Origin of the sequence: Pseudomonas fulva NBRC 16637 = DSM 17717 (assembly GCF_000730565.1) — a bacterium.
Lineage (GTDB): Bacteria > Pseudomonadota > Gammaproteobacteria > Pseudomonadales > Pseudomonadaceae > Aquipseudomonas > Aquipseudomonas fulva.
The window spans coordinates 56218-112841 of the sequence record NZ_BBIQ01000014.1 but is presented as its reverse complement, the minus strand read 5'-3'; the positions used below and the strand labels follow the sequence as shown (position 1 = coordinate 112841).

Annotated in this window: 52 protein-coding genes and 1 tRNA gene (1 of these 53 running past the window's edge); 21 read left to right on the top strand and 32 right to left on the bottom strand. The window is 61.1% G+C overall.

From position 1 onward, the window contains the following. Nucleotides 1–606: 606 nt before the first annotated feature. From PFU01S_RS15135 to PFU01S_RS22170, 4 genes are all read left to right on the top strand, one after another. The gene (locus PFU01S_RS15135) at nt 607–849 is read left to right on the top strand and encodes a hypothetical protein (protein WP_028687410.1); all 243 of its coding nucleotides are present in this window, start codon (nt 607–609) and stop codon (nt 847–849) included. 89 nt (nt 850–938) lie between these two features. Continuing rightward, entirely contained in the window at nt 939–1202 is a 264-nt protein-coding gene (locus PFU01S_RS15130; protein WP_027914266.1) for a DUF3077 domain-containing protein, read from the top strand. Between the two features lie 320 nt (nt 1203–1522). Continuing rightward, nucleotides 1523–2314, top strand: coding sequence for an acyltransferase family protein (locus PFU01S_RS15125; protein WP_248694602.1), 792 nt, complete (start codon nt 1523–1525; stop codon nt 2312–2314). 694 nt (nt 2315–3008) lie between these two features. Further along, the gene (locus tag PFU01S_RS22170; RefSeq protein ID WP_372237585.1) at nt 3009–3140 is read left to right on the top strand and encodes a DUF3077 domain-containing protein; all 132 of its coding nucleotides are present in this window, start codon (nt 3009–3011) and stop codon (nt 3138–3140) included. A gap of 88 nt (nt 3141–3228) precedes the next feature. Here the strand turns inward: PFU01S_RS22170 and PFU01S_RS15120 are convergent, their stop codons facing one another. The 15 genes from PFU01S_RS15120 to ihfB form a co-directional block, all read right to left on the bottom strand. Beyond that, nucleotides 3229–5295 carry an ArnT family glycosyltransferase gene (locus tag PFU01S_RS15120; RefSeq protein ID WP_028687409.1) on the bottom strand — a complete coding sequence of 689 codons (2067 nt, stop codon included), beginning with the start codon at nt 5293–5295 and terminating at the stop codon, nt 3229–3231. A gap of 57 nt (nt 5296–5352) precedes the next feature. Continuing rightward, nucleotides 5353–5691 carry a DMT family transporter gene (locus PFU01S_RS15115; protein WP_028687408.1) on the bottom strand — a complete coding sequence of 113 codons (339 nt, stop codon included), beginning with the start codon at nt 5689–5691 and terminating at the stop codon, nt 5353–5355. Continuing rightward, the gene (locus tag PFU01S_RS15110; protein WP_080992900.1) at nt 5688–6731 is read right to left on the bottom strand and encodes a glycosyltransferase family 2 protein; all 1044 of its coding nucleotides are present in this window, start codon (nt 6729–6731) and stop codon (nt 5688–5690) included. The genes PFU01S_RS15115 and PFU01S_RS15110 overlap by 4 nt, the downstream gene beginning before the upstream one ends. A gap of 67 nt (nt 6732–6798) precedes the next feature. Next, nucleotides 6799–7188, bottom strand: coding sequence for a GtrA family protein (locus PFU01S_RS15105; RefSeq protein WP_023536239.1), 390 nt, complete (start codon nt 7186–7188; stop codon nt 6799–6801). Continuing rightward, nucleotides 7185–8135: a glycosyltransferase family 2 protein gene (locus PFU01S_RS15100; RefSeq protein ID WP_033736971.1), complete on the bottom strand. Its 951-nt coding sequence runs from the start codon at nt 8133–8135 to the stop codon at nt 7185–7187. The genes PFU01S_RS15105 and PFU01S_RS15100 overlap by 4 nt, the downstream gene beginning before the upstream one ends. After that, nucleotides 8135–9724, bottom strand: a complete 1590-nt coding sequence (locus PFU01S_RS15095) for a DUF6311 domain-containing protein (protein ID WP_230396015.1) — start codon at nt 9722–9724, stop codon at nt 8135–8137. The genes PFU01S_RS15100 and PFU01S_RS15095 overlap by 1 nt, the downstream gene beginning before the upstream one ends. Nucleotides 9725–9805: 81 nt before the next feature. Further along, complete coding sequence (locus PFU01S_RS15090; RefSeq protein ID WP_028687406.1) at nt 9806–12331, bottom strand: glycosyltransferase family 4 protein; 2526 nt, start codon at nt 12329–12331, stop codon at nt 9806–9808. Then, on the bottom strand, nt 12331–13719 hold the full coding sequence (locus tag PFU01S_RS15085; RefSeq protein WP_027914256.1) for a methyltransferase domain-containing protein: 1389 nt from the start codon (nt 13717–13719) through the stop codon (nt 12331–12333). Before PFU01S_RS15085 ends, PFU01S_RS15090 begins: the two co-directional genes overlap by 1 nt. Next, nucleotides 13712–14932: an ABC transporter ATP-binding protein gene (locus PFU01S_RS15080; protein WP_023536279.1), complete on the bottom strand. Its 1221-nt coding sequence runs from the start codon at nt 14930–14932 to the stop codon at nt 13712–13714. The genes PFU01S_RS15085 and PFU01S_RS15080 overlap by 8 nt, the downstream gene beginning before the upstream one ends. Next, nucleotides 14929–15723: an ABC transporter permease gene (locus tag PFU01S_RS15075; protein ID WP_027914255.1), complete on the bottom strand. Its 795-nt coding sequence runs from the start codon at nt 15721–15723 to the stop codon at nt 14929–14931. Before PFU01S_RS15075 ends, PFU01S_RS15080 begins: the two co-directional genes overlap by 4 nt. Nucleotides 15724–15725: 2 nt before the next feature. Beyond that, nucleotides 15726–17087 (bottom strand): phosphohexomutase domain-containing protein, encoded by a 1362-nt coding sequence (locus PFU01S_RS15070; protein ID WP_028687405.1) that lies wholly within the window; start codon nt 17085–17087, stop codon nt 15726–15728. A 127-nt stretch (nt 17088–17214) separates the two neighbouring features. Then, complete coding sequence (locus PFU01S_RS15065; RefSeq protein WP_027914253.1) at nt 17215–18657, bottom strand: mannose-1-phosphate guanylyltransferase/mannose-6-phosphate isomerase; 1443 nt, start codon at nt 18655–18657, stop codon at nt 17215–17217. Between the two features lie 314 nt (nt 18658–18971). Continuing rightward, complete coding sequence (locus tag PFU01S_RS15060) at nt 18972–20405, bottom strand: MBL fold metallo-hydrolase RNA specificity domain-containing protein (protein ID WP_033736970.1); 1434 nt, start codon at nt 20403–20405, stop codon at nt 18972–18974. Nucleotides 20406–20507: 102 nt separating this feature from the next. Continuing rightward, nucleotides 20508–20771 (bottom strand): lipopolysaccharide assembly protein LapA domain-containing protein, encoded by a 264-nt coding sequence (locus PFU01S_RS15055; protein WP_023536255.1) that lies wholly within the window; start codon nt 20769–20771, stop codon nt 20508–20510. An 18-nt stretch (nt 20772–20789) separates the two neighbouring features. After that, nucleotides 20790–21089: an integration host factor subunit beta gene (gene ihfB, locus PFU01S_RS15050; protein ID WP_023536263.1), complete on the bottom strand. Its 300-nt coding sequence runs from the start codon at nt 21087–21089 to the stop codon at nt 20790–20792. Nucleotides 21090–21338: 249 nt separating this feature from the next. Between ihfB and PFU01S_RS15045 the strand changes: the two genes are divergently transcribed. After that, nucleotides 21339–26024: a dermonecrotic toxin domain-containing protein gene (locus tag PFU01S_RS15045; RefSeq protein WP_028687403.1), complete on the top strand. Its 4686-nt coding sequence runs from the start codon at nt 21339–21341 to the stop codon at nt 26022–26024. A 132-nt stretch (nt 26025–26156) separates the two neighbouring features. On the opposite strand, the gene moaB is transcribed toward PFU01S_RS15045, so the two are convergent. Then, the gene (moaB, locus tag PFU01S_RS15040) at nt 26157–26672 is read right to left on the bottom strand and encodes a molybdenum cofactor biosynthesis protein B (RefSeq protein ID WP_028687402.1); all 516 of its coding nucleotides are present in this window, start codon (nt 26670–26672) and stop codon (nt 26157–26159) included. Between the two features lie 141 nt (nt 26673–26813). On the opposite strand from moaB, the gene PFU01S_RS15035 reads away from it, so the two are divergent. Then, nucleotides 26814–27701, top strand: coding sequence for a LysR family transcriptional regulator (locus PFU01S_RS15035; RefSeq protein ID WP_028687401.1), 888 nt, complete (start codon nt 26814–26816; stop codon nt 27699–27701). 9 nt (nt 27702–27710) lie between these two features. On the opposite strand, the gene xenA is transcribed toward PFU01S_RS15035, so the two are convergent. Then, nucleotides 27711–28802, bottom strand: coding sequence for a xenobiotic reductase XenA (xenA, locus tag PFU01S_RS15030; protein ID WP_027914248.1), 1092 nt, complete (start codon nt 28800–28802; stop codon nt 27711–27713). A gap of 48 nt (nt 28803–28850) precedes the next feature. On the opposite strand from xenA, the gene PFU01S_RS15025 reads away from it, so the two are divergent. Continuing rightward, entirely contained in the window at nt 28851–29186 is a 336-nt protein-coding gene (locus PFU01S_RS15025; protein WP_027914247.1) for an ArsR/SmtB family transcription factor, read from the top strand. A gap of 168 nt (nt 29187–29354) precedes the next feature. Here PFU01S_RS15025 and mqo read toward each other — a convergent pair whose 3' ends face one another. Together mqo and PFU01S_RS15015 are read right to left on the bottom strand one after the other, a co-directional pair. Continuing rightward, nucleotides 29355–30995 carry a malate dehydrogenase (quinone) gene (gene mqo / locus PFU01S_RS15020; RefSeq protein ID WP_027914246.1) on the bottom strand — a complete coding sequence of 547 codons (1641 nt, stop codon included), beginning with the start codon at nt 30993–30995 and terminating at the stop codon, nt 29355–29357. 239 nt (nt 30996–31234) lie between these two features. Continuing rightward, nucleotides 31235–32095, bottom strand: coding sequence for a LysR family transcriptional regulator (locus PFU01S_RS15015; RefSeq protein ID WP_042139635.1), 861 nt, complete (start codon nt 32093–32095; stop codon nt 31235–31237). A 195-nt stretch (nt 32096–32290) separates the two neighbouring features. On the opposite strand from PFU01S_RS15015, the gene PFU01S_RS15010 reads away from it, so the two are divergent. Genes PFU01S_RS15010 through PFU01S_RS14990 form a run of 5 tightly spaced genes read left to right on the top strand, consistent with a single transcriptional unit; the run spans nt 32291 to nt 34990 of the window. Beyond that, on the top strand, nt 32291–33037 hold the full coding sequence (locus PFU01S_RS15010; protein ID WP_027914245.1) for a 2OG-Fe dioxygenase family protein: 747 nt from the start codon (nt 32291–32293) through the stop codon (nt 33035–33037). Further along, a complete protein-coding gene (locus PFU01S_RS15005; protein ID WP_028687400.1) occupies nt 33021–33503 on the top strand; it encodes a GNAT family N-acetyltransferase in 483 nt (160 codons plus the stop codon). Before PFU01S_RS15010 ends, PFU01S_RS15005 begins: the two co-directional genes overlap by 17 nt. Further along, nucleotides 33500–34201, top strand: coding sequence for an AzlC family ABC transporter permease (locus PFU01S_RS15000; protein ID WP_028687399.1), 702 nt, complete (start codon nt 33500–33502; stop codon nt 34199–34201). The genes PFU01S_RS15005 and PFU01S_RS15000 overlap by 4 nt, the downstream gene beginning before the upstream one ends. Continuing rightward, nucleotides 34180–34500, top strand: coding sequence for an AzlD domain-containing protein (locus PFU01S_RS14995; protein ID WP_028687398.1), 321 nt, complete (start codon nt 34180–34182; stop codon nt 34498–34500). Before PFU01S_RS15000 ends, PFU01S_RS14995 begins: the two co-directional genes overlap by 22 nt. 55 nt (nt 34501–34555) lie before the next feature. Beyond that, a complete protein-coding gene (locus PFU01S_RS14990; protein WP_028687397.1) occupies nt 34556–34990 on the top strand; it encodes a hypothetical protein in 435 nt (144 codons plus the stop codon). 160 nt (nt 34991–35150) lie between these two features. Here PFU01S_RS14990 and PFU01S_RS14985 read toward each other — a convergent pair whose 3' ends face one another. Genes PFU01S_RS14985 through PFU01S_RS14975 form a run of 3 tightly spaced genes read right to left on the bottom strand, consistent with a single transcriptional unit; the run spans nt 35151 to nt 39101 of the window. Beyond that, the gene (locus PFU01S_RS14985) at nt 35151–36365 is read right to left on the bottom strand and encodes a hypothetical protein (protein WP_027914241.1); all 1215 of its coding nucleotides are present in this window, start codon (nt 36363–36365) and stop codon (nt 35151–35153) included. 10 nt (nt 36366–36375) lie between these two features. Continuing rightward, nucleotides 36376–38232 (bottom strand): hypothetical protein, encoded by a 1857-nt coding sequence (locus PFU01S_RS14980; RefSeq protein WP_028687396.1) that lies wholly within the window; start codon nt 38230–38232, stop codon nt 36376–36378. A gap of 8 nt (nt 38233–38240) precedes the next feature. Beyond that, complete coding sequence (locus tag PFU01S_RS14975) at nt 38241–39101, bottom strand: SH3 domain-containing protein (RefSeq protein WP_028687395.1); 861 nt, start codon at nt 39099–39101, stop codon at nt 38241–38243. 733 nt (nt 39102–39834) lie between these two features. On the opposite strand from PFU01S_RS14975, the gene PFU01S_RS14970 reads away from it, so the two are divergent. From PFU01S_RS14970 to PFU01S_RS14960, 3 genes are all read left to right on the top strand, one after another. Then, complete coding sequence (locus PFU01S_RS14970; protein WP_027914238.1) at nt 39835–40113, top strand: DUF3077 domain-containing protein; 279 nt, start codon at nt 39835–39837, stop codon at nt 40111–40113. A gap of 162 nt (nt 40114–40275) precedes the next feature. Then, nucleotides 40276–40740 (top strand): ImmA/IrrE family metallo-endopeptidase, encoded by a 465-nt coding sequence (locus PFU01S_RS14965; protein WP_028687394.1) that lies wholly within the window; start codon nt 40276–40278, stop codon nt 40738–40740. Beyond that, nucleotides 40737–41141 (top strand): hypothetical protein, encoded by a 405-nt coding sequence (locus PFU01S_RS14960; RefSeq protein WP_028687393.1) that lies wholly within the window; start codon nt 40737–40739, stop codon nt 41139–41141. Before PFU01S_RS14965 ends, PFU01S_RS14960 begins: the two co-directional genes overlap by 4 nt. 186 nt (nt 41142–41327) lie before the next feature. Here PFU01S_RS14960 and PFU01S_RS14955 read toward each other — a convergent pair. The 5 genes from PFU01S_RS14955 to dapA all read right to left on the bottom strand — a co-directional run bounded on the left by PFU01S_RS14955 (nt 41328) and on the right by dapA (nt 45033). Beyond that, nucleotides 41328–41417, bottom strand: a tRNA-Ser gene (locus PFU01S_RS14955). Nucleotides 41418–41509: 92 nt separating this feature from the next. Continuing rightward, complete coding sequence (purC, locus tag PFU01S_RS14950) at nt 41510–42220, bottom strand: phosphoribosylaminoimidazolesuccinocarboxamide synthase (RefSeq protein WP_023536328.1); 711 nt, start codon at nt 42218–42220, stop codon at nt 41510–41512. A 29-nt stretch (nt 42221–42249) separates the two neighbouring features. Continuing rightward, nucleotides 42250–43008: an MBL fold metallo-hydrolase gene (locus PFU01S_RS14945; RefSeq protein ID WP_027914235.1), complete on the bottom strand. Its 759-nt coding sequence runs from the start codon at nt 43006–43008 to the stop codon at nt 42250–42252. Further along, nucleotides 43009–44130, bottom strand: coding sequence for an NlpB/DapX family lipoprotein (bamC, locus tag PFU01S_RS14940; RefSeq protein ID WP_027914234.1), 1122 nt, complete (start codon nt 44128–44130; stop codon nt 43009–43011). Between the two features lie 15 nt (nt 44131–44145). Continuing rightward, on the bottom strand, nt 44146–45033 hold the full coding sequence (gene dapA, locus PFU01S_RS14935; RefSeq protein ID WP_027914233.1) for a 4-hydroxy-tetrahydrodipicolinate synthase: 888 nt from the start codon (nt 45031–45033) through the stop codon (nt 44146–44148). A gap of 258 nt (nt 45034–45291) precedes the next feature. Between dapA and PFU01S_RS14930 the strand changes: the two genes are divergently transcribed. Further along, on the top strand, nt 45292–45852 hold the full coding sequence (locus PFU01S_RS14930) for a glycine cleavage system transcriptional repressor (RefSeq protein ID WP_023536329.1): 561 nt from the start codon (nt 45292–45294) through the stop codon (nt 45850–45852). Nucleotides 45853–45862: 10 nt separating this feature from the next. Beyond that, nucleotides 45863–46336 carry a peroxiredoxin gene (locus PFU01S_RS14925; RefSeq protein ID WP_023536252.1) on the top strand — a complete coding sequence of 158 codons (474 nt, stop codon included), beginning with the start codon at nt 45863–45865 and terminating at the stop codon, nt 46334–46336. Nucleotides 46337–46378: 42 nt separating this feature from the next. On the opposite strand, the gene PFU01S_RS14920 is transcribed toward PFU01S_RS14925, so the two are convergent. Both PFU01S_RS14920 and PFU01S_RS14915 read right to left on the bottom strand, forming a co-directional pair. After that, the gene (locus PFU01S_RS14920) at nt 46379–47449 is read right to left on the bottom strand and encodes an AI-2E family transporter (protein ID WP_027914232.1); all 1071 of its coding nucleotides are present in this window, start codon (nt 47447–47449) and stop codon (nt 46379–46381) included. Between the two features lie 18 nt (nt 47450–47467). Continuing rightward, a complete protein-coding gene (locus PFU01S_RS14915; protein ID WP_023536286.1) occupies nt 47468–47707 on the bottom strand; it encodes a sulfurtransferase TusA family protein in 240 nt (79 codons plus the stop codon). A gap of 121 nt (nt 47708–47828) precedes the next feature. On the opposite strand from PFU01S_RS14915, the gene PFU01S_RS14910 reads away from it, so the two are divergent. After that, nucleotides 47829–49265 (top strand): M48 family metalloprotease, encoded by a 1437-nt coding sequence (locus PFU01S_RS14910; protein WP_027914231.1) that lies wholly within the window; start codon nt 47829–47831, stop codon nt 49263–49265. A 146-nt stretch (nt 49266–49411) separates the two neighbouring features. Here the strand turns inward: PFU01S_RS14910 and nadA are convergent, their stop codons facing one another. Both nadA and PFU01S_RS14900 read right to left on the bottom strand, forming a co-directional pair. Continuing rightward, nucleotides 49412–50470, bottom strand: a complete 1059-nt coding sequence (gene nadA, locus PFU01S_RS14905) for a quinolinate synthase NadA (protein WP_027914230.1) — start codon at nt 50468–50470, stop codon at nt 49412–49414. A 225-nt stretch (nt 50471–50695) separates the two neighbouring features. Further along, entirely contained in the window at nt 50696–52207 is a 1512-nt protein-coding gene (locus tag PFU01S_RS14900; protein WP_028687392.1) for a YdgA family protein, read from the bottom strand. Between the two features lie 431 nt (nt 52208–52638). On the opposite strand from PFU01S_RS14900, the gene PFU01S_RS14890 reads away from it, so the two are divergent. Beyond that, a complete protein-coding gene (locus PFU01S_RS14890; protein ID WP_028687390.1) occupies nt 52639–53994 on the top strand; it encodes an APC family permease in 1356 nt (451 codons plus the stop codon). A gap of 12 nt (nt 53995–54006) precedes the next feature. After that, on the top strand, nt 54007–54966 hold the full coding sequence (locus PFU01S_RS14885) for a cation diffusion facilitator family transporter (RefSeq protein WP_028687389.1): 960 nt from the start codon (nt 54007–54009) through the stop codon (nt 54964–54966). A gap of 10 nt (nt 54967–54976) precedes the next feature. Here the strand turns inward: PFU01S_RS14885 and PFU01S_RS14880 are convergent, their stop codons facing one another. After that, on the bottom strand, nt 54977–55762 hold the full coding sequence (locus tag PFU01S_RS14880; protein WP_027914225.1) for an EAL domain-containing protein: 786 nt from the start codon (nt 55760–55762) through the stop codon (nt 54977–54979). A 226-nt stretch (nt 55763–55988) separates the two neighbouring features. On the opposite strand from PFU01S_RS14880, the gene PFU01S_RS14875 reads away from it, so the two are divergent. Continuing rightward, on the top strand, nt 55989–56624 hold the 5' portion of the coding sequence (locus tag PFU01S_RS14875) for an alpha/beta fold hydrolase (RefSeq protein ID WP_028687388.1). Its footprint extends 159 nt past the window's final position; 636 of the gene's 795 nt are visible here — the first part of the coding sequence; it begins with the start codon at nt 55989–55991; its stop codon lies off the right edge, out of view.

Here is a 56624-nt window from a genome sequence, read left to right as displayed (position 1 = left end):
CCCTCAGAAACTGAACGGGCTACTCGACGGTTTCGAAGTCGTCGCTTCCATGCGGATAAAAAGATCGATCCTGGAATGAGGAACGCCGAGGAGCTTGGCTCGAATCCGCGTCGCTCCTGGTGCAGAAGAACGCTCAGCTTCGGACGTTGCAAAGCGCAGACAGACGATGCCGAGCTTCTGCGATCACCGGCTTAACAGACCTTGTTAGGAGGCTTCCGTTACTTTCCAGTTTTTACCTTCATAACTCTTCAGCGCAGACGCTTGAATCTATTCTCAAGCACCTGAGCTTCGCACCTCTGAAAGCAGAAAAATCAGAATCTACCCCTTCCCTGTAGTCCATTTCCCAAAGATACTCATCCTCCCTATTTTCCGTTGCGGCCATTCTGGAAGCGACCTAGTCTCGCCCTGTCGTTGGCTATCAACGGCACGGCTTTGACAGGCCGTCACGGTACATAGAAATCAGCTCGTCCTTGATGGCGGCTGTACGTGCGGGCACGCTTGCGTGCGCCGGAACTTGCTATGTCCGCCGGTCTGTCAACCCACGTACAGCTGCCACCCACTTGTTTGACAGCAAGAGGCGGCCGCACTGATCAAAGGACATACGCGATGCTTAAGATCGTCCCCGACCCACCGCACCACATCCACTCCCTGGAAGACACCCTGATTCAAGCCTCGGATCACGCGCTCTGCGCCGCAACCGTCGCGCATCAGGCCTTGCTGCTACAGCCCAAATCCCCGACATCGATTCTGATCATGACGTCTCTGCATCAACTCGAGGCGCTGCGGGCATTGCTGGAGTCGGCGCTTCTGCAGGTGCAAAGGCCCAGAGAACCTCGAGCAATGCATTGAAGCCAGCTGGGGCTGTGGTGGGCTGACCATTGCCAAGCAAGGTCGCCCGCATTGCAGCCCTGGCAGCAAACAGGCAGGGAGATCAATCAATGACCGCACATCACACCGGCGTCACCGCCGGCAAAACCAAGTTCTACCAAGGCAAACAGCAAACCGAGCCACTGTTCTGCATCGAACCCGGCATACCGTGTGAGCACGCCCGTGCTCAAGCCTCTGAACTGATGGGGTACGCGCAGGAGCTGACCATCAGTGGCTTGATGGACGAAAACCCGAAGCTGGTGTGGGCTGCATACTATCTGGGTGCGCTGGCCAAAACGCTGATGGACGATGCTGAAGCTGGCATAGCGAGCTGAGCGGCGGATTCATGCGGCAGTAAGTTTTGGAGATTCCTAAGCCATCGAAACGATCTGCTCACGAACCCTGACACAGGCTATAACCGCAGCACCCAATCGCGCTGTGTGGGACATCTCCGCACACAAGCTCAGTGGGTGCTATATCCCAAGCCAGCGTATACTCCGCCCCCGGCAGGGAGGGCTCATGATCATGGTCATAGGCCCAGGTGGCAGCGTTCAGCGTCAGTACACACTTTGAAAGCGCCAGTGACCGCAATGCCGGACTCAGTTTTGGCTGGATCAACATTTACCTTCCTTACCTCCTTTATCAAGCAGCACACATGACTCTTTCTAACCCCAGTAATCGGCTCTATACGTTGGATGTACTGCGTGGCCTGGCTGCCTTGTGTGTCGTGTTCTGGCATTGGCAGCACTTCTTCTATGTGGGTAGCGCAGCCCATGACTTCGACCCGGCACAGCAACCGTTCTTCAGCACGTTTGAACTGCTGTATCGGCATGGCAACCTGGCTGTGCAGCTGTTCTTCACGTTATCGGGGTTCGTTTTCTACTGGTTGTTCGCAAACGGCATCAGCCGTCGCGCGTTGACGGTGTCACGTTTTGCCCAGGACAGGTTTAGCAGGCTCTACCCTTTGCACATCGTCACGTTCATGGCTGTCGTGGCCCTGCAATGGGCCTATCTCAGCAGCCACGGCACCTATTTCGTCTATACGTTCAATGACGTCTATCACGCGGTGCTGAATATTTTGATGGTGCCGGCCTGGGGCTTGGAAAAGGGTTGGTCCTTCAACGCGCCTGTGTGGTCGGTGTCGGTGGAAGTGTTGCTCTACGCGATCTTCTTCATCATCTGCCTGACCAAGCGCTGGAAATGGCCATTGACCCTGGCGGCCATCGCGATTGGCAGCTTCCTTTATCCAGACATCTACAAACTGGGTAGTGGTCTGGTGTGCTTTTTCGTCGGTGGCATGACCTATGGCGTGCTGACGTGGGTGCGCCGGTATCTGGGCGATGGGGGTGCGCTGCTCATCACAGGCCCACTGTGTCTGGTGGCCTGGATCTGGCTTTTGAAAACACCTGCCGGGCTGAACAACCCGTTGCTGCTTTACGTGTGCTAACCATTACTTATTGCCGCACTGGCGGCCGCGGGCTCGCGCTGGCCCGGTCTGGCGCGGCGCTGGGCGTGGCTGGGCGACATTAGTTACTCGTCCTACCTCACTCATTTCCCATTGCAGATCATATTCGCCATGGCCTTCGACGCATTGGCGCTTTCACGAGCAGTGTTCTATCAAGGGTGGGTGATGGTGCTGTTCTTTGCTGTACTCATACCCCTGAGCCTTGCCACCCATCGGTACTTGGAGCGCCCCGCCCAAGCTTGGCTGCGACAGCGAGAGCGGCAGGTTTCTGCATTAACACCTAACTAACCCAACCGGTCCCCTTCTGGAGCAGATCAGCGTTTCATCGCACCGTTCGATTCGCCTGCAACACGCTTAACTGCCGGTTTTGTATTTTTCCGAGGGCGTGGGTACCGCCGCAGCCGGCCTATTGATCGGAATTTACGCCTTTCCTGTAGCCCATTTCCCAAACACAATCCCATCGCCTTTTTTCGATTGCCGTTGTTCAGGCGCAGCCCTAGTCTCACCCCGTCGTTGCTCATCAACGACCGGCTTTGGCAGGCTGTTTCGACAAAAAGGTAGTGTCACCCTTATGGTGGCTGTGCGTGGGGCACGTTCGCGTGCGCCGGGTAAGTTCCTCTGTCGACCGGTCTGTCAACCCACGTACAGCTGCCACCCATTTGTTTGACAGCACTAGGTGTCGGCCTCGTCGAAGCTGACCATCAGCGGCTTGATGGACAAAAACCCGAAATTGGTATGGGCTGCGTACTACCTGGGCGCACTGGCCAAGACGTTGATGGACGATGCTGACGCTGGCATGGCGAACTGAGCGGCGGGTTGTTGATTCGGCAAGGTGCTCACTCCCCTGCCCTGACGGTACCTATCGATCCAAGCGCATAGGTACCGTCACAGCACTGCTATTTGTCTTCCCGAATCACAATCTGCCGAAGCCCAATCCCCAACATGCGCTTGTCGCCACTGATACCCAGCTGCTCGGGCGAAGTGGCCTGGGGTACCTTGATGGTCAGCTTGCTGACTTCGTCGGGGTTGTCGATCTTCAAGCTATACGGTTCCACTTCACCGCTCAGCTTCAGCGGATAGCGGCGATCATCTACCTTCACTTCAAAGGTGCGGCCCTGGTTGGGGCCAAACGCCTTGGCGTTGATTTCCAGCGTGAAGGTTTTGGGCAGCGGCCGTGAGAACTGCAACGTCACGGTGTCACCTTCGGACCAGGCGCCCCAGCTTTCGGCATGGGACAGGCCGCGCAACGTGTCTACCGACTCGGTGTGGATGTTTGAGCGGAAATCGAGCAGCAGCGGGTTGTCCTTGGGCAGCTTTCTGGCCAACGAGAAGCCATTGAGCTTGAGGACCTTGAAGTCGCCTTTGGCAAACTCGACATCCCCTACTACCAGGATCCATCTCTTGTCAGCCGGCGACTGGTCGGCGGTGTAGATTTCGCCTGGCTTATACGACAAGTCCGGGCCTGCGTTCAAATCTTCCACCCAGTACAGTGCCCGCAGAATCGAGGCCGGGTTATCCCCTACCACCAGCAGGTGTGGGCGCTCGCTGACGGGCAGGTATTGACGCGCGAACATCCCGGCCTTGTCATACACGTCTGCATGCCTGCGTTCGAGCAGCGACATGCTGGCGTATACCGTACTGACCAGAATGGAAAGCGGCAGGAAGACGAACACGAACAGCTGCAAGCCCTTGCGCGGTTTTGCACACCACAGCATCAAGCTGATCAGCGAGAGCCCTGCGAGTACGTAGAAGGCCCGATTACCAGCGGTAAAGCCGCGCAGCTCAGGGTTATCGATAAAGCTCAGGGTAAACGGGTACATGCGCGTGATGCCGGCATACACCACAGCGCCCATCACCACGATCGCCACGCCCCAGCGCACGTAACGGTGCGCCGTGAGCCTGGCCCCCGCCAGTTCGGCGCCTGCGGCGATGAACAGCAACGGGAACAGGAAGTCGTAGTAGCGCATGTGCAGGCGCAACGCGGTTTCGACGGCGTTGGTGCCGGCCACGGATGCCGAGAACAACGCCACCACGGCGATCAGGTTCAGCAGCAGGAACAGGGTGAAGAAGGCAAACTTCCCGTCCTCGCCGATGGCGCGAGTTCGCAATGTGGCGATGCTGGTGGTGATGATGATCGCCAAGGCGCAGCCGAACATCACGGCATTGCCCAGCAGGTGCCCGGCTGCAATGGTCGGCGCCGCTTTCAGGATGGCCAGGTACCGGTCGATGCTGGAGGCGCTGGACTCAAGGGTGGTGGCGTAGAAGTTGCCGAACAGCGTCAGGCCTGCCTTGCCGGCGACCAGGTAGCTGAAGCCAAATTTGGTCAGCAACATGACGCCGACGAACACAGCGGCGTTTTTTACCGCCGTCACGAACCAGCGGTCCTGGTCTTTGTAGGCAAAGTAGGCAATGCACAGGCAGAAGGCTGGGATGACGAACAGCGCATGCGGCTTGACCAGGGACGAACACCCCATCAGCACGCCGAGCAGCGCCCAGCGTTGCCAAGGCGCGTTCGAGGCCAGGGTCAGAAAGTACCAGGCGCTGATCCAGAACGTCAGGTAGAACAGCGCTTCAGGCATGAAGTACGTGGTGTAGCCGTTGATCGGCCCGAGCATGCTCAGGGCCACGATCAACACCGACACCCGCGCACTGCAATACCGGCGTGCCACCATGAAGATGAACGGCGAGGCCAGCACGAAGAACAGGGCATTGAGCAGCTTGGTACAACCCACGAACCCGTCGCCACACATCAACGTGGACTTGTAGATGCTCAGGTACAGGTAGTTGGGTATCGATGCGCTCGACAGCGGCAGCACGCGTGCCATCGAGCTGTAGGTGTATTCATCCCCGAAGACGGTTGGGTAGATACCGCTTGAACGCATCATCAGCAGCACGAAGGCCAGTGCCATGATTGCCGCGACTGCCACGGTCGCGTTCAGCTGCGACCTTTCTATCAACTTCATACTGCCCTATCCCTTCTACTGCTCTTCATTTCCACAACCTGCTGCATGTGCGCCCGATCAGGACTTAACGGCCAGTACGATGCCGAACATGATGAATGCGACGCCGATGAAGTACTGGATCTGGAACCGCTCACCCAAGATGAAGTGGCTGCCGATTGGCACCAGCACGAAGGCCAACGCCATCAGCGGGTAGGCTTTGCCCAGTTCGATCTTTTGCAGCACCCACACCCAGGCGATGGTGGTCACACCGTACAGTGCGAACGCAGAGCCCAAAATCATCAGGGTCTTGAGGTCGAAGATGGTGCCGGCGCGCTGCAGCGCACTGGCGCTGAGCTTGAACATGATCTGGCCGGTCGCGATACCCACGACGCATAGAATTGCAATGGCATACATCATGGGCGCTTACCTGCCTTGAACTTGGACTTCAACCGCGATAGGTGGAACGGCCTTCTGGGGACCGAGGCGATGTCCTGCCCCAGGAACGCCAGGATCAGTTGGATACCCAGGAATATCGGCAAGGCAGACAGCATCACGGTGCCGGCAGAGTTGGCGACGCCGGTATAGATGGACGAAGCCCAGTGAGACAGGCCGAAGACCAGACCCCATATCAGCAACAGCAGGCCAGCCGGCAGCTCCAGGGACGCCAGCGACATGTCGCGCAGGTAGTAGTTGTAGAAGATCCGCTTGCCGAAGTTGCGCACGTGCTTGGCCAGAAACTCGCCCACGATCTTGGAAATCTTCAGGTTGCTGACTTCATCGCCGTACTTGGCGTCCATGGGCACATCTACCACCACCGCGCGCAGGGTATTGAGCCGGAACAGGATGTCGGTCTCGAAGAAGTAGCGACGGCTGATCTTGGCGAACGGCAGGTGGCGGGCGACGTCACGGTGGATGGCCGTGTAGCCATTGGTGGGGTCGAACAGGTCCCAGTAACCGGACGAGAACTTGGTCATGAAGGACAGGACAGCGTTGCCGAACAGGCGAATCTTGGGCATTGCCCGGATTTCTTCCAGGTCGTAGAACCGGTTGCCCTTGGTGTAGTCGGCCGTGCCCTCAAGAATGGGCGTGACGAAGTTCATCAGCAGGCCTGGGTCCATCTGGCCATCCCCGTCGATCTTGACGATGATGTCCATGCCGTCCTGGATAGCCGCCTGGTAGCCGGTCATGACCGCACCGCCCACGCCCTGGTTTTCCGGGTTGCGCAGCACCACTACACGGGGGTCGGTGGCGTGTTCCTCGACATAACGGCCGGAGCCTTCCGGGCAGCAATCATCGACTACGTAGATGCGCTCGACTTCCGGGCCAATATCGGCAATGACGCCCAGGATATGCGCGGTCACTTTGTAGGAAGGGATCACCACCGCAATGCTGGTCGCGCGATCTTCGCAAGGTTGTACGCTGCCAGGCGAAAGGTGTTCTTGCTGGCCAATTGTCATAGTTTGAGTCCTGTTACGTATTCCAAAAAATAGTCATTGCGGTGGGCGTGGCGGCAGCGCGGCGTTTTCATGACTTGGCCGGGGCGAATGCCCAGAGCTTCATCACCATGAAGTTGAGCACCGGCACGATGAAGACCACCATCACCAGGCCCACGCCATAGTGCCAACCCATGTATTCGACCCACGAGGTGATGAGCAGCGTCAGGCCCAGCGACACCAGTGAGACCAGCAAGAAGCGCCGGTATCCCAGCCAACTCATCGGCACACGGAAGGTGAACCGGCTGTTGATGCAGTAGGACATCAGGTTGGCCACGATGAATGCACACGCGTTGGCCACGGCTGCCGGCGGCGCCAGGGTTTCCATCAGCAAAATCACCACGCCGGCATGCACCGCCGTGTTGGCCACGCCGACCAAGGCAAAACGCAGGAACTGGTAGTACTTGCCCGGAATGATCATCGGTCGGTCTTGACCACTTCGCGCACGATGTACACGGGCCGGCGCTTGGATTCCACGAAGATCCGCCCGACATACTCCCCAAGCACCCCTATGCCGATCAGCTGCACGCCGCTGGCGAACAGGATGGTGATCATCAACGAGGCATAACCGGGCGTATCGGCGCCAAAGCACAGGGTCTTGATCAGCAGGTAAACCGCATACACAAAGGCCATGGCCGATACCGCACAGCCCAGGTAAGTCCATATGCGCAGGGGGGCCGAGCTGTAGCTGGTGATGCCTTCGATGGCAAAATTCCAGAGTTTCCAGGTGTTGAAGCTGGTCTTGCCGGTGCTGCGTGGCGCCACCTGGTATTCGATGGTGGCGGTGCGAAAACCTACCCAGGCAAACAGCCCCTTCATGAAGCGACGGTTTTCAGGAAGCCTTTTTAGCGCCTCGACGACCTTGCGGTCCATCAAGCGAAAATCGCCCACGTCCGCGGGTATGTGGATGTCCGAGATGGAGTTGTGCAGTTTGTAGAACCCGTTGGCGGTGAACTTCTGCACCGCGTGGTCGGTGCGCCGATCCACGCGCTTGGCCAGCACCACTTCGGCGCCCTCCTCCCATTTGGCAACGAGCTCCAGCACCACTTCGGGGGGATGCTGAAGGTCGGAGTCGATGGGCACGACTGCATCGCCGGTCGCAAAGTCCAGGCCAGCTGAAAGCGCGGCTTCTTTCCCAAAGTTTCGTGACAGGTCAACGACCGTTACGTACGGGTAAGCCGCCTGGGCCTTGAGCAGTTCTTCGTAGGTCTGGTCCCTGCTGCCGTCATTGATCGCGATGACCTCGAAGTCATAGCGATCGGCCAACGCCTTTGACAGGGCGTCCACACGCTCGAAGAACGCGCAAACACCGCGTTCTTCGTTGTAGAACGGTGAGATCAGCGACAACAAGCGCCTAGGCTGGCTCATCAGTGGCGCTCCTTGTCCACATCAAACTTGCACACATGGGCGTAATCGAGTTCGGTGCACTGGGGCTGATGGTCGGCTGGGAACAGCGCCAGCGCCTGGCCCACTTCAGGGAAATCGCCCTTGACGAATACATACAGGGAGTGGCGCGCATCGGAGCCTGCAATTTCGGCCTGGGTGCTTTCCACTGCACAGTTGGAGTTGGCGCGTGCCACGTAACCGGTGTTGATCTTGAGCCCGTGCTCGACGGCATACCGCATGGTCGGCATCAGCGTACTGAGGATCATGTCCGAGCGCCCGCAGCGGAACTTGGGGAAGAAATACAGATACTGAATGCCATCGGCTATCTGGGCGTCCCACGCAGCCTGGGTCAGGATTGGTGTTGCCGGGCGCTTGGCGCCATCGATCAAGCGGTGGCGCTGGATGGACATGTCCGCCACCTGCACCACGATCAACACCAACATCGCCAGCGCGAAAACGCGTTTGGGCAGCCTGCGGTACAGCAATACGATGGCCGCGATGGTCAGCGCATACCCTACAGGCCAGAAGAACCGGCCAGAGGCCCGGAACTGCGTAGTGATGGCCTCCATGAACGCGGGGTAATGCAGCACCAGCACCTGGTGGGTGCCCCAGTAGATGCTGTCGGAAAGTGCATACAGGGTGAGCCCAAGCATCACCAGCACCAGCGGCCAGTTGTCCGCCGCCCACCTCACTGCCCTGCGCCCGCCCAGTACCAGGCCGGCCAGCAACCCCAGCAAGACACCCAGGCCCAGGTAATTGAAGCCTTCGTATTGCCCCGGCATTTCGGCGTTTTCGATGGGGAAGAACGTACCCCCTGAAAACGGTGCCAGCAGGTTCATGGAAAACGTGCCGAAACCGGTTTCCTTGGCCACGTTCGTGGAGTCCATGGGGAACACGGTCACCCATAGGCTGGCGCCGATGATCAGGAACGGCAACAACGCCCGAGGCACGTCCACCCAGCGGTAGTGCCGTGGCTTGGCCAGCCAGTTGGCGACATAAATGGCGCTCGCCATCACGCACAGGTAGATGTTGATGTAGAAGCCGGCCACCAACAATGCTGTCCAGCCTGCCACGGGCACCTGCCCCAGGCGCTGCCCACGCAAGTAGAGCGCGATGGCTGCCAGCAGGATCCAGTGCGTCATCAGCGAGATATGGGTCACACGCGCTGTAAAGGCCGGGAAGATCAGCAGGCACACCACCAGCGCCACCAGTGCCAGCCAGGACTTGACCTCAAGCTCGCGCAGTATCCACCAGCCACACACGGCCTGGCCCAGGAATGCTAGGCCCACCCACACGCCGTAGGGGTTGAACGGTGCGTATGACGCGGGCACCACCAGTTTCAGGATAAGCGCATACAGCGGAATGGTGTCCATGAACGTCGCGCGCGTGCCCTGCGGGTAATTGATGCTGTCGAATGCCAGCAGCGGATACCCGAAAGGCGCACTGAAGAACGCGTGGAAGCCAGAGATGTATTGCGTAACGTCGTCGACTTCCGACTGCCAGTACGACGATGTACCGGCGATGAACCCCGAAGGAAAATGATGCCACACGAACCAGACGGCGATAGCCAACGCTAACGCCAGGCCCGTCCTCCCCGTGGAACCCAACCTTGAACTCATTGCAAACGCCCCAGTGTGTGTTTTATAGGCGCGTTAGAACGCGCACTTATCGATTGCAGCCACCAGCTGTTGTGCGCTGGCTTTCCATGTCAACCATGGCATTTCGGTGGATTGAGGGTGTTCGCCCTTTTCGAACAACCCCAGCCATTGCTTGATCTTCTCGGCAATTTCTTCTGTGTGCGTGCCTTCGAAGTACCAGGCATGATCACCGGCCACTTCCCTGAATACCGCAAGGTCGCGGGCGATGATTGGCAGTTTGTGCTGCGCGGCCTCGATCAGCGGCAAGCCGAAGCCTTCACCGTAGGAGCCGGCCACCAGGCAGTCGGACTCCTGGTACAGGTGCTCCAGGTATTCGTCGCTGGCACCGGAGAGCCACAACAGCCGCTTGCCGCGCTCGGCGTGGTTCTCGAGCTTGCGCGCCAGTTCATCGACCAGCCAGCCATGCTTGCCCACTATCACGAGATTGGCTTGTACCCCATCGGCCCATAGCTGTTCAAACGCCTCTAGCGTTTGTGCATGCCCTTTACGGGGTTCCAGCGTACCTACCATCAGGAAGGTAGGGTTGTCTTCCAGCGCTTCCAGGCGCATGGCCGGGTCTTCCGGGAAGCCCAGCGATGGCACGGACTGGTCAAGGTCGGCGCCCAAGTGGAAGGCGCCAATGTGGAACGGGCGCTTGCGTGCAGGCATGTGCTCCAGGTACCAGTCATTGAGCTCATCAGCCACGGCTTGGGAAATGCAGATGGCGCCGTCGTATTCAGCCACCGTCCGTATCCATTTCGCATAGTGTTCGTGCAGGCTTTCGACGAAACAGTGCGGCAGTTGCAGGATCAGCAAGTCGTAGACCACGAACAGGATGCTGACGCCGTGGTCACGCATGGCGTTGAAGTAGGCCTTCTTGTGCGGCAGCACATCCATCAACAGGTCCAGGCCCAGGTACACGTCGCCAGCACGGTAGCTGATGACTTCGTCCTGCAACGCTTCGTTCGGCTCCTGGCCCAGGAATTTGGCGGTGAACGCCGACGCTTCACGGTAGTACGGCTCAGCAGGCGTGGTGTACACCGGTACGACTTTGTAGGTCGAAGGCGGATTGACCAGCCATTCCAGCAGAATGCTGCGCACCACGCGCTGGATGCCGCTCTTGCCGTCGTGCTTGCACAGCTCCGAAATGTCGACGAACAGGCTGGGTACATCCGTAGGCGGTTGCACGGAGTAATCAACGGCCTTGGCCAGGCGCTCGACGCTGACCTCACCGTTTTGCAGCGGCGCACTGGCACTGAGGGTTTCGATCAACTGCTGCAGGTGGTCACGCGGCTGCTCGATGTGCGCCTGGTCGGCCTGGCGCTGGGCCAAGGCGTGTTCGAAGGCCTCGAGGGCGGCCTGCCCTGTACGGTCCCACGAGAAATGCTCGGCGCGGTCTGCCCCGTGAACGGCCAGGGCCTTGCGGAAGGCGTCGTCCAGCAGGGCTTGCTCGAGCTTGCTGGCAATCGCCGCTGGATCGTGTGGGTCGAAGGTTGCCTCATCCCAGCCAATGACCTCCGGTACGCTGGAGGCGTTGGCACCGATCACGGGCGCGCCACATTTCATGGCCTCCAGCGGCGGCAGCCCGAAGCCTTCGTGCCAGGACGGGAATACGTAGAGCTCGCAGATGCTGTACAGGCTGCGCAGCTCGGCATCGCTGACGAAACCGGTGAATGCCAGGTCGTCCGGGGCCAGCCCCTGGTCACGGGCATGCTGACGGTACAGGTCCACGTGGTATTGCGGCATCTTGCCGGCGAATACCAGTTGGGTCTCACCCAGCTTGGGTTTGACGGCTGCGAAGGCCTCGATCAGGCGAGGCAGGTTCTTGCGCTCGTCGGCGCCACCGGTGTACAGCACGAACGGTTCGCGCAGGCCGAATTTCTCAAGCAGCGCCAGACGCTCTTCGTGGGCGAGCGTGACCGGGTAGAACACGTCATCGGCAGCGGTGGATACGTTGACGACTTTCGCCTCATCCAGCGGCAGCAGGGAGAGTGCTTCCTGACGCGCGAAGTCCGAGATCGACAGCAGCAGATCGTACTGCTGGAATGCGCCGACCTTGGCCAGGTAGTGGCTTTTGTAGGCCGGGTTGCCGTCGAGGTACTGCTTGGGGCTTACCAGCGGGATCAGGTCATAGAGCGTGGCGCTGACCAGCGCATCATGGTGCAGCGTGGCACTGCCGATCACCGCGTCATCGATGTAGCCTTCCACCGAGCTGGTCACGTGGATCACGTCCGGCTCGAGCGCGTCGATGCAGGCTTGGCGCATGTGTTCGGCCGTCTGGCGACGCGCCAGGTTGTTCGGGTGGCTGTCGGCGACGGGGCCTTCGGCGTACCACACGCGAATATGGCTCTGCGGCAACAAACCGATGAACGCGGTGCGGATGGGCTCGATGCTCTCGTGCAGCATGCCGTTGAGCACAAGATAGACTTCGTGTTCGCCGCGGTTGCGCACGATGCTCTGGGCAAACGCCATGCTGTACCGACCAATCCCTCTGAAACGGCTTTCGGTCTGCGCGCCCTGCATGTCAATTACGATACGCATTACTTCTGGCCCTTCGTCACGGCAGCACGGAGCGCGCTTTCGATCTGGCGCCCCCGTGGGGTCAATGGAGCATGGTCGATCAAACCGTGCTGTGGGTCGTTGGCCTCTACAGGCACTGCAGGCGCTGGCACCTTCAACAGGTCACGCAACACGCCAGTAAGCCAGGGGCTGCGTTGAACCAGGGCCCTGACCTTGCGCTCGACGGCAGGGCGACGCGCCAGCCACAGCCGTGCATGGGGCGCGACACGGCGCAGGGTGTGCTTGGCGGTAGTTGCGGCGCTGCGAGGGTGCTTGACCAGGTGGCCCAGCTTGCGCACGGGCGTGGTCGCGCGCCACACGGTGCTGCTCTGGAATGTTGTCAACTGCTGTTCGAGCGCGGTGGCGCGCAGGTACCAGTGGTGGGCGTTGCTCAGCGAGGTGTTCATCTCGAGTTGCAGCCGTTCGGCCTGCTCGCGTGCCTGGGCCAGTGCGTGCTGGGCATGCTCGCGCTCGTTGTCCAGTTGGGCTTGCAAGCGCTCGCGCTCTTGCGCAAACCCTGCCTCGAGCAATTGCACGCGCTCGGCTTGTTCGGCTTTCAGGGAGCCGAGCAGGTCATGTACTTCGGTTGCCATCTGATTCTCTAGGGTATTCAACCGGCCCTCCAGGGCCTGGTCATAACGCGAGGCCAATTCGTCCAGCGCTACGCCATACACCTGCTCGAACGGTGCGTCGAACGCGGCCAGTATTTCGGCCGGTGCCTGCTTCTGCGCCACCACGGCGTAATCCGGGCTGGTGCCGGCCAACACGTCCATCACGCCAAGCTTGCGCTCCGGCTCGCGCAGGTCCGGCGCTTCTTGCAGGCGCAGGACCTTGGAGCGGGCAAAGCCCTTGAACTCGGTCAAGAACGACAGCAGCAGGCTGGGGATCGGGCGGTCATGGGTGGGGTCGACGAAGAAATTGTTGGTGCCGACCACCACGTTTTCAGCGTTGGGCGTTTCCAGGATCAGCAAGCCGCCGGGTTGCAGCACCCGCATGGCTTCGCCAACCATTTCTTCCAGCACGGTAAAGGGAATGTGCTCGGCGATATGAAAGCCGCTGACGGCGATCAGGCTGGCATCGGGCAACTGGCGCAGCGCGTTGAGCGCATCGTCGGTGCGCACCGGCAGGCCCAGTTCGCGGCAGGCTTCGAGCATGCCTTCGTCCAGGTCCACACCGCTGGCGTCATAGCCTTCACGAATCAGCATTTCCAGCCACTCGCCACGGCCGCAGCCTACGTCCAGCACGCCCGCCTGGGGGTACAGGTCTTTGAGCGGCGCCAGAAACGGCAGGTAGACTTCGAGGCGGCTGGCGATCAGCGCGCGGGAGCCGCGATGGCGGTCTTCGAACGCCCGGTAGAATCGACTATCCATTACTGCACTCCACGGTCGGAGGTATCCAGGCAAGGCCTACGAACGTACTTTCCGAAACGTTGACGACGTTGAACACCAAGGCCAGGTCGCGCCACTCGTAGTTGTCCACCACGTGGGCATCGGCCGCATGCAGCGCGACGGCGACGGAATAAGAACCCACGCCCAGGTTGGCGGGGAAGCGGAAACGGTACGACAGCTGCGTGCCCTGGGCGAGGTCCTTGCGGGCACACCCCAGGTGGTGGGTGTTGGTGCCGTATACGTCCTGCCCCAGGCGGTCCTTGATCACATAGCCCACCACCAGTTCGGGCAACGGGGCGTTGATGGCCACGTCCACGGTCAGGCAGACGTCCTCGCCCACGGTCACGTATTCGGCGGCAGCGCCCTGGGCGTTGAGCAGCGAGACACCTGCGATGCTGGCCTTGCCACTGCCCGAGCGGGTTTGCACTGCACCGTTCTCGAGGGTTTGCACTTCGACGGTGGCGTTTTCTTTCTGGGCGATCAGGGCGTTGTAGTAATCCATCACCTCTTCAGGTGGCCCGTCCTTGATGACGGTGCCGCCGTCCAGCAGGATCGCCCGGTTGCACAGGGCCTGAATGGCGGCGCGGTCGTGGGACACGATCAGCAGCGTGGTGCCAGCCTGCTGGAATTCCTTGATGCGGCCAAAGCTCTTGTGCTGGAAGTAGCTGTCACCCACCGACAAGGCTTCGTCGATGATCAGGATTTCGGGGCGGAATGCCGTGGCGACGGCAAAGGCCACACGCATCTGCATACCGCTGGAATAGGTGCGCACGGTCTGGTCGAAGTACTCGCCAATTTCGGCGAACGCCTCGATGTCGTCGATCACGCCGTCGATCTGGTCGGTGGTAAAGCCCATCAGGCCGGCGGCGTGGTAGGCATTCTGACGCCCGCTCAACTCGGCGTTGAAGCCCATGCCCAGCTCGAGGATGGCGGCGATGCGGCCGTTGACGCGCACGGTGCCTTCGCTGGGTTGCAGGGTGCCGGTGATCATTTTCAGCAGCGTGGACTTGCCCGCGCCGTTCTGCCCCACCAGGCCGATGGCTTCACCGGCCTCGATGTTGAAGCTGATGTGCTTGAGCACCCAATGCTCGCTGCTGGCCTTGACCGGCAAGTAGCACCAGCGCGCGATGCGCTGCCATTCGGAGCGGTAGCTGCGGTAGGCCTTGCCTACGTTGCTGACGGACAGAAGTGTCATAGCGAGTCCACCATTTCGGCAGAAGCCCTGCGGAACAGGAACAGCCCCAGTACCATCAGGCCCAGGGCAATGGCGACCGTGACGCCCAGTTCGGCGATGTTCGGCGCAAGCTTGTAGACCAGCGCGTTGTGATAGCCGGTAACGATGGCATACATCGGGTTGATGTCCAGGGTGCCCTTGAGGTAGTCGGGCACGATGTTGACCGAGTACACGATCGGCGTGAACCAGAACCATACCTGCATGATGATCGGCACCACCTGACCAATGTCACGCAAGAACACGTTCAGCACACCCAGCACCAGGCCCAGGCCGACGGCGAAGGCCACCACCACCAGGGTCAGGGGCAGCAGCCACAGCATCTGCGCGTTGGGCGCATGGCCCAGCAAGGCGAAGATGATCATGGCGGCGATGAACAGCAACAGGTTGTTGAGCAGGCACGACCCCACCACGATCACCGGCAGCGCAATGCGCGGAAAGCGCATCTTCTTCATCAGGTTGCCCTGTTCGATGAACACCGTCAGGCAGCGCCCGACGATTTCCGCGAACAGGTTCCAGGCCAGGATGCCGGCAATCAGGTACAGCGCGTAGGCGTACTTGTTGTCGATGCCGGGCAGGCGCGCGCCCAGCACGTTGGACAGGATCAACGCGTAGATGGCCACCTGGGCCAGGGGGTGGATGATCATCCACAGGCCGCCTAGCTTGCTGCGGGCAAAGCGCGAGATGAACTCGTTCTTGATGGAGGTGAGGATGAAGCCCCGGTAATCCCAGACGCCCCGAAACATGCCTAACATAGTTATCCTTGAATCAAACGGGCGATTTGCGCGACGTGCTGCGCCACCAGCGCTTCATCACCACGGCTTTCCACGTTCAGGCGCAGCAGGGGCTCGGTGTTGGAGCCGCGCAGGCTGAAACGCCAGTCGGCGAAGGCCACGCTGATGCCGTCGGTGCGGTCGACGCTGGGGTTTTGCGGCAAGTAGTGGTTCAGGATCTTGTCGATGGTGCCTTTCACATCGGCCACTTCGTAGTTGATCTCGCCGCTGCACGGGAACTTGGAGATACGCTCGTCCACCAGCTGGGCCAGGGTCTTGCCGGTCACGCTCATCAGCTCGGCCACCAGCAGCCACGGGATGTTGCCGCTGTCGCAGTAGGCAAAGTCGCGGAAGTAGTGGTGGGCGCTCATTTCGCCGCCGTATACGGCGTCTTCGGCGCGCATGCGCTCCTTGATGAAGGCATGGCCAGTCTTGCTCTGGATGGCCACGCCGCCGGCTGCTTCCACCTGTTCGATGGTGTTCCAGGTCAGGCGTGGGTCGTGGATGATCTTGCTGCCAGGGTGCTTGGCCAGCAGCATCTCGGCCAGCAGGCCGACCACGTAGTAGCCTTCGATGAAGCGGCCCTGGTTGTCGAAGAAGAAGCAGCGGTCGAAGTCGCCGTCGAAGGCGATGCCCATGTCGGCGCCGGTGTCGAGCACGGCCTGGCGGGTCAGGTCGCGGTTTTCCGGCAGCAGCGGGTTGGGAATGCCGTTGGGGAAGTTGCCGTCCGGTTCGCCGTTGATCAGGGTGATGTCCAGGGGCAGGCGTGCCTTGAGCAGCTCGATCACCGGGCCCACAGCGCCGTTACCGGGGTCGGCCAGCACCTTGAGCGGCTTGAGGGTGTCGAGGTTGACGTAGGTGAGCAGGTGGTCGATGTAGGCGGTCTTGTCGAACACCTCGCGCACCTGGCCGGGCTTGGCGGCAGGCTCACCCAGGCTACCAGCTTCGACGCGCTGGCGGATGTCGTTCAGGCCCGTGTCGCCGCTGATCGGGCGGGACTGCTCGCGCACCAGCTTCATGCCGTTGTAACCCTTGGGGTTATGGCTGGCGGTGATCATCACGCCGCCGTCGGCCTGGTGATGGCTGGTGGCAAAGTACACTTCTTCAGTACCGCACAGGCCGATGTCGATCACATCGGCGCCGCCTTCGGTCAGGCCTTTGATCAGCGCCAGCGACAAACCGGGGCTTTCCAGGCGCATGTCACGGCCCACCACGTAGGTGCGCCCGCCCAGCTCGGCCACCAGGGCGCGGCCAATGCGGTAGGCCACGTCATCGTTGAGGTCGGCAGGCACTTGGCCGCGGATATCGTAGGCTTTGAAACAACGGGTCTGGATGGGTGGGTACATACGTCTCACTCAATGCGGTGGCGCCAGGGGCGCCGACAGTCTGAACAGGGATAGCCGGCCACGGTGGGCGACCGAAGACCGGCCCGGTGCCTGGCCAGGCACGACGGGCCGACGGGAAAGCCTGGACTCAGGCGTCGCAACGACCGTAATTGTCCTCGAAACGCACGATGTCGTCTTCGCCGAGGTAGTCGCCGCTTTGAACTTCGATAAGCACCAGGTCGATCACGCCCGGGTTCTGCAAGCGGTGCTTGTGACCGGCGCGGATGAACGTGGATTCGTTGGTGTTGAGCATCAGCTCCTTGTCATCGTTGACCACCACGGCCATGCCGCTGACCACGATCCAGTGCTCGCTGCGGTGATGGTGCATCTGCAGGGACAGGGATGCCTTGGGCTTGACCACGATGCGCTTGATCTTGAAGCGCTCGCCGTCTTCCAGGGTGGTGTAGGTGCCCCAGGGGCGATGCACGGTGCGGTGCAGCAGGTGCGCCGAGTGGCCATCGCTTTTCAGGCGCTTGACGATGTGCTTGACGTCCTGGGCGTGGTCCTTGTGGGCGATCAGCAGGGCGTCGGGGGTGTCGACCACCAGCAGGTCCTGCACGCCAACCAAGGCCGCCAGGCGGTCTTCGGTGGTGACGTAGTTGTTGCTCGATGCATGGGCCAGCACTTCGCCTTCGAAGCGGTTGCCCGATTCGTCCGGGGCGGTCAGTTCGCTGACGGCGTTCCACGACCCGATGTCGCTCCAGCCGATGTCGCAGGGAATGGTCGCGACCTTGCGTGAGCGCTCCATCAGGGCGTAATCGATGGAGATGTCAGGCACATTGGCGAATGTGTCGGGGTCGAGCGCCATGCAGCTGTAGCCCTTGGCGGTGGTGTGGCGCGAGGCCTCCAGCGTCTGGGCCACGGCGTGCAGCACGTCCGGGGCGTGTTCCTGGAACTGCTCGATGACGGTGCCGACCTGGAAGCAGAACATGCCGGCGTTCCAGAAATAGTTGCCGGCGGCTACATAGGCTTCGGCGGTGGCGGCATCGGGCTTCTCGACGAAGCGCGCGACCTTGAGGCCACCGTCCAGCGCGCCATCGGCGGCCGCTTCGATGTAGCCGAAGCCGGTTTCGGGGTACTGGGGCTTGATGCCGAAGGTGACCAGCCAGCCTTGCTCGGCCAGGTGCACCGCGCGGTTGACGGCTTGGGAGAACGCCGCTTCGTCCTGGATCAGGTGGTCGGCAGCCAGCACCAGCATGTAGGCCTGCGGGCCATGCACCTGCTGGAGTTGCAGGGCGGCAGCGGCCACGGCGGCGGCGGTGTTGCGACCGAACGGTTCGAGAATATAGCCCTGGGGGTGGCCCTGGGTATTGATGGCGCGGTATTCGTCTTCGGTCTTGAACAGCAGTTCACGGTTGGTGACGGTCAGAACTTCTGCAACGCCGTCCAGTTTGGAGGCGCGCAGGAACGTCTTCTGAATCAGGTTTTGCCCGTCGGGCAGGGTCATGAACGGCTTGGGGTGAGCCTCACGAGAAACAGGCCACAAACGGCTGCCAACGCCACCGGAAAGAATAACCGGGATCAATTCCATATTCGGATCCTTAACAGCCAGTTGATGGTTCAATTGGCCAGCATGAGTCTTATTTCTGATCGTCGTCGCGCACAACGCAACGCCGCTAAGTTACGCGCCTAGCGTGAGTAATCTCTGGCTATCCATAGGCTCGAGACGCAAGCATCACGGCGAAGAATACCAGAGAATACGCTTTGTAGCTTGCGCGCAGGCTGCGGCCAGCGTGGCCGACATGCCCTACCTGGTGATCGCCTCGGGCAGGTCGCGCGAGGGGGTGGTGAGCCGTGGTGTGTATCAGACAACGTCGGCGCCCATCGTTCCGTGAATCGCTCGCATTATCTTGCGATTTCCACCTGGGTTGGCCAGCCAAGCGCCTGCGTGCGCCGCTGCAGCGCCTGTGCCAGCGCCGTTTTCGCACCGGCCCGGCCATGCACCAGCACAATGCGCGCCGGGGCACGCTCGCTGCTGGTGGCGAAGGCGACCAGGCCGGCCTGGTCGGCGTGGCCTGAATAGCCACCGAGGGTCAGCACTTTGGCCCAGATGCTGTAGTACTGCCCCTCCAGGTCCACCTGGCCCAGGCCCTGCCCCCGTTCGCTGGCCTGGATCACCGCACCGGGAGTGCCCTTGGCCTGATGGCCTACGAACATCACTTCATGCCTGGGGTCGCCCAGCATAGCCTTGAGGTAATTGACGATGCGCCCGCCCGAGCACATGCCGTTGCCTGCAATGACGATGGCGGGCCTGCCGGTGCTTTTTAGGTAGTTGACCACCTGCTGGTGACGGGCGTGGGTGTCTACGCTGATCAGTTGGCCGAACGCGAGCGGGTCGCGGCCATTTGCCAGGCGCGCCCTGGCCTGCTCGTTCCAATAAGGGTGCAGGTCGCGGTAGGCCTGGGTGATGCGCTGGGCCAGGGGCGAATCGAGAATGATCGGCAGCTGCGACCACTCCACGGGCTCGCCTTGTGGCGAGGGGCCTGTCCTGCCCAGCAAGGCCTTGCGGTGCAGGACCTCTTCGAGGTCATGGAGCAGTACCTGGGTGCGCCCCAGGCTGAAGGCCGGGATCAGCAAGGTGCCGTGATCGGCCAGTGCGCGGTCAATGGCCGCTTCCAGTCGCTGGATGCGATCACCAGTGGGTGGGTGAAGGCGGTCGCCATAGGTGCTTTCCAGCACCAGCACATCGGCGTGCTCCGGGGGCTGCAAGGGGCGCAGCAAGGGGTCGTTGCCCGGGCCCAGGTCACCTGAAAATACATAGCGCGTGCTGTTTGGCCCGTGCTGGATGTCGCATTCGACGTAGGCTGAACCCAAGAGGTGACCCGCACGCTGCAGGCGGATGGCGCATGCCACCTGCGGGTGCTGAACCACGGTATGCGAGTGCCCGAAAGGCAGGGGCACGATCAGGTTTTGTACTAGGGCGATGTAGCGGGCCACTTGGGCAGGTGTGCTGTCGATGCCGAGCTTGAAGGCGTCTTCGAGCACCAGGGGCAATAACCTGGCGGAGGGCTCGCTACAGAGGATGGGGCCGCGGTATCCCTGGGCCAGCAATGCCGGAATGCGGCCTACGTGGTCCAGGTGCACGTGCGTGACGATCAGGGCCTGGATGCCAGTGATGTCGAACCCGAGCGCGTTGCCCTGCGCGCCCGGTGTGGCATCGGCGCCCTGCTCGGCACCGCAGTCGACCAGCAGGCTGACGCCAGGGCCTAAATGAAGCTGATGGCAGGAACCCGTCACGCCGCGTACCGCGCCGTGGTGGGTTAGGCCGGGGTAATCCATGCTGCGCACTCTCGCCGGGGGCTAAAACGAAGTGAGCAATTAGTCCATGGTGACTGTTGCTTTAATAGGCAGGCATTTCCTAAAGCAACCTAAGAAAAATCTTTATTTGCCGCTCAGCGCCGCTTCGCGAGCCGAAGCACGGATTTTGCGCTTGCTGCGCTGCACGCCGTAGGCGCCCAGCAAAGGCCCAACGGCCAGGCCAATGATCAGCGCTGCCAGCACTACCACTGCCACGGGCACCTGTGGCGCAACCCAGCCAAACAAGGTCAAGGCTACGGTCTGCTGGTTTTCCAGCACGAAGAACAGCACTACAGCCGCCAGCAGCAGAACGAAGACAGCTGCCAGTGCACGCTTGAGGTTACGCATTGGGTTGCTCCTAGGAAATCAGGTGTGAGCCTCGTCTTCTTCTTCATTGACCCGATCACGCAATTCCTTGCCGGGTTTGAAGTGCGGAACGAACTTGCCTTCGAGGCTGACCGACTGGCCGGTCTTGGGGTTACGACCTACCCGTGGTGCCCGATAATGCAGCGAGAAGCTGCCAAAACCGCGGATCTCGATGCGATCACCGGTAGCAAGGCATTGTGACATCTGTTCAAGCATGGTCTTGATGGCCAGCTCTACGTCCTTGGACGAGAGTAGCCCTTGATGGGTGACAATACGTTCGATCAGCTCCGACTTCGTCATGATTTTCCCTTCGTTATCAAGCAGCTAGATCATTGCTTAACCAGTTTGTAGCACGGTGCGAGGGATTTGAACAGGTCGGTTCTTGACTTATTCGAAGAATGTTGGTCCAGGCTGGCGGGCAAGTGCAGACAGCACGGCGCCGTGCCTGGGCGCAGCCAAAGGCCTTGACCGATGTGCAGCACATAGATAGCACCGGGTGCCTTGGCACGCTTGGAACATTGTGGTTACAACCCACAAGGAGCTCCAAGCATGCCCTCTTCCCACCCCCATCCACCTGCACCACATGACCTCAATCGTGCCATCGCCATGCGCTTTGGCAACCGCCCTACCCTGCGCCAAGTGGTAGGCGAGCAACTGATGAACCTGATCATCGCGCATTACCCCAAGGTGGCCGTTCACCGCCCCGACATGAAAACGGCCGAACCGCTGAAATTTCTTCGCTGGCACGTGGACGGCTACTGGACAGTTACCCCGCTTGTCGAGGTTGTGCTGCAACGCTTTCTTGATGGCGCACCGGTGGATTTTTCCCGCCAGGACCGCTTCAGCCTCAAACCACCGCTTCGCTTTTTTGCCATCCCCGATGCGTTCGAAACAGCCGATGATGACCTTGTCGACCCCGGCACGCTTAACGACGCATTCAATGCGTTTCTGCCGACCCTTCATGCGTGCTTTGCACAGGCTCAGATCGACTACTGGAATGCAGGCAACGGCAACGATCACGATACCTGGGTTCAACAGGTGCTTCGCGCTGGGCTTCTGAGTGGGTTGGCCGATCAGGCGTTGACCGCTGATGAGCAGCGATGCCTGCAGGATCTGCTGCTCGAAAGAACCGAGGGTTTTGCCGTGCATACCGTACGCATGCATTGGCGCCTGGGCGAAGACAGCACCCGTGAACTGCTGCCTGGGCTGCTGGTGAACGCCAGTAGCGAAGTGGCCAACGTGACACTCTGGTGCACGTCTGCAGGGGATGTGAAAGGTTTCACCTCGCTGGAGGACTTTGGCACCTACTTGCAGACGCAGTACCGGCCGACAGCGACCGATGACGGTTTTTCGTGGGCGCTCTACGAAGCTGACGGTAACGCGTTTGCCTTGTTGTCCGGCGTATTGCTTGAAATCCTGCTGTCGCGGTTGAATCGTGTACGGTTGAGCGATCTGAACACGGTGGATGAGTTGGCGTCTGCCTACCAGGCCGTGGTCGACCCCTCGCAGTTCTTCGCCCAGAGGGCCGATCTGCCCACTCAAAAGCTGGCCATCGATCTGCCTGAGAAATTGTTGAACGCCGACTTCAACAGTCAGAGCCGCTATCTCCAGGCGCTGATCGATGTTTGCGTGTTGCAGGCCTCCCAGGCAAATGCCCAGCCCCCTGCAGAACCGGATGATCTGCAACCCTATGCGCGGCGCAAGCTACGCGAACGGATGCTGGCCGATCACCCTGCAGACGGCGCCTTCGACGCGGATGACCTGTTACTGACCGTCAATACCTACGCCAATGACGGCCATGGGCTGGGTTTCCCGCAGCTGATAGAAAGCAAGACGCTGACGTTGACCGAGTACGCCATCGGTCGCCTTGAGGCAACCGGCGCAAGCCCTGTAGCCGCTGTAGCCCATCGCACCCATGGGCAGATCCCTTCCTGGCTTGACCCCGAGTACCTGCGCCAGTTGGTTGCCACTGTAGACATAGGCGGCACCTATCCGCGCTACCTCGATGGCTTGCTTGGGGATGAACAGTACAAAGCCAGCCACCTCAACGCCTTTGCAGCGCAATGGCGCTTGGGCCTTATGCTCGATGCTGCCTTCGCGCTGTGTACCGGGCATATCGACTCACGCAGCTATGCGGCGGTGGCAAGCTTTTGCCGTTTACCCGCAAGCAATGAGAAGGCGTTGACCATCGCGCCCCTGGCCTTCAAGCGCTCGCCCGACTCGCAGTTGGTCGACAAGGCGCACGGTTTCTTCGTCATCCAGGTGGCCAATAGCGGCGCACTGTTGCTGTACTGTCCGATGCACAGGGGCGCGCTCAAACAATTCAAGGACCCGCACGGCCTCATGCAGGAGATTGCCCAGCCCGGCCGCGTGCAGGAAGAGGTGCTGGCATGGCTCGACCAAACGCACCGGGCCGTTTACGACAAGGGTGGCTTCAAAGAGCCCCATCTGCCCCACTGGGTGTTCGATCCGTACGCGCCACTGAACAAGCCAGCCCCTGTTGAACTCGCGCTGACGTTCTGGACCCATGACATCGATGCGAACCTGTTCGAAGCCAAGCGCTCGATGCTGCTCGAACTGGCCGACCGCAGCGCCATGAGCAACAGCGAGTTACGCTGGCAGTCCATCAAGACGTTTGCCTGGCAGTTGCTGAACGTGGTCGCGCCCGCTCTACCGGGGCCGATCTCTTCGATTGCCTTGCTGTACATCGGCATGACTGCAGTAGCCGAGGACCTGAAACTGCTGCTTGAAGGCAGCGCTACGGATCGAACTCAAGCTGTGGTGGATCTGCTGAACAACACACTGATGGTGCTGATCCATGCGCAGCTTCCCAAAACCGAGCCGCCGCACGCCGGCGCGCAGACTGGGCTGAGTATCGATCCGGCATCGGTCCGGCTGGGCGCCGATATCGATCCGTTGCCATTGCCTGAGCCGGGCAGTGTGTCCACGGTCGAGGCACTGCAGGCGCAAGCGACCACACAACTCGATTTTGCATGGCGGGGCGCCCAGGGTTTCAATGAGCTATCCGGGGTTCAACGCACGCGATTGCAAGCCATGGCTGCCTCGGTAAGCCTGGACGGCGTGTCGGTGATCAAGCAAGGGCCTCTGGAAGGCTTGTACGAGCTTGAGCATGGGCGCTATGTGCGGCTGCAAGGAAAGGCTTATGCGGTCGACTCGGCCGATGGGCTTACCCGCATCGTCGGGCCGGATGGCAGCCAGGGGCCACTGATCAGACGCGACCCACAAGGGTGGCGTATCGATACGCGACTGCGCGGCGGCGGGGACCGACCCGGTTCAAGCACTCAGCAGCGCTTGCGCGAGCGGTTGGTCCGTCGGATCCGAACCGCGCAGCAGGCGGTCGAAAAAAGCCTCGACGACGCGGAAAGAGGCGCCGTTGAATATGAAGGCCTGCGCCCACGCATCGAGGCCGCTCGCGCTCAATGGCTGAAAGTGGATGAGCGACTCAAGCAACCGCCGCCGCAAGATCCTGAACAGCATGCCCAGTTCGAGCGGGCAACCGGGCTGTTTGCCAAACGGCATACGGAGTTGCTGGCGCAGATAAAGAACTTGCGCCGCCAGCGTATCGAATCCGCTGTAGGGATTTTCCAGAGCTACCTTGAGGCCGAGCGCAACATGGTTGCCCTGTTCGATGACCGTAGCTACATGGCCAGCACCAGCTATGCGCCAGAACAGCGGCAGGCGTTGGCAGATGTCAGGCGCAACTTGATTGGCTATGGGCAGTTCATCATCGAAGAGCAGTTGCATACCGGTCGCTTCAGTGAGTATGACCGACTGACCACGGCGCTCAACGCCGCGCCACCTGAGGTGCGCCAAGCCGCGTATGACCAGTACCGTGAAGTGCTTGAAAGCATCATTATCGACCAGCCTTTGATCATCGAATACATGGCGGCGCTCGATCGGCTGCTTGCTGTTACCGATTTGGACATGACGGTACCGAGCACTCACGCAGCGGACAGGACCATCGCCCAGATCATCGAAGCGCGCACCACCACCACGCCAAACATACGGTTCTTCCAGGCCATGGGCCTGGTTGAGATGGCGCTGCGTTTTGAGGCCTTGCAAGACTATGCGCACTACGCGGTATTCAGGGCTGCACTTGCCGGGGAGCGCCTGCGGGTGGCCGCTAATGCTCACCATCTGTCCCTGTTCACCGACCTGCAGACTGCTCAGCGTATCGATATTCTGCAGAGTGCCTGGGATGAATATTCGGCCGCCATTCTCAACAGTCAGCGTATTGCCCAGCTGGGCAGCGAGCTCGTGGATATCGAGCGCCTCGAGGCGTATCGACAACAGATGGTCGAGCTCAAGACCATGGCCGGCGACGCGCTGGTCATCGCATTACGCGAGCAGGCCGTCGGCCAGCAACACTCCACCACCCGTCCGGTGTACCGTCGGCAGGCGTTGCAGGTGGCCAAGACAGCGGCCGGCCAGACGGTGATCGGTTCGGAGTCGATCGTGGATGGGCAGCCTGTGCTGCAAGTTCGCGGGACCTTCAGCCAGACGGCACTGCATACCTTCACCCGGGAAAGTGGCACATGGGTCGAACAACTGCCTGCTGTGGGCAAGGTATCACCTCCAAGGGCGCCCACACCGGAAAGCGAACGTCAGGAACAAGCGCTGGCTGAAGGGATGCTTGCTCAGAATCAGAACGTACTTGCCAAAGCGCGCAAGCTGGTCGAAGAAGATATCGATAGCCATTCATTGACGTCGATGCTCGATGCACAAATAGGGGAAGTGCAGACACTGCGCGATCAGCTAGCCGACAGTGAAGCGGACTCTGAACTGCTGCAACGCCTGGACGATGCCTTGGTGGCCTTGCGCGACGGGAAACGCGAGGTGCTGGTCAAGCTGCACAGCACCACACGCTTTCCCAGCGCAGAAGGCTTGCACTACTTGCACAAGCAAGGGCTGGTGCGGGTGACCTATCAAGGGCCGCGGCAGGCGCTGGCCGAGGGTTATCTGGATGAGTACCGCATCGATGTGCTCGAAGCGCCAGACAGCGAGCGCGGCAAGCCCCTGTGGGCCGCTCACTTTCATTTCAATGACGCGGCCGCCGCACCGACGGCGTTCGGCAAAGGTCATCTGAAACTGTGGCGGCAGCGCAAGCTGGGTTACAGGGAACAGGTCAGAAGCGCTGCCGTGGGCGAGGAGTTGCGGATTCACCGAGGCAACCTGACCTATGCTCAGGCACGTGGGGTGATTCCTTTCCACTGACCAGACGCCGGGGTGCCTTGACGGCTGCGAGCGATTGAGGCTCTTGCGCAGCCGGTTTGGCGCCCTGACAAGGTCGCTCAAAGGTCGATCAATGCTGCTGAGCCAGGGATCTTTGGTAGGCACCTGCTCCTGCTAAAGCCGCACGTGCTTGACGAAATTGCAAGGCCGGTGCCGGGCGTCGAGCTGTTCGGCAAGGATGCCTTCCCAGGCAGTACGACAGGCCCCGGTAGAACCTGGCAGGCAACAGACCAGCGTATGATTGCTCAGCCCTGCCAAGGCGCGGCGCTGGACGGCCGAGGAGCCGACATCCAGAATGGACAGGGCGTGCAGCAGCTCGCCGAACCCGTCCACGTGCCGTTCCAGCAGGCATTCGACTGCCTCCAAGGTGGTGTCCCTGTCGGTAAAGCCTGTGCCACCTGTGATCAACACCACCTGCACCTGCTCGTCGGCAATCCAGGTCGCCACCTGAGCGCGGATTTTGTAAAGATCATCCTTGAGCAGAACCCGTGCAATCAGGTGGTGACCCATGTCCACCGAGCGGTCCGCCAGCAGCGCACCTGAGGTATCGCTCTCGACAGTGCGGGTATCGCTGACGGTCAAGACAGCGATGTTGAGCGGCACGAACACCGCATCAGGTTGAACACGCACAGCACAGCTCCTTCCAATGAGGTGGCGGTCACGCTAGTAACATGCGCTGCCAGCGTCCAATCGATAGCGCAAACGGCTCGATCAATGGCATCTATCGCCACGGTACGTTACTGTCGGCGCAACCCTTTAGCAGGCGCAGGCATGGATATCAAGCAACTGAAGTTTCTCATCGCCCTCGACCAGACTCGCCATTTTGGCCAGGCGGCTGCGTTGTGCCACATCACCCAGCCCACGTTGTCCATGCGCCTGCGCAACCTGGAAGACGAACTGGACCTGGTGCTCGTCAAGCGCGGTCAGCGGTTCGAAGGGTTCACCGAGGCCGGCGAACGCATCCTGGCCTGGGCACGGACCCTGCTGGCCGCCCATGACGGCTTGCACGCCGAGGCGGCCCATTGCCGCGGCCAAGTGGTGGGGAGCCTGCGCCTGGGCACGGTGCCGCTGGCCAGTTTCAACCCGATGCAACTGCTGCTGCCGTTGCGGGCCAAGTACCCGGGCCTGCACTTCGAGCTCAGCTCGCTCAGCTCCGAACAGGTGATCGACGGCCTGAGCCGTAACCAACTGGACTTGGGCATCTGCTACCTGGACCAGGTCAACACGCAGTTTTTCGACGTCATCGAGCTGGGTACCACGACCATGGGCCTGCTGCACGATACCCGGCATTTTCAGTTCGACGCCCAAAACCTGCGCTGGGACCAGCTGGGCGATACGCCACTGGGCCTGTTGAGCAAGGGGATGCATTACCGGCAGTCGCTGGACTTGAGCTTCCGTAGCCGCGGCCTGGAACCGAATGCTGTATTGGAAAGCGACTCCAGCTTTCAGCTGATCCAGGCCATCGCCACTGGCCTGTGCTGCGCCATCATGCCGCTGGGCTGCGGCCTGGAAAGCCTCAGCGAGCACCTGCGCATCGTGCCGGTCACCGATGCCGCCATCCACAGCCCGGTAGGCCTGCTACTGCGCCGCAGCGAGCCCCGCTCGGCAATTGCCGAGCAGTGCTTCGCCGAGGCGCAGTTGGTACTTAAAACGCCCTGACGGCGACCGTTAGCGATACCGCTCAAGCCAGTGTGCATAGGGCGCTGGCAAGGTCCAGGCAGCCTTCTCCACGCCCAGCTCCTTGGCCGCGAAATACGCCCAGTGCGGGTCAGCCAGATGAGCACGACCGACCGAGACCAGGTCCAGTTGCTCGGCCCGTACGGCCGCCTCGGCCAGTTCCGGCTTGCCAAAGCCCCATGCCGAGGTGACGGGGATACCGGCTTCGCGGCGTACGCGCTCGGCAATCGGGCCCATGAAGGCAGGGCCCCATGGAATGTTGGTATCGGGAATGGTGAAGCCCACGCTTACGCTCAGCAGGTCCAGGCCGCCGGCCTTGAAACGGCGCGCCAGCTCGATGGACTCTTCCAGGGTTTGCTCGTCACGCCCATCGTATTCCAGCACCCCGAAGCGAGCTGTCAGCGGCAGGTGCTCAGGCCACACTTCGCGTACCGCTGCCAGGGTTTCGAGCAAGAACCGGCTGCGGTTTTCGAAGCTGCCACCGTAGGCATCGGTGCGCTGGTTGGAGTGCTCGGAGAAGAAGCTCTGGCCCAGGTAACCGTGGGCAAAGTGCAGCTCGATCCACTCAAAGCCGGCGTCGCGTGCACGGCGCGCTGCATCGACGAAGTCTTGCTTGACCCGGGCGATGTCGTCCAGGGTCATGGCGCGCGGCACCTTGGGCAGGTTGGCACCGAAGGCGATGGCCGACGGGGCGATGGTTTCCCAGCCACGTGGATCATCGACTGCGATGTGATCATCGCCTTCCCATGGGCGGTTGGCGCTGGCTTTGCGACCGGCGTGGGCGATCTGGATGCCGGGCACGGAGCCGGCCGCCTTGATCGCCTGCACCACGGGCACGAACGCCTGGGCATGGGCATCGCTCCAGATGCCGGCGCAGCCTGGGGTGATGCGGCCTTCGGGCGATACCGCCGTGGCCTCGACCACCAACAGACCGGCGCCGCCTCGGGCCATGCCAGCCAGGTGCACGTGGTGCCAGTCGTTGATCATGCCGTCTTCAGCGCGGTATTGGCACATCGGCGGGATGGCGATGCGGTTACGCAGGGTGACGTCTTTGAGGGTATAGGGTTCGAACAGGGCTGCCATGGAACACTCCAGGATCATTGAATACTGTAGTTCGATCATAATCGAACTATGGCAATAATGAAAAGCCCCGGTATCATGCAGACCATGCGAGCCTACAAACATCCCAATCCAGATGACCTTATTCTCGAACGCGTGCTGTACGCCTTGAGCGACCCGGTGCGCCTGGGCATCGTCCGCCATCTTGCTGGGGTGACCGAGGCCAGTTGCGGCGAGCTGGACGGAGGGAGGCCCAAGTCGAGCATGTCCCACCATTTTCGTGTGTTGAGGGACGCAGGGCTGGTACACACCCGCAATGTGGGCACCACGCACATGAACTCGCTGCGCAGCGACATGCTCGGGGAGCGTTTTCCGGGGTTGCTGGACTGCATTTTGCGCCAGGTCTGAGCGACCTGCGCTTGCCCGGATTCTCTTAAGCAATCGCCTCCTGCACCCTCAAGGCTGCCGAATGCCTGCGAAGGCGCGACCTCGCCTGCGCCCTGCCTGCCGTAAACCGCGCAAAAAAAAAGCCACGGGGTGACCCCCGTGGCTTTTCGATTACATCAGGGCCGTGAATTACAGGGCCATGTCGTTCTCGGGCTTGCTTTCAACCGGCTGACTTGGCGCGACTGCGCTGGTACCGACGCTTTCGTCGATGACCGGCGGCTTGGCCAATTGCAGCACTTCGGCGGTGTAGTTCCACTCTTTCTGCGTAGCAGCGGCCGAGTCGTTCAGCTTGGTGCCGTAGCTTGGAACGATTTCCTTGATCTTGGCCTGCCACTCTGGAGTAGCGACCTTCTCCTTGAACACGGTTTCCAGCACGTTCAGCATGATCGGCGCAGCAGTCGATGCACCTGGCGAGGCGCCCAACAGACCTGCAATGGTGCGGTCCTGAGAGGCCACCACTTCGGTGCCCAGCTTCAGCACGCCGCCCTTCTCTTCGTCACGCTTGATGATCTGCACGCGCTGACCGGCCTGCCACAGTTTCCAGTCTTCCTTCTTGGCATTCGGGAAGTAGGTGCGCAGCGCGTCGAAACGGTCGTCGTCAGACAGCATCAGCTGGCCTGCGAGGTATTCCACCAGCGGATACTGGTCGATGCCCACGCGGGTCATTGGCCACAGGTTGTGGGTGGTGGTGCTGCTGAGCAGGTCCAGGTACGAGCCATTCTTCAGGAACTTGGTCGAGAAGGTCGCGAACGGGCCAAACAGAATCACACGCTTGCCGTCGAGCACGCGGGTGTCCAGGTGAGGTACCGACATGGGCGGCGCACCGGTGGACGCGATGCCGTAGGCCTTGGCCATGTGCTGCATGGCAACGGTTGGGTTCTCGGTCACCAGGAACGAGCCGCCCACCGGGAAGCCTGCATATTCCTTGGCTTCCGGAATACCGGACTTCTGCAGCAGCTTCAACGCGCCGCCACCGGCCCCGATGAACAGGAACTTGGCATCGGTAGCCGACTTGCTACCGTCCTTCAGGTTCTTGTACTCGACGTGCCAGGAGCCGTCCTTGTTGCGGCTGATGTCCTGCACTTCGCTGGACAGCTTCAGGTCGAAGCCTTGCTGGGTCTGCAGGTGACCGACGAACTGGCGGGTGATTTCGCCGAAGTTCACGTCGGTGCCGATTGGCGTCCAGGTGACGGCCAGCTTCTGGGCCGGGTCACGGCCTTCCATCATCAGCGGGACCCACTTGGCGATCTGCGCGTGATCTTCGGAGTACTGCATCGGGCGGAACAGCGGGCTTGCCTGCAGCGCTTCATAACGCTTCTTCAGGAACTTGATGTTGTCGTCGCCCCACACGAAGCTCATGTGCGGCGTGGTGTTGATGAACGCGCGTGGGTTCTTCAACACGCCCTGGCGTACCTGCCAGGACCAGAACTGACGGGAAATCTGGAAGGCTTCGTTGATCTCGATGGCCTTGGAGATGTTGATGTTGCCGTCTTTGTCTTCGGGGGTGTAGTTCAGCTCAGCCAGCGCGGAGTGACCGGTACCGGCATTGTTCCAGCCGTTGGAGCTTTCTTCGGCCACGCCGTCCAGGCGCTCGACCATCTCCATCGACCAGCTCGGCTCCAGCTCGTGCAGCCAGACGGCCAGGGTGGAGCTCATGATGCCGCCGCCGACCAACAGTACGTCGACTTTCTTGGTTTCTGCGGCGTGTGCGTGCATGACAGTTGCAGCGACAGCCAGACCCAGCAAGGTCTTGCCAGCTTTCTTGAACATTGATCAATTCCAGTCAGGAGAACGGAGGTGGGCCTGTGGCTGACCCAGGTAACGCGTGTTCTTCAGCGCAGGCTTGTTATTGATCATTGTTCAGCAGCCAGAGAACCGGAAAACGAATCAGGCTTTTGTCGCATTGACCTACATCACTGAATCGTTTTTCCGATTGTAACCGAAATGCCAGCACAAACAAATTGGGCGGCCAAGCGCAAGACGACAGGTTGTCTCAGGCTGACGGCCCTTCAGGCATTGATCGACTCGAAGGCGTGCATCGGCGCCGTCTTGGGGTAGAACTGAGGAAACTCCTCCTCCACGATCCAGGGCTCCTTCATCACCAGGTACACATCGAGGTATTCGGAATACCCCTCCCAGACGTGCAAGTCGTTCGCCTCGGCCACAGCCCGCGACAGCACGCCCATGCCGCCGAAGCTCTTGATCATCGACACGCTGACGATCTCGCTGCCGGAATGGAACACGGTCGCTGCCTCGAGCCCGCCGCCCTGGTGGTTGGCGAAGCGCGAGAAGATGGAGGCGTACGGGCATTCGGGCAACGGCTTGATGACCACCGACGGGGCGGTGTCGCCACTGACCGAGCAGGCCACTACCTCGATGCGCAGGCCCTTGAGCGAAACCGAATAGAACCCCTCGGGCATGCTGTCGCCCAGGATCACCACCATGTCGGCTTCGCCCTTGGCCAGCTTGGTGAGGTTGTCGGGGGATTCGGAACAGCTGAAGATGGGGCTGCACCCGGACAGGTTGCTGGCCACACCCGCCATGATCTGCTGGTTGATCTCCATCGACAGGGTGCTGTTCAGGGCGACCCGCAATGGCTGGCTTTGGCGTTCGCGCAGCTGCTTTATCTTCAGTTGCATGCGTTCGGAGCAGCGCACGATCTCCAGCACATGGGGCAGGATCCCGACCCCTTCCTGCGTCAGCGACACGCCTTTGTTGGTGCGGTCAAACAGCTTGAAGCCGCAGTGATCCTCCAGTTTTTTCAACTGCGCCGCCAGCGCCTGCACCGTCACGTGGACCTGCTCGGCGGCATCGGTGATCGACCCCGTTCTCGCGACGTTGGCGATGTTTCGCAGCACCTTGATATCCATTCGACACCCCTCCCAAGACGTGCTCAAGCCCGCATGCAACAAGGCCTGGAAGGATAACGCACAACCGCCGCCGCTGTCTGCTCGGTACGTCGGCTGGCAACAAGCGGCGGTTGAGGCACCTCAAAAAAAAGTGAAGTTTCTGCCATCATTTCGCCTGCTAGATTGGCGCCCAGATTTCAACGGGAAGAGATGCCAATGCTTACACTCAAACGGAATATTGATGACGCACTGCGCCTGAACAAGACAGTCAACGTGCTGGGCAAGGACTTCGCATTGAATGGCGGTTTTGGCCATTTCGTGGCGTTCTCCAAGAGCTGGGAAACCATGGGCGTGGACAAGTACTACGGCCAGGCCGACAAGGGTACCCGCTATCGCCGCTACAGCGATTTCGACTTCAACCCGGCGACCGGCGAGCTGCAGCAGCTCGAACACCGTGCCTATGAACAGTCCGAGGCCCATAACCAGTATGTGGGTGGCATGCGGCGCCACTTTGACGATGTGTCCAGCGATGTCTTCAACTCACCGGTGCTGCGCGCCCTGATCAAGCTGGACTTCGATGTGTACAAGGCCGTGCTGCCCGAAGAGCTGCACAACGTGCCTTGGCAATGCCAGGTTCACCAGATCCGCATCGAGGTCAAACCCGGCGAGCAGATCGAAATCACGCCAGAAGGCATCCATTGCGATGGCTACCCTTTCAGCGGCGTGCACTTCTGGGGCCGCCATAACATCGAAGGCGCCACCAGCAAGGTCTATGACAAACAGTCGAACGTGATCGACTCCGGCACCTACCAGGAAATTCTCGACACCACGTATTTCCTCGACCGCGAGCTGCAGCACTACGTTACTCCGGCCACCAACCCCAGCGAATCGGAAATGGGCTATCGGCAGATCATCGCCATCTCCTTCTCCCGGCCGGGGACCGAACATGACATTGTCAAATAGCCTTGAGCAGGCAACGCGCAGCGTTGCCGTGCCCGACCGCATGAACGGCCTGACCATCAAGAAGGCCACGCCGTTTCATGCCACGCGCCTGGTCAATTTCCTCAAGCGGTTCGACGAGATTGCGTTTTGTGACTGGCAGAGCGAGGACCTGCTCAAGGGCTTGTTGAGCCATGACAACACGTTCTGCTACCTGGCGGAAAACCACAGCGGGGCGATCATCGGTGCCGTGGCCGGGGGGACGATGGGTACACGCGGTACCATCAACCACCTGGCAGTGTCGCCGGACTATCGCCACAGCCGCATCGGCACGTCCCTGACCAACTCGATCCTCAACGACTTCCGTCAGCATGGCATCCGCCGGGTGTTCCTGTTCATCGACCAGGACAATGCGTCGGCTGTGCGGTTCTGGAACCGACAAGGCTTCAGCCAGACGCGCGGCGAGATCACCTGCGAGGTCGATCTATGACCGACCTCGCCTTGCACCCGGTCTCGCGCAGGGAAAGCTTCGTCGATGCCTTGCCGGTGATCACCGGCTACTTCGTCGTGAGCTTCGTGTTTGGCGTGATGTGCATCAACGCCGGGCTGCCCTTGTGGCTCCCGGTGGCGATGTGCGTGTTCGTCTACGCAGGCGCCGCGCAGTTCGCGGCGCTGGCGCTGATCACCTCGGGTGCGCCGTTGCTGACCATCGCGTTGTCAACGCTGCTGATCAATTCGCGGCACATGCTCATGGCCATGTACATGGCCAAGCAGAGCGATGGGCTGGGCATCTCCAGGTCGCAAAAGCTGATGTATGCCTTTGGCCTGACCGACGAATCGTTCGCCTTGCACAGCCAACGCCTGCAAGCCGGCAAGTACACCCCGCCTGGCTACCTGCTGCAGTTCAACACCTGGTGCCACGCCAGCTGGATTGCCGGCGCCCTGCTCGGCGCCGTGGCCTCCGATGCGCTGAGTCGCTTCTCTGCATTCAAGCTGGACTACGCGCTGACCGCCATGATGATCTTCGTGCTGGTGTCGCTGTGCAACAGCCGGCCCAAGCTGATCATCGCCCTGGTGGTGATTGCCGCGACCTGCCTGCTCAACGCGCTGTACCCCTCCCCTTTGAATGTGTTCATGGCTACGGCCGTGGGCTGCGGAGTAGGCCTATGCCTGAAGAAAAATACCTGATCGGCGCGGTGGCCTTGATGATGGCCATCACCTACTTCACCCGGGCCACGCCCCTGCTGTTCCGAATGCAGGGCACGCCCAAGGTGTTCAACGACGTCATCGAGTACCTGCCCGTGGCGATCATCGCCAGCATCACCGTGCCCGCGCTGCTGATGGCCAAGGACGGCTCGCTGATGGCCATGAACGCCGACATGCTGGCCGCCGTGCCGGTGGTGATCGTGGCCTACTTCACCCGGAGTTTGATTTTCAGCGTGGCGGCAGGCATTGCCGCGCACGTCGCCATCACGCTTGTGGCGTGACGTCGATCTCAATTGCACCTGTGCGTAACGGCATCGAATCTACAAGGACACCGGCATGAGCCCTGCCCGTAAACACGTGACACTGGCAAACCTGAGCGAGTTTGCCCGCCTCATGCCCAAGGGCTTGCCACATGACCAGGTCATCGCGGCACTGGATGACCTGTCGCTCAAGTGCTCGCTGAACTACCAGCTGAGCAAGACGTTTCTGGCCGAGGGCTGGATCGTGGAGTACCGCCACCTGCGTGCTGCAGCCCGGCTGAGCCCGGTCAACGACCTGCTGCTGTTCGCCACCGCCGGTGGCTTGAGGGTTATCAATGCCGATGGCACGCAGCAGATGATGAGAAGCGGCGACCAGCTTGTGCTGGCAGCGGACACCCAGGTGACGGTTTGGCCTGAGGGCGAGGATGGACATGCCAGTTTGATTGCACTGTCCGTTGAGTTGGATTTGGGGCAGGTGCTTGAAGATGTGGGGGATGAGCGGGTGTGGTAGGTGGGTGACGCCCAGGGGGGGCGTAACGGCAAGGCCGCTAACTCAGGCGTCACACAGTCCGTGTGGGAACGGCCTTGCCGGGGCACCGGACCGGCCGCGATGGGCCGCAACGCGGCCCGGGCATGCAGGCGGTTAGCACACGGCCCGCCCCAACAACCTCCTAGTTCGTCTCCAGCTCATACGCCTTGCTCACGAACAACGCGGCGTAAAGGCTCTTGCCTTCCTTGAAGGTGTAGGTTTCCTCGAAGTCGTCCCCAGCCGCCAGCTTCTGCGCAATGGCGCATTCCGAATCGCTGTGCTGCTTGGCCTTGGTGCCAAAGTCGCTGCTCCAGCTAGAAAACCCTACCGCTTGGCAGAAGTCGGCAAACTTGGCGTTGGGCGTGGTGTGCTGGAAGGCTTCGAAGGCCGTACGCACGGGCTTGAAGCCGCTGTAGCTGAGCTCATAGCGCTCCACCTTGGCCTTGCGCGCCAGTTCCGACACTGCCTCGCTGAACATGGCCAGGCCAGAAGGCGGGCTGAAGGCGGCGACGATCTGACCGCCCAGGGCTGCCTTGAACTGGGCCTGCACATCATCGAGTTCGGGCATCGAGTGCAAGGTAGCCTTGCGCACGATTTCGCCCACCTTCGAACCGTCGTTGCGGTGAGTGACCACGAACGTCATCACGCCCTCGCCATCGCTGGAGCGCTGCAACGTGAGGTCCAGGTCGATCCTGGTCCCGAATTGCCCTGTGCTGTTGACCAGGAAAGCGCCTGTGACAGGCTGGCGCGCCGCCAGGTTCACCCCCCAAGGCATCTTCGCCTGGCTCGCGCGGCCGTTGGCCGTCAGCTCGGCGGTCGGTTGGATTTCGTCGCTCACATCGGCGACACGGACGATGTCCTGGCCCTGGGCCGCGATATACGGGTCGGCCATCTGCATGCCCAGCAACTGGACATGGATCTCGCCATCCTTGCTGTCACCGCTGTGCGACAGTTTCAACGCATCGGCCTTCAGGAAAACGCCGGTCACGTAGCGTGATTCAAGTGCGTTCATCTGGTACTCGGCCCAGTTGCCCAAGCCTTCGTGCATGTCCATGCCGCGCATCGAGGCCATCACGCCGGCCATGCTGCGCATGAACTGTTGCGCGCCGTTGGTCTGCACGGCGGCCACACGGACCTCTGGGTCGGCCACTGTCAGGTTACCGGAGAGCGCCGAGTACGAAATGTCGCCTTCGGACAGCACGTCTTCAAGGAAGTAGCGTTCTTTGAAGTCTTCGTAGTACGCCATGGCTTGCTTCTTGCCACTGCTCGACACCACGGCATAGGTGACGCCGAGCGCTACCGCCACGACCGCCACACCGCCAATCAACTTCTGCTTTGCGTTCATCTGCTTGATCATGGGTTATGCCTTACTGGACCTGTGCCGACGCGTTTTTCCAGTCGTTCACAAACTGTTGGGAGACTTCGGGCGTCCAGTTGGAGTCGATGCCTGCATTGGGGAATTCCTTGGCCAGCACGGCGCCATAAGACACGCGATCGGCGCAGCGCTCCTGCTCGCAGGCCTTCGGCTCGCCCACACTGTAGGCGCGGTAGGTAGGAATGGCGCGACCGTCTTCGAGCGGGTAGTAAGGGGTGGCGTTGGCAACCTGGGCCACGTACCAGCCTTCGGGGTATTGCTGCTCGGCAAGCAGACGCCCTTCGCCTGGGTAGTCGACGGTGTAGAACTCGCCCTTCTTGCCGGTGACATGCACCATCATCGGCGTCACGTTCTGCGACGACGTAGGGTCCTGCTGCTGCAGCGGCGAAGGGAAACGCACCTTGATGCCGGCCATCTGCGCCAGTGCCTCGGTTTCACGCCCCTTGAATTCACCCATGCGCTCCTGCAACTGCTGGTAGCGCTCAAGCACACGGGTGTGCTCCCAGGCCAACTGCTGCTGACGATTGCGGGCTTCACGCACGCGCTGCTTCTCGCGCTGCTGCGCCCAGTTGGTGCCGTTGCGCACATCGAAGTACAGGCCCTGGCGGCCCATGCCGATGCGGTTGCGCACGATCTTCTGGTCGTCGTTACCCCAGATTCTATTGGAAATGGCCGACAGGTCCTTGACGATGAGCAGGTCGGCCACATCGGTGGTGCTCGGCGATGCGTTCTTGATCAGGTCGAAGGCCTGCAGCGCAGTTTCCTTGTATTTCGCCGGGTCCAGGGCGAAGGCGTCGTCCGGGGTTACGCCGACGTAGTACGGGTCGGCGAGGAACGGCCCTACGGCGCCGTAGGTAGGACGGGCGAACGCCAGGTACACCTTCATGTTCCGATCGGGAATTTCACCCACCAGCAACGCCACCTGGTCCGCTTCGGCCGTGAGGTAGCTGACCGACTTGTCCTTGACCGCCGCCTCGTAACGCCTGCTGAACATCAAGGCGCTGGGGTGGACGTAGATGCGATTCCAGTCGTTGCCGCGGTAGGTGCCTTCGGCTTTCCAGCTGATCTTCTCAAAATTGCCCGCACCAAAGCCGGAAGCCGGACAGGGCATGGCTGGCGTGGTGCCGAACGTGAGGCTGTCGCCTTCACTGATGATGGTGCTATTGAGCACCCACTTGCAGCCCGCAGCATCAGTGATCTGCATCAGCTTGCTGTTTTTCAGCACCACTGAGCGGCCATAGTCCGAGGTGGGGGCTGCCGTCACAGCGGCGCCGGCTGCCTTGGGCGCGACGGCAGGCGCTGGCGCCGGTTCAGGTGCGGGCGCTGGGGTGGGAACAGCGGCCGGTTCTGGCTTGGCGGCCGGCGTAGGGGCAGCCGCCACGGCTGGTGCTGGCGCCTCGGCAGGCGCAGGTGTAGCAGCAGGGGCAGGTGCCTCTGCTGGTGCTGGCGCAGAGGATGGCGCTGGTGTTTCAGTCTGCTGAGGGGCTGGGGCCGTGGAGGCGGCAGGTGCAGCAGCCAGGTTCATCAAGCCCAGGTTGCTGGCATTGCCAGCGCCGCTGGCATACAGCGCGCCCTTGCCATCGACCGCCTTCCAGCTGACCTTGGCCGTGGAGCAGTCCTTGGCGAACACGAACGGCAACTTGTTCAGCAGGCCCGAGAGCATGTCCGGGTTGTCCCAGGCAGGCCGGGTGATGGTCAGCTCGACCTCGGGCTTGCACCAGGTCGCGGCCTCACCGGGCACTTCGACCTTGATATTGTCCTTCTTGGAAAACGCCAGCTCGTGGGCGAAAGCCTGCGGTACCAAACCGCAAGCACCGATCACGGCGAGCGCAAGGGCGTGCTTTTTCATGGAAGTTCTCAAATCAGTTCCCAGGTGCCATTGGCCTGTTTGCAGAAGGTGTTCTGTTCCTGTTCGGTCTTGCCTTCCTTGGACTTCAGGCTGACCGTCACGGGGCGGCAAGCCGCTTCGGCAGCGACGGTCTGGGTAGGCAGGCTTTGCAGCGTATCCAGGTCGAAGCCTTGGGTTTCGCTACTGGCCGCCACGTCCAGCTCATCCAGGTTCACCGCCGGGGTAACGCGCTTGGCCACGGCCTGGGCCTTGGGCTCGACGTAGTCCTTGTGCACGTAACCGACGGTCACGCCTTTGCGCCCTACCAGCACCCAGTCGCCGGTTGAACCGACGGCCGTGAATTCGGTGTGGTTCTTCAGGCTGCCGACTTTCTCGCCCTTGGCGTTGGGCGCCGCGCGCACATTGAGGTTGTCGCTGGTGGTCACGTAGGGTTCGTTGATCAGCTTCATCGACGGAACGGCCTGGATCTTCGGCGCGCGCTTGACCTCGACCTGCTTGGTCTTGGTGTACTCCTTGCCTGTCACGATCTGCGCGCTGGCGCCGGAGTGGTCGGACTTCCAGGTCACCGGCTGTGCATTGGCCGTGGCCTGTTGCTGGCTCAGCACTTCCTGAGTGCGCAAGGCCAAGGCCTGCTGGTCTTTTTCATCGAGCATATTGCCGATGCGGTTGCCCACGTAGGCACCGATGCCGCCTGCGATCAAAGCGGCCGCCAGCTTGCCGTTGCCGCTGCCCATGGTCGAACCGATGGCAACGCCCGCCAGGCCGCCGATCACGGTGCCGGCTTGTTCTTTGCTGATGCCAAGCTGGGCGCAGGCGGTGGTCGAGGCGATGGCGACAGCCAAGAGGGAGGCGATGAATTTCTTATGCACGTGGATCACTCCATTTTCCAGTGGACGCACAGCCGTAAACCGCAGCCTCTCGGGCAGCAGCGTGGGCGTGGGTGTGATGGGCTTGCAGGGGGGAGCCAGTGGAAGCCGCAGAAGGCGACGCCACGGGTGAGCGAACAGTGAGGGGTATGTGTAGCGAAGCGCAAAGCATCCAACGAATCCATGTCAGGAAGCACTCATCGCCCGGCGCACGTAGTCATTACGGCGTGTTGTCCAGGCATGAGAGGCGAACAGAGGCGGCATTGTAGCGCAGGTGGTGAATGGCAGATCAAGACAAAATGTTGCGGATGGCTGAGCGGCCCGGGATCGCTTTGAATCGGTACTTTTGCTCTCGGAACTCAGATTAATCCCCTTCCTTGTAGGCCGTTTCCGAAACATACTGCCCCGCTGCTCAAACGGTTGCGATGGGGCAGGTCGCGTTCTAGTCTCGGCGGGTCGTTGCAGATCAACGACCGGCTTTGACAGGCCGCCCCTTCTCCGCACACGTGCAACCCTTATGGCGGTGGTACGTGGGGCACCTTGTGTGCGCCGAGTCTCCGGAGTCCTCGGTCTGTCAACCCGCGTATCGCTGCCACCCTCTTGTTTGACAGCAAGGCCGTAGCAGCCCGACTGACTCTGGAGCTACTTATGCGCAAGATGGTCCCTGACCCACCTCACCCTCCCCGCTCGCACCGGACGTTGATGCAGTTCATACCGGCGAATGGGGACTAAACAAATGCCAACCGATGACAAAAATGAACCCACCACCGTTGGCAGGACCCGTTTTCACCAGGGCGATGACAACACACACCCGCTGTTCCGCATCGAGCCTGGCATACCCTGCCAGGATGCCAGGGAGCAGGCGTCCGAATTGATGGGGTATGTATGCCACATGGTGATCAAGGGGCTGATGGAAAGCGACCAGAAATTGCTATGGGCTTCGCATTACCTAGGCGCGATGGCTAAGGCGCTGCTGGATGATGCGGAGCTCGGGTTAATGAACGAAGGGTCGTAGGGTTTCCCTGTCAACTTGCCCGAATTGCCGGCCGCCCTGTCGTTGCCTCTAGCACACAGGGCGGTGTGGAAGCGACGAGCTGTCACAATTATTCGGTTGACGCAGGAGTGCAAGGGAACATGATTCGGCATCAAGCAGGCTGAATGTTTCGTGGAGGGCGGTATGAGGTACAGCAGCGCGCTTGACGTCCTCAAAGCCCATTGGGATTTCAAACTCCCAGTAGACGCCAAGGCTATTGCTCAGAAAATGGGTATCGAGGTACGGCCGGCAGAGCCAGGCTCCCGAGAAAGCGGGCACTATGTGTTCCGAGAGGGGGCCCCGCTTATTACCTACAACCCGTCTGAAACCACAGTTCGTCAACGCTTCACCATTGCCCATGAAATCGGCCATCACGTTAATGGCGATATTGACGCGCCAAGGGATACCGACCGTCAAATGAGCGCATCGGTACGCGACCCCAGGGAAGTTGCAGCCAACCGGTTTGCAGCGGCTCTTTTGATGCCGGCTGCCCTGGTCAAACACATGATTTTCGAAGAAAAAGTGACAGACTTGAAGCGGCTGGCCAATGCATTCGGCGTCTCCACGGCTGCCATGGAGTACCGATTGAGGAATATTGGGATCCTATGAGCGAGGAAGACGGAGGCCTAGCGGGAGGTGAGAGTAGCATCAATGAAAATCTACTCTCGAGATATCTAGAAAAGGAGCTTTGGCGTTTCAAATGGGAGCAGGGACTTGCCAAGTTAGCGCTGGGCTTGGCGCTTTTCTTTTACAGCCTCCTCGTCGCTTTTATTTTCATCGAAAACGGCAGGATTGCCATGGGGAAATGGTATTTCGTAGCCAGTTTCAAATCCCACACTGTCACCGACCTACCTATCATCCTGGCATTGGCCTCTATTCCTACCATTCTGCTTATCGCTTTGCTTCGTTATTTCCACCACCGTGACAAGCCATCCGAAGCGCAAGAGACGCTACTACCCGCCAGCCTGCAGACAGCGAAAGACGTCATGGATCTTTTGAAGAAGGAGTGACGCGCGCCTCTTTGAAGGCCGTATTTCGCGTAGGCGTTCAAACCACAATGCTCGTCCGTGCAGCTATCAATGGATTGCGCTGTAAATTAGGAATTAATCCAAAGCATTACCTGACTTTACCCGTTACCAGACATCACGGAAAACGAAAAAGCCCCGCAGACCTAAATCTGCGGGGCTTTACGTGTATGGCGGAGAGATAGGGATTTGAACCCTAGGTACTGTTGCCAGTACAACGGATTTCGAATCCGTCCCGTTCGACCACTCCGGCATCTCTCCAATGCCGCGCATCATACCAGCGAATTCTGAAAACGCAAACCTTTATTTTCAAAAAAACCGCGTGGTATCAGACGCTTGCGTGTGCGTGCGCCTTACAGCGGCACGCCCAGGCGCTTGGCAACTTCTTCGTAGGCTTCGATCACATCGCCCAGGCCCTGACGGAAGCGGTCCTTGTCCATCTTCTTGCGGGTTTCCTTGTCCCACAGGCGGCAGCCGTCGGGGCTGAACTCGTCGCCCAGCACGATCTGGCCGTGGAAGACACCGAACTCCAGCTTGAAGTCGACCAGCAGCAGGCCGGCGTCGTCGAACAGCTTGGTCAGCACGTCATTGACCTTGAGCGACAGCTTCTTCATTTCGACCAGTTGCTCGGCGGTGCCCCAGCCGAAGGCGACAACGTGGGATTCGTTGATGAAGGGGTCGCCCTTCTCGTCATTCTTCAGGAACAGCTCGAAGGTGGAAGGCTCCAGCTTGATGCCCTCCTCCACGCCCAGGCGCTTGACCAGGCTGCCGGCTGCGTAGTTACGCACGACGCATTCGACCGGAATCATGTCCAGCTTCTTGACCAGGCATTCGTTATCGCCCAGCAGTTTGTCGAACTGGGTCGGCACGCCAGCTTCTTCGAGCTTCTGCATGATGAAGGCGTTGAACTTGTTGTTCACCGTGCCCTTGCGGTCCAGCTGCTCGATGCGCTTGCCGTCGAAGGCCGACGTGTCGTTGCGAAACAGCAGGATCAAGCGGTCGGCGTCATCGGTCTTGTAAACCGATTTGGCCTTGCCGCGGTAGAGTTCGTCGCGTTTTTCCATGATTGGGCTCCGCTTGCGTGAGGGGTGGGCTAGGCGATGGCGCGCCAGTCGAGCCCGTGTTCCTGATTTGCCACCTCAAGCCAGTCAGGGTCGCACCCAAGGGTGTCGACGAAGCACTGGCGGGCCAGGTGTGGCAGGTTGTTCTTGCTGCTGAGGTGGGCCAGCACCAGGTGCTGCAGGGTATTCCAGCCCAGCTCATGTACCAGGCTCGCGGCCTGGTGGTTGTTCAAATGCCCGCGCATGCCGCCGACCCGCTGCTTGAGAAAGTAGGGGTAGTGACCACGCGCCAGCATGTCGCGGCAATGGTTGGCTTCGATCAACAGCGCATCCAGGTCGCGATAGCCGTCCAGCAGCCGCGCGTCGTACGAGCCCAGGTCCGTCAGCATGCCGAAACGGCGTGTACCGTCGCTGACCACGTACTGCAACGGTTCGTGGGCATCGTGCTCAACGCGCGATGCCGTAACCTCCAGGCTGCCGACGCTCAGGCGCTGGCCGCACGCCAGGAAACCGGCCACTTCCACCGGCTTGCGCAGCCCGCGCAAGGTGCCTTGGCTCAGGTAGACCGGTACATTGTAGCGCCGCGACAGCAGACCAACCCCATGCACGTGGTCGGCATGTTCGTGGGTGACCAGCACGGCGCTCAGCTGAGCGGCCGACACACCGAGCAGCGCCAGGCGCCGCTCGGTCTCGCGCAGGGAAAAGCCGCAATCGACCAGGATGTAGGTATCACCACTGGCGATCAGCGTGCCGTTTCCCTGGCTACCGCTTCCAAGTACGGCGAAGCGCACTTAACCCAGGTGGTCCTGAATGGCGCTCAGCACACGGCGAGCGACATCGGCCGGAGCCACGGTGTTGATGTTCTTCTCGACCGTGACCTGCACGTTCTCACCCACTTTGCTCAGGCGTACCTGATAGCGCTCGGCACGGGCTTCGCGCTCTTCCTTGGTGGGCTCGCTGCCGAACACTCGACCGAAGAAGCCAGGCTTGTTCTCCTTGTCTTCGGGTTTTTCGGACAGGTTGATGTAGTACAGGCCCAGGCTGCGGTTGATGTCTTCTACCCGCCACTGGCCACCCTGCTCCAGGGCACGACCCACGCTGGACCAGGCGCGATCCAGGTCGGCGCCCACGTTCAGGACCGGGTTGCCGCTGCCGTCTTCGCTCAGGCTGACGCGGTTGGGTACATCGAAATCACGTTCGGCCAGCAGCGACACCGAACCGCCCTTCTCGGCGCTGCGGTTCATGCTGGCGAGCAACTCGTCGACCAGCAGGGCGTCGGCGCCGGTGTTGGTGGAGCTGGACGGGAAGTCGGGTTCGGCGCTGCTACCAGCCGGGCGCTCGACGGTGACCACGTACACCTCGGAGGTGTTGCGCTGCACGCCGGGCTCCATGCGCACACGCACGCGCACTTCGCTGTCGTTGCTGCTGGCCGTGCTGGCCAGGCGCTGACCAAGGGAGGCCGAGAGTTCGTCGAAACGCTGCCAAGTGGTGCTGAATTCGCCCGTTTGCGGGCGCTCTTGAGCAATACGGAAGCCGTTGTCCTCGAAGAACTGACGCGCCACCGGCCAGACTTCGGCCGGGGCGTGCTGGGCCAGCACCCAACGGCTGCTGCCGCTGCGCTGCAAGCTGTAGTCGTTGGCCTGGCCCGCACCGCCGGTCAGCGGCTGCGGACGCGGCACTTCGTACTCACCGCTGACATTGTCGTCGGCAACGTTGCGCGGGATGGGCAGCAGGGGGTCGAGGCGCTTGACGCCGCTGACGTCCGAAGGCAGCTGCATGGGCGCGGTCGAGTGCGCCTGCAGGTAATCGCTGCCGCGGTCGCGGAAATAACCATCCTCGCCCCACAGCCAGCCGCACCCACTGGTGCTGGAGATGATCAGGGCAAGGGCAGAAAGGCCAGCCAGTCGCTTCATGCAGGGTACTTCCTCTTAAACCAGTACGCCGGACTGGCGCAGGGCAGTACGGACTTTGTCGTGGCAGCCTTCGCTGAGCCAGGTCAGTGGCAGGCGAATGCCTTTTTTCATCAGGCCCATCTCGACCAGCGCCCATTTGACGGGGATCGGGTTGGACTCGCAGAACAGGTCTTTGTGCAAGGGCATGAGCGTGTCGTTGATTGCGCGGGCCTTCTCGGCATTGCCCTCAAGGGCGGCCTCGCACAGGTCGGCCATTTGCCGCGGGGCGACGTTGGCCGTGACCGAAATGTTGCCCTTGCCGCCCATCAGGATCAGCTCGACGGCGGTTGGATCGTCACCGGACAGCACGATGAAGTCGCTGGAAACGCCCTCGATGATGGCCTTGGCGCGGGCCATGTCACCGGTGGCTTCCTTGATGCCGATGATGTTGGGCACCGTCGAGAGGCGGATTACGGTTTCGGCCTGCATGTCGCAGGAGGTGCGGCCTGGCACGTTGTACAGGATCTGCGGGATGTCGACCGATTCGGCAACGTGCTTGAAGTGCTGGTACAGGCCTTCCTGGGTCGGCTTGTTGTAGTACGGCACGACCAGCAGGCAGGCATCGGCGCCGGCATTCTTGGCGTTCTGGGTCAGGTGCACGGCTTCGGCAGTGGAGTTGGCACCGGTGCCGGCGATGACCGGGATCGGGGTCTTGCTGCGCTTGACGCGCTCGACCACGTGCTTGATGACCAGGATGTGTTCTTCGACATCCAGCGTGGCGGACTCACCGGTGGTGCCGACGGCGACGATGGCGTGGGTGCCGTTTTCCAGGTGGAAGTCTACAAGTTTGTCGAGGCTGCCCCAGTCAACACGCCCTTGTGCATCCATGGGAGTGACCAGTGCCACCATACTGCCCGCAATCATGTATCTGCTCCTGCCGGAAAAAGAGAGCGGTAATGGTACTGGGGGCATCGGCCTTGCACAAGCGAAGCAGGCGGGCGGAGCATTCCCCTCGGCGCCTTATTTCGCTACCCTTGATGCTTTGATCGGTGCAGCACGGCCCGCCGGGCCGTAGACCCTGCTCCCCGCCAGCGCCCCGTCCTCGCCTGCGAGTGCCGAGCGCTGCCTACAGGAGGCTTTCGCCCGTCCTGCACCGACCGCTCATCGCTTTAGGAATGCTGCATGTCCACCCCCACTGTCCGCGAACAATTCCTCGTCATCAGCGCCTTGGGGCCCAACCCCATGGAGCTGGCCAATGTACTGAGCCGCGCAGCCTTCGAAAACCGCTGCGCGGTGGTTACCTCTCGCTTGAGCCGCCATGGCGAGACCAGCGCACTGGTCTTGCAGGTCGGCGGCAGCTGGGATGCCCTGGCGCGCCTTGAGGCCATGCTGCCTGGCCTTGGCAAGAAGCATGGCCTGACCCTGGACGTGGTGCGCAGCGCCGACCAGGAAGTGCGCCCGCAGGCCCTGCCCTACGTGGCCTATGTCAGCGCCGCCTACCGCCCTGACATCATCAACGAGCTGTGCCAGTTCTTCCTCGATCACCGTGTCGAGCTCGAAGCCATGACCTGCGACACCTACCTGGCACCGCAGACCGGCAGCAGCATGCTCAACGCTCAGTTCACGGTGATCTTGCCGGCCGGCACCCAGATCAGCTGGCTGCGCGACCAGTTCCTGGACTTTGCCGACGCGCTGAACCTGGACGCCCTGATCGAACCCTGGCGCCCACAAAACCCTGTCTGAGGAGGTTCCCATGGCCGTTGCACTCGACCAACCTGTCCCCGACTTCACTGCCCAGGCGACCAGCGGGCAGACGGTCAGCCTGTCGGCGCTCAAGGGCCGCCAGGTGGTGGTGTATTTCTATCCGAAGGACAGTACTCCAGGCTGTACCACTCAGGGCCAGGGCTTTCGCGACCAGCATGGCGCCTTCGAAGCCGCCAATACCGTGGTGCTCGGCGTCTCGCGCGACGGCATGAAGTCCCACGAGAACTTCAAGGCCAAGCAGGGCTTTCCGTTCGAGTTGATCAGCGACAAGGACGAAGCCCTGTGCCAGCTGTTCGACGTGATCAAGCTTAAAAAGCTGTACGGCAAGGAATACATGGGCGTGGACCGCAGCACCTTCCTGATCGACAAAGACGGTGTGCTACGTCAGCAATGGCGTGGGGTGAAGGTACCCGGCCATGTGGATGCGGTACTGGCCGCGGCCCAGACGCTGAACCAGGCCTGATCGAAGCAGGGGCTGCGCCAACCTCGGTGCAGCCCAAGCCTGTCAGAGCAAGGGCGACACGCTGGGCTCCTGGCGAGGCCAGGCGTCCAGCACGGCCTTGATCAGGGTAGCCAGCGGGATGGCGAAGAAAATCCCCCAGAACCCCCACAACCCACCGAACAGCAAGACCGCGCAGATGATCGCCACCGGGTGCAGGCTCACCGCCTCGGAGAACAGCAGCGGTACCAGCACGTTGCCATCGAGCGCCTGGATGATCGCGTAGACCGTCATCAGGTAGATGAACTGGTCTCCCCAGCCCCACTGGAACAGGGCAATCAGCGTCACCGGCACGGTGACCACCACCGCCCCGACATAGGGCACGACCACTGACAGCCCGACCAGGAGGGCCAGCAACGCAGCATAGTTCAGGCCCAGGGTGATGAACGCTATGTAGGTCGCAATGCCGCAGATCAGAATTTCGATGCCCTTGCCCCGAATGTAATTGGCGATCTGCCGGTTCATCTCGCTGCCCACGCGGTTGAGCAAGGTGCGCTGACGCGGCAGGTAGCCACTGACCCAGCGGCCAATCAGTTCACGGTCCTTGAGGAAGAAGAACACCAGGATCGGCACCAGCACCAGGTAGATCATGGCGTTGACCAGCAGCGGCAGGCTGGACAGGGAGAAGGTAAGCGCCCATTGCCCGAACTTGCCGATCTCGCCGCGGACCGACTCGATGGCATGCAGCACCTGCTCGTCCGACACCAGGTGCGGATAGCGCTCTGGCAGCAGGAGCAGCAATGACTGCCATTTACCAAGCATGCCTGGCAGCTCGTTGAACAGGGTGATCAGCTGGTGCCACAGCAGCGGCACCAATACCAGCATGAACACCGCCAGTGCGCCCATGAACAGGGCAAATACCAGCAGGACCGCCAGTTTTGTAGGCACTCGCAGGCGCTCCAGGGCGTTGACCAGCCCTTGCATGAGAAACGCCAGCACCATGCCCGCCAACACCGGCGCCAGCATCCCGCCCAGCGTGAGCACCGCCGTGAACGCCAGAAACAGCAAGACCGCCAGCACCACCGCTTCTTCATCGGAGAAGTAGCGTTGGACCCAGTCGCGTAGCACTTTGAACATGAACGATCCTTGTGGGACTCAGGCCTTGCGCAGCCAGTAGGTGTAGGTACCGGCCTCGGCCGTTTCGTGCAACAGGCTATGACCGGCCAGTTTGGCAAAGGTGCGCAGGTCGCGTTGGGAACCTGCGTCGGTGGCGATGACCTTGAGTACGGCACCACTGGCCAGCCCATTGAGCGCCATCTTGGCCTTGAGCAGTGGTAACGGGCAGTTCAGCCCGCTGGCATCGAGCTCGGCGTCACAGGTCAGGGGGGTGCTCATCAATGGGGCTCTCCAGGGCAATGCCGGCCTACGGCCTGATCGGCCGCCTAGGATAGCGCCACTGGTCGCCAACGTGTGAGCCCGCTACAGTAGCAATCTTTGACCGACGCGAGCTTCGTGCATGAATCTACTGCGCCCTACCCTGCTGACGCTGGCCTGCCTGATGGCCCTGCCTGGCCATGCTGACGACCTGCCGTCGCTGGGTGACGCCAGTTCGGCGATCGTCTCGCCCCAGCAGGAACACCAGCTTGGCCGCGCCTGGCTGAGCCTGTTGCGCGGCCAGGTCAACCAGCTCAACGACCCGCAGCTCAAGGACTACGTGGAAACCAGCGTGTACCGCCTGGCCGAAACCAGCCAGTTGCAGGACCGTCGCCTGGAATTCATCCTGATCGACAGCCGCGAACTCAACGCGTTTGCAGCGCCAGGCGGCATCGTGGGTGTCAACGGCGGGTTGTTCCTCAATGCGCAGACCGAGGGCGAGTACGCCTCGGTACTGGCGCACGAACTGGCGCACTTGTCCCAGCGTCACTTCGCCCGGGGCATCGAGGCACAGCAGCGCATGCAATTGCCGATGATGGCGGCGTTGCTTACCGGTATCGTGCTGGCGGCCGGTGGCGCGGGGGATGCCGGCATCGGCATGATTGCCGGCACCCAGGCGGCAGCGATTCAGGAACAGCGCAGGTTCTCCCGGCAAAACGAGCAGGAAGCTGACCGCATCGGCATCCAGAACCTGGAAAAGGCTGGCTACGACCCGCGCAACATGCCGACCATGTTCGAACGCCTGGCGCGTCAGTACCGTTACGACGCCAAGCCGCCGGAATTTCTGCTGACGCACCCGGTAACCGAGTCGCGTATCGCCGACACCCGTAACCGAGCCGAGCAGGCGCCGAAAGGCGGTGTGGAAGACAGCCTGCGCTATCAGCTGATCCGTGCCCGGGTAGCGCTGACGTATGAGGGTACGCCGGGGCTTGCGGCCAAGCGTTTTCGCGCCCAGCTCGACGAAGACCCCAAGCTCGATGCGGCGCGCTATGGGCTGGCGCTGGCACAGATCAAGGGTGGTCAGCTCAACGAGGCTCGGGAGATGCTCAAGCCGCTGCTGGCCAAGGCGCCCAATGACATTACCTACAACCTGGCGCAGATCGACCTGGATATCACCAACAATCGCCTGGCCGATGCACAGCAACGGGCCGAGCGTATGCAGGGGCTGTACCCGGGTAATTACCCGCTCAAGCAGGTGCGCGCCGACCTGTTGGTCAAGCAGAACAAGCCGGCCGAGGCGGAGCAGGTATTGAACGACCTGATCAAGAGCCGCCCGGATGATCCGGATGTGTGGTACGACATGGCCGAGGTGCGAGGCTTATCAGGCAATACCATCGGCCTGCACCGGGCGCGTGCGGAATACTTCACCTTGGTGGGGGACTTCGATCAGGCCATTCAGCAGCTCGACTATGCCAAGCGCCGCGCTGGGGGGAATTTCCCGCTGGCTTCGCAGATCGACCAGCGGCAGCGAGAGGTCCTGGAGCAGCAGCGCATGGTGCGGGAGATGATGGGGCGCTGAGGCGTTCTAGGGGCTGGAGCGGAACCGCTCACAAGGCTTAGCAGCGCGCCTGTAGGAGCGGTCTCGCCGGGGCGCCGGACCGCTCATACAGAGGTTTTTCTACGAGGGTAATTGCGCCAACATGGGCGTTTAAGCCAGCGCTTGCCTCACGCGTTCCCGGAAAGTTTCAACCTGGCCGCCTGGGTGAAATCCAGCATCCGGTTCAGCGGCTTGATGGCTTTGGGCACCAAGGCTGGGTCGACGAAGATCTCGTCGCCGCCATTGCGCAGGCAATCAAGCACGCGCTCCAGCGTATTCATCGCCATCCACGGGCAGTGGGCGCAGCTGCGGCAGGCCGCGCCGTTACCGGCGGTGGGGGCTTCCACAAATACCTTGTCCGGGCACAGCTGCTGCATCTTGTAGAAGATGCCGCGGTCGGTGGCGACGATGAAGGTTTTGTTCGGTAGCGTCTGGGCAGCCTTGATCAGCTGGCTGGTGGAGCCCACGGCATCCGCCAGGTCGATCACCGACTCCGGCGACTCGGGATGGACCAGCACCGCAGCGTCCGGGTACAGGGCCTTCATGTCGGCGAGCTGACGCGACTTGAACTCCTCATGAACGATGCAGGCACCGTCCCACAGCAGCATGTCGGCACCCGTCTGCTTCTGGATGTAGCGACCCAAATGCTGATCGGGGCCCCAGATGATGGTCTCGCCATTGTCCATCAGGCTTTCGACGATCTCCAGCGCGCAACTGGAGGTGACTACCCAATCGGCCCGTGCCTTCACGGCAGCGGACGTGTTGGCGTAAACCACCACGGTACGCTCGGGGTGCTGGTCACAGAAGGCAGAGAATTCTTCGATGGGGCAACCCAGGTCGAGCGAGCAGGTCGCTTCGAGGGTGGGCATCAGCACGCGCTTGTGGGGCGTAAGAATCTTGGCGGTTTCGCCCATGAAGCGCACGCCTGCCACGATCACGGTCTCGGCAGGGTGCTGCTTGCCAAAACGAGCCATTTCCAGCGAGTCGGACACACAGCCGCCGGTTTCCTCCGCCAGGGCCTGGATGACCGGGTCGCAGTAGTAATGAGCAACCAGCACGGCATTTTGCGCCTTGAGCTCGGCAGCGATGGCCGCACGGTATTCGGCCTGCTGCTCGTCTGTCAGCGGATTGGGCTGCTTGGCGTCAAGGTGAGCCTGAACCAACAAGCGTTCGGAAATCTGGGTCATGATCGCTGGACCTGCAGGCGCGTGCGCGCATCAAATCGAGTGTATCACCCGGCCCTGACAGATCGGCTAAGGGCGCCGGACGGCGCAGGCCGCCACGGCCCTCTGCGGGCGCGGATTATTATGGAGGCCGAAGGCTACAGAGAAACCCGAGATTTCTAAAGCGGTTTTTATCCAACCCCTACCTGCCCTCGCGCCAGCGGCCCAAGGGCAGGTAGCGCCGGGCTGTCAGCGCTGCGGCGAGAGCATTGCCAGCTGCGTGTTAACGAACGCGGCAAAGGCTTCGAGCGTCATTTTTTGGCCGTTGAAATCAACCATGCCATCGGCGTAGTGCAACGCGCTGATCACTTTATCGCCCTCCACCGTGGCCAGGCCGCTTTGCACGGCCATCAAACCGACCATTTCCCCTGCCTGGCCAGACTGCGTAGCGATGGCCTGGGCATCGGTCTGACCGTCGAGCAGCGCTTGCAAGGTGGCCAGGTCCCCTAGCATCGGCTTGGACAAGGACAGCTTGCCGGTGACCTGCGTCACCATCTGCTTTAGCGCCTGATCTTGTGGCAAGTCGAAGGAAGACGGCGCATCGAAGTCCATTGCCACATTGAAGTGACTCTCGCCATTGGCGGTCTTGAGGCTCAAGTCTTCGAGCGCCACCTTGGGTTTTGCCGCCAGCAGTGTGCGCAAGTCGCCCTGGAACTTGGCCTTTTCGGCTTCGGTCATGTTGATCTGTGGCGCCGACTGCCCGGCAGTTGCCGCGGCCTCGAACTCAGGCAAATGCGCTGCATACCAGTTGCTCAGCGCTTGCAGCGCGGGCGCATGGATGGACTTGAAGCCGACGATCATCTGGGCCTTACCGACCGCTCGCCCATCCCAAGTGATGTCCCCGAGTTTGTATTCAACGCGCCCGCCAAAGGTGTCGGGGCCTTCGAGGCTTTGCAGGGTACTGAGCTCGCCCCCTTTGATGACCAGCGCCTGTTGCCTGGGCCCGAGAGTGACCTTGGTCTCTGCCAGATACAGGTCAGCGTTGCCCGTGAACAGGTTGTCATGCGCAGTCGCCGCCAGCTTGCCACCCAACTTCAGCCCATTGAGTTCAAAGATGACGGGCGGCTGGTCTTCACTTACCAGTTTCATCAGGAAGTGGTCGGCCTCGCCATGGAAGCGCGAATCCTTGCCATCGCGATCCCCGCTGACCCCAAGTTCCATGCCCGAGAACGCCAGGCTGGTGCCGTTGGCATCGTCGAGCTTGACCGGCGCCAGGTGAACCTGGCTGTCGACACTGCCGCCGTACCCCATGCTGGTCTGGGCGCTGAACGGCACGCGGTCACCGGCTGCTGCGTACCAAGGCGCCGTGACTTCGTCCTTGTCCAGCGTGGTATTGCTCAGCGCCAACACTGGCAACAACCTGAGGGTCTTGACGCGAGACCATGGGAACGGGCCGTGCTCGATCTGATCGGTCACGCCTACATCAAAATTTACCACCTGTTGGCTGTTGGCATGCACATCGCGAGCGATCACACGGTAGTGTGCCGTGCTGCTGAACCAACGCTGGTCCAGCGATACCAACTCGATGCGTACGCTACCACCTGTGTTCACCAGTGACTTTTGCAGCTGCGCGTTGCTCAGGGCCAAGGCATGGTCCAGCTCACCCGGCAGTTGCTTGCCGGTGTACCAGGCTCCGCCAACGACCACTGCGACAACGGCCACCGCTACGCCGGACAGGATTGCTACTGAAGTCTTCGTCATGAATTAAACCGATTGATGTCCATAAAGGCTCGCACATCGCCTGCGCAGCCAGGAAAATGCAGCATATCACCGAAGGCCAGGATGATTGGCGGCCTCGCCACTGGAAAGGCAGGGCGGCCCGTTGGACAGACCCACTTCAAAGATGTCAATTTTTACGAACACGCTTATGGCATTTGCATTGACAAAAACGACGTTAGAAACGCTTGAGTTTGCGGTTTTATCGATAAAAATCGCGTATTGGAAACACCTTGTCATGTTTAACTTGACACCCAAGACCCTATCGTTTTTTATTTTGATCACTTGCGTGATCCAGTCACGCCTCTGCTGCTCCAACATAAAGGTGAACAATATGGAGCCCACCCGCTCGCCGCTGCTGCCTGCGCCCTTCGCTGTGCCTGTCGTCCAAGCCTTTGCGCAGGAGTCACACTCGCATGCAGCCTGAACCCTACGCCCACGAAGCCGGCCAACTGCGCAAGACGCTGCGCCTGTGGCATGTGATCATCATTGGCCTGGCGTACCTGACGCCCATGACCGTGTTCGACACCTTCGGCATCGTGTCAGGCATCACCGCTGGGCACGTACCGAGCGCCTATATACTGGCCCTGGCCGGCATCCTGTTCACGGCAGTCAGCTACGGAACCCTGGTCAAGCGCTTTCCCCAGTCGGGATCGGCCTACACCTACACCCAACGTGCCATCAATCCACACGTGGGCTTCCTGGTAGGCTGGTCTTCCTTGCTGGACTACCTGTTGCTGCCCATGGTCAACGCCTTGCTGGCCAAACTGTACCTGTCTGCCATGTTCCCCGAGGTGCCACAGTGGGTCTGGGTCGTGGCCTTCGTGTCCCTGATCAGCCTGATCAACATGCGCAGCGTCAATCTGGTTGCGCATTTCAACCTGCTGTTCGTTGGCGTGCAGGTGGCGATCATCGCGGTGTTCATCTACCTGTGCGTACGCGGGCTGGACCAGGGCGAAGGCCTGGGCACCGCATGGAGCCTGTTGCCCTTCGCCGACCAGCAGACCCACCTGAGCGCCCTGGCCGCTGGTGCAACCATTCTGTGCTTCTCATTCCTGGGTTTCGATGCGGTCACGTGCCTGTCCGAGGAAACGCGCGACCCAGCCAAAACCATACCGCGGGCCATCTTCCTCACGGCATTGATCGGCGGCGTTGTATTCATCACCGTGTCCTACTTCATTCAGGCCTACTTCCCCACCATGGCACGCTTTCACGATCAGGAAGCGGCGCTGCCTGAGATCGCCTTGTATGTCGGGGGCAAGCTGTTCCAGTCGGTCTTCATCGCGTGCACGGTGATCAACACCATCGCCTCGGGGCTGGCGTCGCAGACCAGCGTGTCGCGCCTGCTATATGTAATGGGCCGTGACAAGGTCATACCCGCGAGCGTTTTTGCGCGGTTGCATTCACGCTACAAGACACCCGTACTGAACATTGCCGTGGTGGGGGTGATTTCGCTGTCGGCCATCTTCTTCGACCTGGTCACCGCCACCTCCATCATCAACTTCGGTGCATTGGTGGCGTTCAGCTTCGTCAACTTGTCGGTAATCAATCACTGCTACCTGCGAGAGGGCAATCGCCGAGGGCTGGCCAACCAGCTGAAGTACCTGGTACTGCCCACCACAGGCTTTTGTATCATCGTTTCGCTGTGGCTGGACCTGAACATGCACTCGCTGCTGTTCGGCGGGGTCTGGGCCACGCTGGGCCTGGTGTACCTGGCCTGGTTGACCAAGGCGTTCAGAGCGGCGCCGCCCAACTGTATCGTCGAGGGATGACGCGTACCGACCATGCACAGCTCAACCCCACCCGGTTTCTTCGATATCACCAGTGAGCAGGGCCTGCTGCGCACCTCGATCGCGGTCACCCTGTTCATCGCCAGCATCGGCATTGCCTTTGGCTTGGCATCGGGCTCGTTTTCCATCGTGTTCGACGGCGTCTACTCGCTGGTGGATGCCAGCATGAGCGGGCTGTCGTTGATGGTGGTCAGGCTGATCACTTCCCATGCCAGCAGCCTGCAGATGTCGCGCAAACTGCGCGAGCGCTTCACCATGGGCTTCTGGCACCTGGAACCGATGGTGCTGGCACTCAATGGCATCCTGCTCAGCGGTGTTGCCATCTACGCCCTGATCAACGCTGTGAGCAGCCTGCTGGAAGGTGGACGTCACCTGGAGTTTGGTATCGCCATGGTCTATGCGGCGCTCACCGTCACCGCCTGCGTGAGCATCGCGGTGATCGAGGGCAAGGCCAACCGCAAGCTGCGGTCGGACTTCGTCGCCATGGACGTGAAGGGCTGGGTGATGTCCGCCAGCATCACGGCGGCGCTGTTGATCGCCTTCTGCTTTGGCTATGCCGTGCAGGGCACATCGCTTGAATGGGTATCGCCCTACATCGACCCGGCCGTGCTGGCACTGGTCTGCCTGGTGATCGTACCCTTGCCAATGTCGGTCGTTCGCCAGGCGTTGGCGGATATCTTTCTCGTCACGCCGGGCGATCTCAAGCAGCACGTAGACGCGGTTGCGCAGGCTTTCGTCGAACGCCATGGCCTGCAGTCCTACCGCGCCTATGTGGCCAAGGTGGGACGCTCGCGGGAGATTGAGCTGTACTTCATCGTGCCGCCGCAGATGGCGGCCAAGACCATCGAGCAGTGGGATGCCTGGCGCAACGAGATCGGCGAGGCCATCGGCGGCGAAGGGCCCAATCGCTGGCTGACGGTCGTATTTACCGGCGACCCCGAGTGGGCCGAATGAGCATCAGGACTCAGCCACGCAGGCGTTCGATCAGCGGCAGCGCTTCGATTTCAGGGCGGGCAAAATAGTAACCTTGCATCAGCTCGATACCCAGCGCGGCCAACGCCTGGCACTCGGCTGCTGTTTCCACGCCCTCAGCGACCAACAGAATGTCCAGCCGCCGCGCCACCAGCACGATGCCTGCCACGATCGCCTGACGCACCGGGTCGGCGCCAAGGTTGCGTGTCAGCGCCATGTCCAGCTTCAGGAGGTCCGGTTGAAACTCGGCAAGCAGGTTCAGGCCCGAATAGCCTGAGCCGAAATCGTCAATGGCCGTGGTGAAGCCCTGCCGGTCGTACTCGCGGAAAATGGACTTCAGGTGTTCGGTGTCCTCGACCCGTTCGCCTTCGGTCACTTCGAAAATCAGCCTGTCGGCCGGAAAATCGAACTGCTTGGAGGCCTCGAGCGTCGCGCGGATACAGGTGGCGGGGCGGTACACGGCGTTGGGCAGGAAGTTGATGCTGAGCTTGCAATCCTGCACACGGTTGAGCCCAAGCTCGGAGGCTTTTTCGATGGCCTTGACCCGGCAAGCCTGGTCGAAGCGATACAGGTTATCGGGTGTGACCTTGGCCAGCACCTGCGCAGCCCCCTCCCCCCCGACACCTCTGACCAACGCCTCGTAGGCGTAGGGTTTACCCGAAGGCTGGTGAACGATAGGTTGAAAGGCCATTGTGATGCCGAACCCCAGGTCCGCCATCTCACGGCATTGCTTGCAACCTACAGCTTCGAAAGGCTGCGCAAAGATCAAATCGGCCATGGTGTCTCCGGCAGCTTGATGAAGAGAAAGTAGCGCTGGGATAACACGATCGTGAGAACGTCAAAACAGCGTTGTTGGCAATTTGACAGCATGGCTGGCGAGAGGTGCGGTGCGCAAGGTTGATGACCCGACAAAAAGCCCCGATAGGTTGGATTTATTGGGCTCAAGTGGGCAACTCGGTACACTGTCGCCCGATCTAACATCTGACGACATGGACAACTTCGACATGACTGTCTTCACCCACCGGGGCGGCGAGTACCTCACCGTCGATGATGCACGCCTTTACTACGAACAACTGGGTGCAGCCGACGCACCCGCGTTGATCCTGCTGCATGGCGGCCTTGGCCATATTGAAAGCTTCAATGCCATCACCCCGCACTTGGCCCGCCGTTGGCGCGTGATCGGCATCGACAGCCGCGGCCAGGGCATGTCTACCCTAGGCGGCGCACCACTCACCTATGCGCGCATGCAGCACGACGTAGAGCGGGTAATCGATCACCTGGCGCTTGAACGCGTCACCCTGATCGGGCACAGCGATGGCGGAATCGTCGCGCTGCGCATGGCCGCCTCGCAGGCCGTCACGGTCGATCGACTCGTCACCATTGGGGCTCACTGGGCGCTGGGAGAGAACGACCCTGCGCGGGCCCTGTACGAAGGCATCACCGCCGCGAAGTGGCGCGGCCTGTTTGCCGACGATGTGGCTCGCTATGAGGCGATCAACCCACAACCGGACTTTGCAAGGTTGCTGGAGGCCGTCCGAGGGTTGTGGCTAGATGACAGTGAGCACGGCTATCCCGCAGCCAGCGTCGGGGGCATTACCGCGCCATTGCTGGTGGTGCGTGGCGATCGTGATCGCCTGGTT

Excerpts from the sequence above, each read along its gene's own strand:
- PFU01S_RS15135 (WP_028687410.1), top strand. The coding sequence starts at position 607 with ATGCTTAAGATCGTCCCCGACCCACCGCACCACATCCACTCCCTGGAA.
- PFU01S_RS15130 (WP_027914266.1), top strand. The coding sequence starts at position 939 with ATGACCGCACATCACACCGGCGTCACCGCCGGCAAAACCAAGTTCTAC.
- PFU01S_RS15125 (WP_248694602.1), top strand. The coding sequence starts at position 1,523 with ATGACTCTTTCTAACCCCAGTAATCGGCTCTATACGTTGGATGTACTG.
- PFU01S_RS15120 (WP_028687409.1), bottom strand. The coding sequence starts at position 5,295 with ATGAAGTTGATAGAAAGGTCGCAGCTGAACGCGACCGTGGCAGTCGCG.
- PFU01S_RS15115 (WP_028687408.1), bottom strand. The coding sequence starts at position 5,691 with ATGATGTATGCCATTGCAATTCTATGCGTCGTGGGTATCGCGACCGGC.
- PFU01S_RS15110 (WP_080992900.1), bottom strand. The coding sequence starts at position 6,731 with ATGACAATTGGCCAGCAAGAACACCTTTCGCCTGGCAGCGTACAACCT.
- PFU01S_RS15105 (WP_023536239.1), bottom strand. The coding sequence starts at position 7,188 with ATGATCATTCCGGGCAAGTACTACCAGTTCCTGCGTTTTGCCTTGGTC.
- PFU01S_RS15100 (WP_033736971.1), bottom strand. The coding sequence starts at position 8,135 with ATGAGCCAGCCTAGGCGCTTGTTGTCGCTGATCTCACCGTTCTACAAC.
- PFU01S_RS15090 (WP_028687406.1), bottom strand. The coding sequence starts at position 12,331 with ATGCGTATCGTAATTGACATGCAGGGCGCGCAGACCGAAAGCCGTTTC.
- PFU01S_RS15085 (WP_027914256.1), bottom strand. The coding sequence starts at position 13,719 with ATGGATAGTCGATTCTACCGGGCGTTCGAAGACCGCCATCGCGGCTCC.
- PFU01S_RS15080 (WP_023536279.1), bottom strand. The coding sequence starts at position 14,932 with ATGACACTTCTGTCCGTCAGCAACGTAGGCAAGGCCTACCGCAGCTAC.
- PFU01S_RS15075 (WP_027914255.1), bottom strand. The coding sequence starts at position 15,723 with ATGTTAGGCATGTTTCGGGGCGTCTGGGATTACCGGGGCTTCATCCTC.
- PFU01S_RS15070 (WP_028687405.1), bottom strand. The coding sequence starts at position 17,087 with ATGTACCCACCCATCCAGACCCGTTGTTTCAAAGCCTACGATATCCGC.
- PFU01S_RS15065 (WP_027914253.1), bottom strand. The coding sequence starts at position 18,657 with ATGGAATTGATCCCGGTTATTCTTTCCGGTGGCGTTGGCAGCCGTTTG.
- PFU01S_RS15060 (WP_033736970.1), bottom strand. The coding sequence starts at position 20,405 with ATGGATTACCCCGGCCTAACCCACCACGGCGCGGTACGCGGCGTGACG.
- PFU01S_RS15055 (WP_023536255.1), bottom strand. The coding sequence starts at position 20,771 with ATGCGTAACCTCAAGCGTGCACTGGCAGCTGTCTTCGTTCTGCTGCTG.
- ihfB (WP_023536263.1), bottom strand. The coding sequence starts at position 21,089 with ATGACGAAGTCGGAGCTGATCGAACGTATTGTCACCCATCAAGGGCTA.
- PFU01S_RS15045 (WP_028687403.1), top strand. The coding sequence starts at position 21,339 with ATGCCCTCTTCCCACCCCCATCCACCTGCACCACATGACCTCAATCGT.
- PFU01S_RS15035 (WP_028687401.1), top strand. The coding sequence starts at position 26,814 with ATGGATATCAAGCAACTGAAGTTTCTCATCGCCCTCGACCAGACTCGC.
- xenA (WP_027914248.1), bottom strand. The coding sequence starts at position 28,802 with ATGGCAGCCCTGTTCGAACCCTATACCCTCAAAGACGTCACCCTGCGT.
- PFU01S_RS15025 (WP_027914247.1), top strand. The coding sequence starts at position 28,851 with ATGGCAATAATGAAAAGCCCCGGTATCATGCAGACCATGCGAGCCTAC.
- mqo (WP_027914246.1), bottom strand. The coding sequence starts at position 30,995 with ATGTTCAAGAAAGCTGGCAAGACCTTGCTGGGTCTGGCTGTCGCTGCA.
- PFU01S_RS15015 (WP_042139635.1), bottom strand. The coding sequence starts at position 32,095 with ATGGATATCAAGGTGCTGCGAAACATCGCCAACGTCGCGAGAACGGGG.
- PFU01S_RS15010 (WP_027914245.1), top strand. The coding sequence starts at position 32,291 with ATGCTTACACTCAAACGGAATATTGATGACGCACTGCGCCTGAACAAG.
- PFU01S_RS15005 (WP_028687400.1), top strand. The coding sequence starts at position 33,021 with ATGACATTGTCAAATAGCCTTGAGCAGGCAACGCGCAGCGTTGCCGTG.
- PFU01S_RS15000 (WP_028687399.1), top strand. The coding sequence starts at position 33,500 with ATGACCGACCTCGCCTTGCACCCGGTCTCGCGCAGGGAAAGCTTCGTC.
- PFU01S_RS14995 (WP_028687398.1), top strand. The coding sequence starts at position 34,180 with ATGCCTGAAGAAAAATACCTGATCGGCGCGGTGGCCTTGATGATGGCC.
- PFU01S_RS14990 (WP_028687397.1), top strand. The coding sequence starts at position 34,556 with ATGAGCCCTGCCCGTAAACACGTGACACTGGCAAACCTGAGCGAGTTT.
- PFU01S_RS14985 (WP_027914241.1), bottom strand. The coding sequence starts at position 36,365 with ATGATCAAGCAGATGAACGCAAAGCAGAAGTTGATTGGCGGTGTGGCG.
- PFU01S_RS14980 (WP_028687396.1), bottom strand. The coding sequence starts at position 38,232 with ATGAAAAAGCACGCCCTTGCGCTCGCCGTGATCGGTGCTTGCGGTTTG.
- PFU01S_RS14970 (WP_027914238.1), top strand. The coding sequence starts at position 39,835 with ATGCCAACCGATGACAAAAATGAACCCACCACCGTTGGCAGGACCCGT.
- PFU01S_RS14965 (WP_028687394.1), top strand. The coding sequence starts at position 40,276 with ATGAGGTACAGCAGCGCGCTTGACGTCCTCAAAGCCCATTGGGATTTC.
- PFU01S_RS14960 (WP_028687393.1), top strand. The coding sequence starts at position 40,737 with ATGAGCGAGGAAGACGGAGGCCTAGCGGGAGGTGAGAGTAGCATCAAT.
- purC (WP_023536328.1), bottom strand. The coding sequence starts at position 42,220 with ATGGAAAAACGCGACGAACTCTACCGCGGCAAGGCCAAATCGGTTTAC.
- bamC (WP_027914234.1), bottom strand. The coding sequence starts at position 44,130 with ATGAAGCGACTGGCTGGCCTTTCTGCCCTTGCCCTGATCATCTCCAGC.
- dapA (WP_027914233.1), bottom strand. The coding sequence starts at position 45,033 with ATGATTGCGGGCAGTATGGTGGCACTGGTCACTCCCATGGATGCACAA.
- PFU01S_RS14930 (WP_023536329.1), top strand. The coding sequence starts at position 45,292 with ATGTCCACCCCCACTGTCCGCGAACAATTCCTCGTCATCAGCGCCTTG.
- PFU01S_RS14925 (WP_023536252.1), top strand. The coding sequence starts at position 45,863 with ATGGCCGTTGCACTCGACCAACCTGTCCCCGACTTCACTGCCCAGGCG.
- PFU01S_RS14920 (WP_027914232.1), bottom strand. The coding sequence starts at position 47,449 with ATGTTCAAAGTGCTACGCGACTGGGTCCAACGCTACTTCTCCGATGAA.
- PFU01S_RS14915 (WP_023536286.1), bottom strand. The coding sequence starts at position 47,707 with ATGAGCACCCCCCTGACCTGTGACGCCGAGCTCGATGCCAGCGGGCTG.
- PFU01S_RS14910 (WP_027914231.1), top strand. The coding sequence starts at position 47,829 with ATGAATCTACTGCGCCCTACCCTGCTGACGCTGGCCTGCCTGATGGCC.
- nadA (WP_027914230.1), bottom strand. The coding sequence starts at position 50,470 with ATGACCCAGATTTCCGAACGCTTGTTGGTTCAGGCTCACCTTGACGCC.
- PFU01S_RS14900 (WP_028687392.1), bottom strand. The coding sequence starts at position 52,207 with ATGACGAAGACTTCAGTAGCAATCCTGTCCGGCGTAGCGGTGGCCGTT.
- PFU01S_RS14890 (WP_028687390.1), top strand. The coding sequence starts at position 52,639 with ATGCAGCCTGAACCCTACGCCCACGAAGCCGGCCAACTGCGCAAGACG.
- PFU01S_RS14885 (WP_028687389.1), top strand. The coding sequence starts at position 54,007 with ATGCACAGCTCAACCCCACCCGGTTTCTTCGATATCACCAGTGAGCAG.
- PFU01S_RS14880 (WP_027914225.1), bottom strand. The coding sequence starts at position 55,762 with ATGGCCGATTTGATCTTTGCGCAGCCTTTCGAAGCTGTAGGTTGCAAG.